The sequence below is a fragment of the Streptomyces sp. NPDC030840 genome (assembly GCF_055572015.1).
Window position 1 is genome coordinate 115343 of the sequence record NZ_JBVIEE010000020.1, and the last position, 55680, is coordinate 171022.

General features: G+C 70.7%; 54 protein-coding genes, 1 tRNA gene and 2 pseudogenes (2 of these 57 only partly in view). 39 read left to right on the forward strand and 18 right to left on the reverse strand.

The genetic code is table 11. The features are described 5' to 3' along the window. From ACZ49J_RS33345 to ACZ49J_RS33360, 4 genes are all read left to right on the forward strand, one after another. On the forward strand, positions 1-339 hold the 3' end of the coding sequence (locus ACZ49J_RS33345) for an MFS transporter (protein WP_467450351.1). 1119 nt of this gene lie to the left of the window's left edge; 339 of the gene's 1458 nt are visible here — the last part of the coding sequence; its start codon lies beyond the left edge, outside the window; it ends in the stop codon at positions 337-339. Positions 340-530: 191 nt separating this feature from the next. After that, on the forward strand, positions 531-2333 hold the full coding sequence (locus ACZ49J_RS33350; RefSeq protein ID WP_467450353.1) for a DEAD/DEAH box helicase: 1803 nt from the start codon (positions 531-533) through the stop codon (positions 2331-2333). A 407-nt stretch (positions 2334-2740) separates the two neighbouring features. Further along, positions 2741-3382 carry a helix-turn-helix domain-containing protein gene (locus ACZ49J_RS33355; RefSeq protein ID WP_322723916.1) on the forward strand — a complete coding sequence of 214 codons (642 nt, stop codon included), beginning with the start codon at positions 2741-2743 and terminating at the stop codon, positions 3380-3382. A gap of 87 nt (positions 3383-3469) precedes the next feature. Next, on the forward strand, positions 3470-4270 hold the full coding sequence (locus ACZ49J_RS33360) for a S16 family serine protease (protein WP_467450354.1): 801 nt from the start codon (positions 3470-3472) through the stop codon (positions 4268-4270). Here the strand turns inward: ACZ49J_RS33360 and ACZ49J_RS33365 are convergent. From ACZ49J_RS33365 to ACZ49J_RS33375, 3 genes are all read right to left on the reverse strand, one after another. Next, on the reverse strand, positions 4267-4455 hold the full coding sequence (locus tag ACZ49J_RS33365) for a hypothetical protein (RefSeq protein WP_467450356.1): 189 nt from the start codon (positions 4453-4455) through the stop codon (positions 4267-4269). The two genes, ACZ49J_RS33360 and ACZ49J_RS33365, sit on opposite strands and share 4 nt — an antisense overlap. A gap of 11 nt (positions 4456-4466) precedes the next feature. After that, positions 4467-5051 (reverse strand): ArsR/SmtB family transcription factor, encoded by a 585-nt coding sequence (locus tag ACZ49J_RS33370; RefSeq protein ID WP_467450357.1) that lies wholly within the window; start codon positions 5049-5051, stop codon positions 4467-4469. Positions 5052-5120: 69 nt separating this feature from the next. After that, positions 5121-5600, reverse strand: coding sequence for an Lrp/AsnC family transcriptional regulator (locus ACZ49J_RS33375; protein ID WP_467450358.1), 480 nt, complete (start codon positions 5598-5600; stop codon positions 5121-5123). Positions 5601-5723: 123 nt separating this feature from the next. On the opposite strand from ACZ49J_RS33375, the gene hppD reads away from it, so the two are divergent. Continuing rightward, complete coding sequence (gene hppD / locus ACZ49J_RS33380) at positions 5724-6869, forward strand: 4-hydroxyphenylpyruvate dioxygenase (RefSeq protein ID WP_467450360.1); 1146 nt, start codon at positions 5724-5726, stop codon at positions 6867-6869. A 113-nt stretch (positions 6870-6982) separates the two neighbouring features. Here hppD and ACZ49J_RS33385 read toward each other — a convergent pair whose 3' ends face one another. Continuing rightward, entirely contained in the window at positions 6983-8464 is a 1482-nt protein-coding gene (locus ACZ49J_RS33385; RefSeq protein WP_467450361.1) for a tetratricopeptide repeat protein, read from the reverse strand. 93 nt (positions 8465-8557) lie between these two features. Here ACZ49J_RS33385 and ACZ49J_RS33390 point away from each other — a divergent pair, with 93 nt between their 5' ends. After that, the gene (locus tag ACZ49J_RS33390) at positions 8558-9973 is read left to right on the forward strand and encodes an FAD-binding oxidoreductase (RefSeq protein WP_467450362.1); all 1416 of its coding nucleotides are present in this window, start codon (positions 8558-8560) and stop codon (positions 9971-9973) included. 65 nt (positions 9974-10038) lie between these two features. On the opposite strand, the gene ACZ49J_RS33395 is transcribed toward ACZ49J_RS33390, so the two are convergent. Beyond that, the gene (locus ACZ49J_RS33395) at positions 10039-10515 is read right to left on the reverse strand and encodes an SsgA family sporulation/cell division regulator (protein ID WP_467450363.1); all 477 of its coding nucleotides are present in this window, start codon (positions 10513-10515) and stop codon (positions 10039-10041) included. Between the two features lie 498 nt (positions 10516-11013). Here ACZ49J_RS33395 and ACZ49J_RS33400 point away from each other — a divergent pair, with 498 nt between their 5' ends. Beyond that, positions 11014-12570 (forward strand): RDD family protein, encoded by a 1557-nt coding sequence (locus ACZ49J_RS33400; RefSeq protein WP_467450364.1) that lies wholly within the window; start codon positions 11014-11016, stop codon positions 12568-12570. Between the two features lie 261 nt (positions 12571-12831). Further along, on the forward strand, positions 12832-13452 hold the full coding sequence (locus tag ACZ49J_RS33405; RefSeq protein WP_467450365.1) for an RDD family protein: 621 nt from the start codon (positions 12832-12834) through the stop codon (positions 13450-13452). Between the two features lie 95 nt (positions 13453-13547). Here ACZ49J_RS33405 and ACZ49J_RS33410 read toward each other — a convergent pair whose 3' ends face one another. Further along, entirely contained in the window at positions 13548-13874 is a 327-nt protein-coding gene (locus ACZ49J_RS33410) for a hypothetical protein (RefSeq protein WP_467450368.1), read from the reverse strand. A 439-nt stretch (positions 13875-14313) separates the two neighbouring features. Between ACZ49J_RS33410 and ACZ49J_RS33415 the strand changes: the two genes are divergently transcribed. Together ACZ49J_RS33415 and ACZ49J_RS33420 are read left to right on the forward strand one after the other, a co-directional pair. Further along, a complete protein-coding gene (locus ACZ49J_RS33415) occupies positions 14314-16665 on the forward strand; it encodes an immune inhibitor A domain-containing protein (RefSeq protein ID WP_467450369.1) in 2352 nt (783 codons plus the stop codon). Positions 16666-16786: 121 nt separating this feature from the next. Continuing rightward, entirely contained in the window at positions 16787-17125 is a 339-nt protein-coding gene (locus ACZ49J_RS33420; RefSeq protein ID WP_467450371.1) for a hypothetical protein, read from the forward strand. Positions 17126-17371: 246 nt separating this feature from the next. Here ACZ49J_RS33420 and ACZ49J_RS33425 read toward each other — a convergent pair whose 3' ends face one another. Together ACZ49J_RS33425 and ACZ49J_RS33430 are read right to left on the reverse strand one after the other, a co-directional pair. Beyond that, a complete protein-coding gene (locus tag ACZ49J_RS33425; protein WP_467450372.1) occupies positions 17372-17956 on the reverse strand; it encodes a nicotinamidase in 585 nt (194 codons plus the stop codon). A 265-nt stretch (positions 17957-18221) separates the two neighbouring features. Continuing rightward, positions 18222-19550 (reverse strand): nicotinate phosphoribosyltransferase, encoded by a 1329-nt coding sequence (locus tag ACZ49J_RS33430; protein ID WP_467450373.1) that lies wholly within the window; start codon positions 19548-19550, stop codon positions 18222-18224. A gap of 225 nt (positions 19551-19775) precedes the next feature. Here ACZ49J_RS33430 and clpS point away from each other — a divergent pair, with 225 nt between their 5' ends. From clpS to ACZ49J_RS33470, 8 genes are all read left to right on the forward strand, one after another. Next, positions 19776-20093 carry an ATP-dependent Clp protease adapter ClpS gene (gene clpS / locus ACZ49J_RS33435; protein ID WP_467450374.1) on the forward strand — a complete coding sequence of 106 codons (318 nt, stop codon included), beginning with the start codon at positions 19776-19778 and terminating at the stop codon, positions 20091-20093. 122 nt (positions 20094-20215) lie between these two features. Then, a complete protein-coding gene (locus tag ACZ49J_RS33440; RefSeq protein WP_467450375.1) occupies positions 20216-20821 on the forward strand; it encodes a DUF2017 domain-containing protein in 606 nt (201 codons plus the stop codon). A gap of 706 nt (positions 20822-21527) precedes the next feature. Next, the gene (locus ACZ49J_RS33445; RefSeq protein ID WP_467450377.1) at positions 21528-22997 is read left to right on the forward strand and encodes an amino acid permease; all 1470 of its coding nucleotides are present in this window, start codon (positions 21528-21530) and stop codon (positions 22995-22997) included. Positions 22998-23452: 455 nt separating this feature from the next. Further along, positions 23453-23875 carry a M67 family metallopeptidase gene (locus ACZ49J_RS33450; protein WP_467450378.1) on the forward strand — a complete coding sequence of 141 codons (423 nt, stop codon included), beginning with the start codon at positions 23453-23455 and terminating at the stop codon, positions 23873-23875. Positions 23876-23975: 100 nt separating this feature from the next. Next, positions 23976-24071, forward strand: coding sequence for a putative leader peptide (locus ACZ49J_RS33455; RefSeq protein ID WP_467450379.1), 96 nt, complete (start codon positions 23976-23978; stop codon positions 24069-24071). A 137-nt stretch (positions 24072-24208) separates the two neighbouring features. After that, positions 24209-24487 (forward strand): MoaD/ThiS family protein, encoded by a 279-nt coding sequence (locus ACZ49J_RS33460; protein WP_467450380.1) that lies wholly within the window; start codon positions 24209-24211, stop codon positions 24485-24487. 17 nt (positions 24488-24504) lie between these two features. Beyond that, entirely contained in the window at positions 24505-25455 is a 951-nt protein-coding gene (locus tag ACZ49J_RS33465) for a PLP-dependent cysteine synthase family protein (RefSeq protein ID WP_467450382.1), read from the forward strand. Between the two features lie 377 nt (positions 25456-25832). Continuing rightward, positions 25833-26585: an MBL fold metallo-hydrolase gene (locus ACZ49J_RS33470; protein ID WP_467450383.1), complete on the forward strand. Its 753-nt coding sequence runs from the start codon at positions 25833-25835 to the stop codon at positions 26583-26585. 191 nt (positions 26586-26776) lie between these two features. Here ACZ49J_RS33470 and ACZ49J_RS33475 read toward each other — a convergent pair whose 3' ends face one another. Next, positions 26777-28027: a PTS transporter subunit EIIC gene (locus tag ACZ49J_RS33475; RefSeq protein ID WP_467450385.1), complete on the reverse strand. Its 1251-nt coding sequence runs from the start codon at positions 28025-28027 to the stop codon at positions 26777-26779. A gap of 447 nt (positions 28028-28474) precedes the next feature. Here ACZ49J_RS33475 and ACZ49J_RS33480 point away from each other — a divergent pair, with 447 nt between their 5' ends. From ACZ49J_RS33480 to rdgB, 4 genes are all read left to right on the forward strand, one after another. Next, entirely contained in the window at positions 28475-28708 is a 234-nt protein-coding gene (locus tag ACZ49J_RS33480) for a PTS sugar transporter subunit IIB (RefSeq protein WP_467450386.1), read from the forward strand. A gap of 83 nt (positions 28709-28791) precedes the next feature. Beyond that, positions 28792-29529, forward strand: a complete 738-nt coding sequence (gene rph / locus ACZ49J_RS33485) for a ribonuclease PH (protein ID WP_467450387.1) — start codon at positions 28792-28794, stop codon at positions 29527-29529. Positions 29530-29699: 170 nt separating this feature from the next. Beyond that, positions 29700-30098 (forward strand): hypothetical protein, encoded by a 399-nt coding sequence (locus tag ACZ49J_RS33490; protein ID WP_467450388.1) that lies wholly within the window; start codon positions 29700-29702, stop codon positions 30096-30098. Positions 30099-30247: 149 nt separating this feature from the next. Then, entirely contained in the window at positions 30248-30850 is a 603-nt protein-coding gene (rdgB, locus tag ACZ49J_RS33495; RefSeq protein ID WP_467450390.1) for an RdgB/HAM1 family non-canonical purine NTP pyrophosphatase, read from the forward strand. Positions 30851-30940: 90 nt separating this feature from the next. On the opposite strand, the gene ACZ49J_RS33500 is transcribed toward rdgB, so the two are convergent. From ACZ49J_RS33500 to bcp, 4 genes and pseudogenes are all read right to left on the reverse strand, one after another. After that, a tRNA-Leu gene (locus ACZ49J_RS33500) sits at positions 30941-31023 on the reverse strand. 19 nt (positions 31024-31042) lie between these two features. Next, positions 31043-31616: pseudogene (locus ACZ49J_RS33505) on the reverse strand (HNH endonuclease). Beyond that, a pseudogene (locus tag ACZ49J_RS33510) lies at positions 31613-32250 on the reverse strand (HNH endonuclease). Before ACZ49J_RS33510 ends, ACZ49J_RS33505 begins: the two co-directional pseudogenes overlap by 4 nt. A gap of 20 nt (positions 32251-32270) precedes the next feature. Next, positions 32271-32738 carry a thioredoxin-dependent thiol peroxidase gene (gene bcp, locus ACZ49J_RS33515; protein WP_467450391.1) on the reverse strand — a complete coding sequence of 156 codons (468 nt, stop codon included), beginning with the start codon at positions 32736-32738 and terminating at the stop codon, positions 32271-32273. 157 nt (positions 32739-32895) lie between these two features. Between bcp and ACZ49J_RS33520 the strand changes: the two genes are divergently transcribed. Together ACZ49J_RS33520 and ACZ49J_RS33525 are read left to right on the forward strand one after the other, a co-directional pair. After that, positions 32896-33225 (forward strand): DUF3618 domain-containing protein, encoded by a 330-nt coding sequence (locus tag ACZ49J_RS33520; protein ID WP_467450392.1) that lies wholly within the window; start codon positions 32896-32898, stop codon positions 33223-33225. A gap of 77 nt (positions 33226-33302) precedes the next feature. After that, positions 33303-33644 (forward strand): GroES family chaperonin, encoded by a 342-nt coding sequence (locus ACZ49J_RS33525; protein WP_467450394.1) that lies wholly within the window; start codon positions 33303-33305, stop codon positions 33642-33644. An 87-nt stretch (positions 33645-33731) separates the two neighbouring features. Here ACZ49J_RS33525 and ACZ49J_RS33530 read toward each other — a convergent pair whose 3' ends face one another. Continuing rightward, positions 33732-37277: a transglycosylase domain-containing protein gene (locus ACZ49J_RS33530; protein WP_467450395.1), complete on the reverse strand. Its 3546-nt coding sequence runs from the start codon at positions 37275-37277 to the stop codon at positions 33732-33734. A 256-nt stretch (positions 37278-37533) separates the two neighbouring features. On the opposite strand from ACZ49J_RS33530, the gene ACZ49J_RS33535 reads away from it, so the two are divergent. The 4 genes from ACZ49J_RS33535 to ACZ49J_RS33550 all read left to right on the forward strand — a co-directional run bounded on the left by ACZ49J_RS33535 (position 37534) and on the right by ACZ49J_RS33550 (position 41365). Continuing rightward, the gene (locus ACZ49J_RS33535) at positions 37534-38334 is read left to right on the forward strand and encodes an ABC transporter permease (RefSeq protein ID WP_467450396.1); all 801 of its coding nucleotides are present in this window, start codon (positions 37534-37536) and stop codon (positions 38332-38334) included. 61 nt (positions 38335-38395) lie between these two features. Next, positions 38396-39238 carry an ABC transporter permease gene (locus tag ACZ49J_RS33540; RefSeq protein WP_467450632.1) on the forward strand — a complete coding sequence of 281 codons (843 nt, stop codon included), beginning with the start codon at positions 38396-38398 and terminating at the stop codon, positions 39236-39238. Between the two features lie 12 nt (positions 39239-39250). Further along, positions 39251-40324 (forward strand): ABC transporter ATP-binding protein, encoded by a 1074-nt coding sequence (locus tag ACZ49J_RS33545; RefSeq protein WP_467450398.1) that lies wholly within the window; start codon positions 39251-39253, stop codon positions 40322-40324. 33 nt (positions 40325-40357) lie between these two features. Next, positions 40358-41365: a DUF1707 SHOCT-like domain-containing protein gene (locus tag ACZ49J_RS33550; RefSeq protein ID WP_467450399.1), complete on the forward strand. Its 1008-nt coding sequence runs from the start codon at positions 40358-40360 to the stop codon at positions 41363-41365. 99 nt (positions 41366-41464) lie between these two features. Here the strand turns inward: ACZ49J_RS33550 and ACZ49J_RS33555 are convergent, their stop codons facing one another. Continuing rightward, positions 41465-42796 (reverse strand): SGNH/GDSL hydrolase family protein, encoded by a 1332-nt coding sequence (locus ACZ49J_RS33555; protein WP_467450400.1) that lies wholly within the window; start codon positions 42794-42796, stop codon positions 41465-41467. 258 nt (positions 42797-43054) lie between these two features. On the opposite strand from ACZ49J_RS33555, the gene ACZ49J_RS33560 reads away from it, so the two are divergent. From ACZ49J_RS33560 to ACZ49J_RS33570, 3 genes are all read left to right on the forward strand, one after another. Continuing rightward, positions 43055-44506 carry a DUF445 domain-containing protein gene (locus tag ACZ49J_RS33560; protein WP_467450401.1) on the forward strand — a complete coding sequence of 484 codons (1452 nt, stop codon included), beginning with the start codon at positions 43055-43057 and terminating at the stop codon, positions 44504-44506. Between the two features lie 73 nt (positions 44507-44579). Continuing rightward, positions 44580-46064 carry an MFS transporter gene (locus ACZ49J_RS33565; RefSeq protein ID WP_467450403.1) on the forward strand — a complete coding sequence of 495 codons (1485 nt, stop codon included), beginning with the start codon at positions 44580-44582 and terminating at the stop codon, positions 46062-46064. 756 nt (positions 46065-46820) lie between these two features. Beyond that, on the forward strand, positions 46821-47285 hold the full coding sequence (locus ACZ49J_RS33570) for a hypothetical protein (RefSeq protein WP_467450406.1): 465 nt from the start codon (positions 46821-46823) through the stop codon (positions 47283-47285). 27 nt (positions 47286-47312) lie between these two features. Here ACZ49J_RS33570 and ACZ49J_RS33575 read toward each other — a convergent pair whose 3' ends face one another. Beyond that, positions 47313-47819, reverse strand: coding sequence for a protease (locus tag ACZ49J_RS33575; protein ID WP_467450407.1), 507 nt, complete (start codon positions 47817-47819; stop codon positions 47313-47315). A 408-nt stretch (positions 47820-48227) separates the two neighbouring features. Here ACZ49J_RS33575 and ACZ49J_RS33580 point away from each other — a divergent pair, with 408 nt between their 5' ends. From ACZ49J_RS33580 to ACZ49J_RS33595, 4 genes are all read left to right on the forward strand, one after another. Next, positions 48228-49211 (forward strand): GlxA family transcriptional regulator, encoded by a 984-nt coding sequence (locus ACZ49J_RS33580; protein ID WP_467450409.1) that lies wholly within the window; start codon positions 48228-48230, stop codon positions 49209-49211. An 86-nt stretch (positions 49212-49297) separates the two neighbouring features. After that, positions 49298-49717, forward strand: a complete 420-nt coding sequence (locus tag ACZ49J_RS33585) for an Hsp20/alpha crystallin family protein (RefSeq protein ID WP_467450410.1) — start codon at positions 49298-49300, stop codon at positions 49715-49717. Between the two features lie 192 nt (positions 49718-49909). After that, complete coding sequence (locus ACZ49J_RS33590) at positions 49910-50395, forward strand: DUF2267 domain-containing protein (protein WP_467450412.1); 486 nt, start codon at positions 49910-49912, stop codon at positions 50393-50395. A gap of 77 nt (positions 50396-50472) precedes the next feature. Continuing rightward, positions 50473-51192, forward strand: a complete 720-nt coding sequence (locus ACZ49J_RS33595) for an alpha/beta fold hydrolase (RefSeq protein ID WP_467450413.1) — start codon at positions 50473-50475, stop codon at positions 51190-51192. Between the two features lie 85 nt (positions 51193-51277). On the opposite strand, the gene ACZ49J_RS33600 is transcribed toward ACZ49J_RS33595, so the two are convergent. Next, a complete protein-coding gene (locus ACZ49J_RS33600; protein WP_467450414.1) occupies positions 51278-52264 on the reverse strand; it encodes an LLM class F420-dependent oxidoreductase in 987 nt (328 codons plus the stop codon). A gap of 131 nt (positions 52265-52395) precedes the next feature. Here ACZ49J_RS33600 and ACZ49J_RS33605 point away from each other — a divergent pair, with 131 nt between their 5' ends. Then, positions 52396-52809, forward strand: a complete 414-nt coding sequence (locus ACZ49J_RS33605; RefSeq protein ID WP_467450415.1) for an SgcJ/EcaC family oxidoreductase — start codon at positions 52396-52398, stop codon at positions 52807-52809. A gap of 33 nt (positions 52810-52842) precedes the next feature. Here ACZ49J_RS33605 and ACZ49J_RS33610 read toward each other — a convergent pair whose 3' ends face one another. Then, positions 52843-53238, reverse strand: coding sequence for a VOC family protein (locus ACZ49J_RS33610; RefSeq protein ID WP_467450416.1), 396 nt, complete (start codon positions 53236-53238; stop codon positions 52843-52845). Positions 53239-53562: 324 nt separating this feature from the next. Here ACZ49J_RS33610 and ACZ49J_RS33615 point away from each other — a divergent pair, with 324 nt between their 5' ends. From ACZ49J_RS33615 to ACZ49J_RS33625, 3 genes are all read left to right on the forward strand, one after another. Then, positions 53563-54207 carry a hypothetical protein gene (locus ACZ49J_RS33615; RefSeq protein ID WP_467450417.1) on the forward strand — a complete coding sequence of 215 codons (645 nt, stop codon included), beginning with the start codon at positions 53563-53565 and terminating at the stop codon, positions 54205-54207. 192 nt (positions 54208-54399) lie between these two features. Beyond that, positions 54400-54603: a cold-shock protein gene (locus tag ACZ49J_RS33620; protein WP_467450418.1), complete on the forward strand. Its 204-nt coding sequence runs from the start codon at positions 54400-54402 to the stop codon at positions 54601-54603. Positions 54604-54691: 88 nt separating this feature from the next. Beyond that, positions 54692-55680, forward strand: the 5' portion of a protein-coding gene (locus tag ACZ49J_RS33625) for a DEAD/DEAH box helicase (RefSeq protein ID WP_467450419.1). The gene runs 523 nt beyond the window's last position; 989 of the gene's 1512 nt are visible here — the first part of the coding sequence; its start codon is at positions 54692-54694; its stop codon lies beyond the right edge, outside the window.

The window sequence follows — 55680 nt, forward strand, 5'->3', positions numbered from 1 at the left end:
GTGCCGGTGTGGACCGTGGCCGTGGCCTGGGCGTTCGGCTGCCTCGGCATGGGGCTGGTGATCTCCTCCAGCAGCGTCCTGCTGCTCCAGCTCTCCCCTCCGCAGGAGGCCGGCGCCAACTCCGCCGCCCTGCAGATCTCCGACGGCCTGTCGAACTCCCTCCTCCTCGCCGCGGGCGGCGCCGCCTTCGCGGCCCTCGGCGGCGGCACGGTCACCCATACGGCCACGGAGGCCTCCGGCTCGGGCGCGCATCCGGCCGCGTTCGCGGCGGTGTTCCTGCCGATGGCGGGGGTGGCGTTGGTGGGGGCGTGGGTGACGACGCGGCTGCGGGCCGCGTGACCGGCGATTGGTGCCACGGCGTACACGGACCTCTTCTTCCACGGCACCCGGCGGTGTGAGCTGAGTCCCATCCACGGGCGACCCGGCGCGGTCCCCGCGTTCACCCGACCGGGCCACCGATATGGTGGCCCGGTTGTCATTCGTGGCCCAGCCACACCATCAGGCACACACTCGACCCACCACCGGAGACCGTGAGTACCACCGCCGCCGGCACTGCCTCGCACTCGCATCACCTCTCGCCCGCGTTCCCCGGTCGTGCCCCGTGGGGTACGGCCAGCAAGCTGCGTGCCTGGCAGCAGGGGGCGATGGAGAAGTACATCCAGGAGCAGCCGCGTGACTTCCTGGCCGTGGCGACGCCCGGTGCAGGCAAGACGACCTTCGCGCTGACGCTCGCCTCCTGGCTGCTGCACCACCACGTCGTGCAGCAGGTGACCGTCGTCGCGCCCACCGAGCACCTGAAGAAGCAGTGGGCCGAGGCGGCGGCGCGCATAGGCATCAAGCTGGACCCCGAGTACAGCGCGGGACCGCTCGGCAAGGAGTACCACGGGGTCGCGGTCACGTACGCGGGCGTGGGCGTGCGGCCCATGCTGCACCGCAACCGTGTCGAGCAGCGCAAGACCCTCGTCATCCTCGACGAGATCCACCACGCGGGTGACAGCAAGTCCTGGGGCGAGGCCTGCCTGGAGGCGTTCGAGCCCGCGACGCGGCGGCTCGCGCTCACCGGTACTCCGTTCCGGTCCGACACCAACCCCATCCCCTTCGTGACGTACGAGGAGGGCAACGACGGCATCCGGCGCTCCGCCGCCGACTACACGTACGGGTACGGGAACGCGCTCGCCGACCACGTCGTCCGCCCCGTCATCTTCCTCTCCTACAGCGGCAACATGCGCTGGCGGACGAAGGCGGGCGACGAGGTCGCGGCGCGGCTCGGCGAGCCCATGACCAAGGACGCGATCAGCCAGGCCTGGCGCACCGCCCTCGACCCGCGCGGCGAGTGGATGCCCAGCGTGCTGCGGGCCGCCGACCACCGGCTGACCGAGGTCCGCAAGGCCATCCCGGACGCCGGCGCCCTCGTGATCGCCTCCGACCAGGACTCGGCGCGCGCGTACGCGAAGCTCATCAGGGAGATCACCGGCCACGCGGCGACCCTCGTCCTCTCCGACGACGCCGGAGCCTCGGACCGTATCGACGAGTTCAGCCACAACACCGACCGGTGGATGGTCGCCGTCCGCATGGTGTCCGAGGGTGTCGACGTGCCCCGGCTCGCGGTCGGCGTGTACGCCACCACCATCTCCACCCCGCTGTTCTTCGCGCAGGCCGTCGGCCGTTTCGTACGGTCCCGGCGGCGCGGCGAGACGGCCTCGGTGTTCCTGCCGACGGTTCCCGACCTGCTCTCGTTCGCGAACGAGATGGAGAGGGAACGGGACCACGTCCTCGACAAGCCCAAGAAGGGCGGCGAGGAGGACCCGTACGCCGAGGAGGAGAAGCTCCTCAAGGAGGCCGAGAAGCAGCAGGACGAGGACACCGGCGAGCAGGACATGCTGCCCTTCGAGGCCCTCGAGTCCGACGCCGTGTTCGACCGGGTGACGTACAACGGCGCCGACTTCGGCATGCAGGCCCACCCGGGCAGCGAGGAGGAGCAGGACTACCTGGGCATTCCGGGACTGCTGGAGCCCGACCAGGTGGAGCTCCTCCTCCAGAAGCGGCAGGCACGGCAGATCGCGCACAGCCGCAAGAAGCCCGACTCGGAGGCCGACCTCCTGGAGCTGCCGGCCGAGCGGCGGCCCGTCGTCACCCACAAGGAGCTGCTGGAACTGCGCAAGCAGCTCAACAGCCTGGTCGGCGCGTACTCCCACCAGAGCGGCAAGCCGCACGGCGTGATCCACACCGAGGTGCGCCGGGTGTGCGGCGGCCCGCCGAGCGCGGAGGCCACGGCGGGGCAGCTGCGCCAGCGGATCGCCAAGGTGCAGGAGTGGGCCACCCGGATGCGGTGACGCCGGCCGCTGTGCCTGAGCCGGTTTTCCGGGGTCATCTGTCGTGCTTCGGCCGCGGGTCGCCCATGGCTGGGCGCGCCCACGCGGTGGAGGCGCACATTGACGCAGCCCCGCGCTCCTTTCGGGGCGCTGCACGCGCCGTACCTATCAGGGCAAACGGGAGTAGTCCGTACCGCTTGCTGACCGGATTCTGGACGGAGGCTTCCGCTCAGCGAACCGGCTCGCTACTGTCCCCACACGCATACGCCCCGTGGCAACGCCGCCCCGGAGCGCAGCCGTGAAGCGACTCCACCCGGAGCATCTCCGGGTTCAGCCGACCGGCGGCCACTGAAGCGCGTCGCCGACGGGACCGGTGACGCATCCGCCGCGGAGGGGGCCGCCGCCCTCACCACGAAGGAGTGGGCGTCGTGACCGCGGAGACCTCCCAGACGCTCGACAGAGGACTGCGCGTCCTCAAGCTGCTCGCCGACACGGATCACGGACTGACCGTCACCGAGCTCTCCCACAAGCTGGGCGTGAACCGGACCGTTGTGTACCGGTTGCTCGCCACCCTGGAACAGCACGCGCTCGTCCGCCGTGACCTGGGCGGCAGGGCTCGCGTCGGGCTCGGCGTGCTCCGCCTGGGCCGCCAGGTGCACCCGCTGGTCCGGGAGGCCGCGCTGCCCGCGCTGCGTTCGCTCGCGGAGGACATAGGCGCGACCGCGCATCTCACCCTCGTCGACGGTACGGAGGCGCTGGCCGTCGCGGTCGTCGAGCCGACGTGGACGGACTACCACGTGGCGTACCGCGCCGGGTTCCGCCACCCCCTGGACCGGGGTGCGGCGGGCCGGGCCATCCTCGCCGCCCGGCAGCAGCCGCTCGACGGACCCGGCTACACCCTCACGCACGGGGAACTGGAGGCCGGCGCGAGCGGCGCCGCGGCACCCCTGCTCGGTGTGACCGGCGTCGAGGGGAGCGTCGGAGTCGTGATGCTCGCGGACGCGGTGCCGGAGCGCGTGGGCCCGCGGGTCCTCGACGCCGCAAGGGAAGTCGCCGAGGCGTTGCGCTGAGCCGAGCTGATGGATCCGAGTCGGCGGGCGTCCGCCGTCCGCCGACCGCCGACTGGCCGGAAGTCACCCGCGCGTTAGATTGATCCCGTGTTCACTCGCCTCTCCAGCCTGTCGCGCCCCAAGGCCATCGCCGTCTGCACCCTGCCCGTCGTGGCCCTGCTCGGCACGGCGGCGTTCGCACCGCTGCCGTTCTCCGTGGCGCAACCCGGCATGACGGCGAACGTGCTCGGCTCGAACAAGGGCGAGCCGGTGATCACGATCAGCGGCGCGACGACCCGTGAGACGCGCGGGCAGTTGCGGATGACGACGATCGTGGCGACCGGCCCCGACGCACACGTCAGCCTCGCCGACGTCGTCGACGGATGGTTCCGTACGGACCGGGCGGTGATGCCGCGCGACGCGGTCTACCCGACCGGCGGCGACGTCAAGGAGATCGAGAAGCACAACGTGGCGGAGATGAAGGAGTCCCAGAACACGGCGACCCAGGCGGCGCTCGCGTATCTGGGCAAGTCCGACGACGACGTCAAGGTCACCCTGAAACTCTCCGATGTGGGGGGCCCGAGCGCCGGCCTCCTGTTCTCCCTCGGTGTCGTCGACAAGCTCGACGGCGACGGCAGCGGTGGCGACCTCACGGGAGGCCGCGTCATCGCCGGTACGGGGACGATCAACGCCGCCGGCAAGGTCGGTGCCGTCGGCGGGGTCGCCCTCAAGACCCAGGCCGCGCACCGTGACGGCGCGACCGTCTTCCTGGTCCCGGCGGCCGAGTGCTCCGACGCGAAGTCGGAGCTGCCGAAGGGCATGCGGCTGATCCCGGTGACGACGCTGAAGGGCGCGGTCAACTCCCTGGTGGCCCTGGAGAAGGGCAAGGGCACGGTCCCGAGCTGTTAGCGAACGGCCACCACCGCCCTGGGCGCGGAGGCGAGCCGGAGTCCGACCTCGACGAGGGTCCAGCCGAGACGGGCGCGCAGGTCGCGCGGCTTCCGGGCGGTGGCGGCAAGCCGGTACGCGGCGGCCTCGGCTCGGAGGCCGGCGAGGTGGGCGCGGTGTAAGGCGAGGTGGGTCTCGATGTGCATCGGGGAGCCTCTCAGGTGGGGTTCATGGGGAAGGCGCGGGTCTGGACGCGGACCGTCTCCGCCTCGGGGTCGTCCTCCGCGGCGGTCAGATCGCGGTAGCTGTCGACGAGGGCGTGCATCTTGCCGACGAGTTCGCGGGTGAGCTCAGGGCTCAGGCGAAGTGTCATGCTGCTCATGTCCGCGCTGCGGTTCCACTCGTCGGACCAGTCCTCACGGGTGCCGAGCCAGGTCGACAACTCACGGGTCTGAGTGGTGGCGACCTCGTGGAGGTACAGGTCGGCGGCCCCGCGTACGGCGGAGTTGGTGTCCTTGAGGAGGGCCTCGTCGAACTCCAGGCCCTGGACGGCCGCTTTCCACCACCTCTCGCGACCCTTCCCACGCTCGGGGGCGTCCTCAACGAAGCCATGAGTCGCGAGTTGGCGCAGGTGATAACTGGTCGCACCGCTTGACTCGCCCAGTTTCTCGGCGAGTTGGGATGCGGTGGCGGGACCGCCGAAGCGCAGTGCGTCCAGCAACTGCATACGCAGCGGGTGCGCGAGGCCCCGCAGTGAGCGGGCGTCCAGTTTGTGGATCCGTGGTTCCTGCGGGTCGGGCATGCATACAAAGATACCTTTGCAAAGAAAGCCTTGCAAGGATTTCTTTGCAGCGGTCCTTTGGAGCCTGCCCTACCTCCGCTCCCGATCCTCCGCCACCTGCTCCACCAGCGGGATCACCCGCAACGGAACCGGGTTCTCCATGACGATCGCCGTCGAGGCCCGGACGATCCCGTCGAAGCCGACGACGAGGTCGATCACCCGCTGGAGGTCCGCGTTCGAGCGGGCCACGAGCCGGCACAGCATGTCCCCGTTGCCGGTCGTGGTGTGCAGCTCCAGTACCTCCGGAACGGTCGCCAGATGGGCCCGTACGTCCGCGCCCTGCCCCTGCCGGATCTGCAGCGTCGCGAACGCCGTGACCGGATACCCGAGGGCGGCCGGGTCCACCTGCGGGCCGAAGCCCCGGATGACCCCGTTCGACTGGAGCCGGTCGAGCCGGGCCTGGACCGTCCCCCGCGCGACCCCCAGGCGCCGGGACATCTCCAGCACCCCGATACGCGGCTCGCGGGCCAGCAGCACGATGATCCGCCCGTCGAGATGATCGATCGCCAAGAGGGCCTCCCGGGTGGTCACCCTGTACAGAGCATCCGCCGAAGCGGGCATCCCGCTGAACAGATTGCCCAGCGAATCAGCAAACTATTGCGCACCTTGCCGCAGCGGAGAGAGCCTGCGCCTATGACACAGACCACACACCACGCTCCCGACACCGCACGGCAGGCCGACCCCTTCCCGGTCAAGGGAATGGACGCGGTCGTGTTCGCCGTGGGCAACGCCAAGCAGGCCGCCCACTACTACTCCACCGCCTTCGGCATGCGGCTGGTGGCCTACTCCGGACCCGAGAACGGCAGCCGCGAGACCGCGAGCTACGTGCTCGAGAACGGCTCCGCGCGCTTCGTGTTCACCTCGGTGATCAAGCCCGCCACCACGTGGGGCCACTTCCTCGCCGAGCATGTGGCCGAGCACGGTGACGGCGTCGTCGACCTCGCCATCGAGGTCCCGGACGCGCGCGCCGCCTACGCCTACGCGATCGAGCACGGCGCCCGCTCCGTCGCCGAACCGTACGAACTGAAGGACGAGCACGGCACGGTCGTCCTCGCCGCGATCGCCACGTACGGCACCACCCGGCACACCCTCGTCGAACGCACCGGCTACGACGGCCCGTACCTGCCCGGCTTCGTGGCCGCCGACCCGATCGTCGAGCCGCCCGCCCACCGCACGTTCCAGGCCATCGACCACTGCGTCGGCAACGTCGAACTCGGCCGCATGAACGAGTGGGTGGAGTTCTACAACAAGGTCATGGGCTTCACGAACATGAAGGAGTTCGTGGGCGACGACATCGCCACCGAGTACAGCGCCCTGATGTCGAAGGTCGTCGCCGACGGCACCCTCAAGGTCAAGTTCCCGATCAACGAGCCCGCCATCGCCAAGAAGAAGTCCCAGATCGACGAGTACCTGGAGTTCTACGGCGGCGCGGGCGTCCAGCACATCGCGCTCAACACCAACGACATCGTGCGGACGGTACGGACGATGCGGGCGGCGGGCGTCCAGTTCCTCAACACCCCCGACTCGTACTACGACACCCTCGGCGAGTGGGTCGGCGAGACCCGCGTCCCCGTGGAGACCCTGCGCGAGCTGAAGATCCTGGCCGACCGGGACGAGGACGGCTACCTCCTCCAGATCTTCACCAAGCCGGTTCAGGACCGCCCGACGGTCTTCTTCGAGATCATCGAACGGCACGGTTCGATGGGATTCGGCAAGGGCAACTTCAAGGCGCTCTTCGAAGCGATCGAGAGGGAGCAGGCCAAGCGGGGCAACCTGTAGCGGCGCCGCCGCTACAGGCCGGGCTGCCGCCGCGGCCCCACGGAACTGACGCCGGGGGGCCGCACAGCCCCGCCGTCCCACGCGGCCCCGCCGCCCTGCCCGGACACCACGAGCTACGCGGACGCCCCGCCCGAGCGCCGGACCGCACCGGGGGAGGGCCTGCCCCGCTTCTCCAGCTCCGCCGGTCCCTTCTCCGACGGCTCTCCCAGCTCCCCGAGCGCCTCCCTGGCCACGGGCACGTGCAGCGGCGAGAAGTACGGGTTGAGACGCAAGGCCTCGGCCAGGTGGCGGCGAGCCGGGCCCTGCAGCCCCAGCGCGTACTCGATCACGCCCCGGTGATAGGCGTACAGCGCGCTGCGGACCTCCCCACCGTGGGCCCTGTCGGTCGTCCGCGTCGCGAACCTGAGCGCCTCCTCGTCCTCCCCGGCCCGGTGCAGGGCCCAGCCCAGCGCGTCCGCCGTCCGGAGGCTCGGCTGCCGCTCCCACTCGGCCCGCAGCAGGCCGACCGCCTTCTCCGCGGCGCCGTGTTCCGCCTCGAAAAGACCGAGGAACAGGGCGTGGTTCACCCCCGCCTCCGTGTCGGCGCGTACCGCCTCGCGCACCGCGCGGTACTGCGCCCGGGCCTCGGCCTGACGCCCCAGGGACTCGTACAGTTCGCCCAGCTCCAGGGCGTACTGCGGTGACCTCGTCCTCTTCAGCGCCGACCGGTACGCGCGTACCGCCGCCGACGTGCGGCCCAGAGCGGCCAGCGCGCGGGCCCGCCCGGCCATGGCGGCGGGCTCGCCGGGGTCGGCGTGCAGGGCGGCCGTCCCGTAGCCGAGGGACTCCTCCACGTCGCCGCGCTGCCACGCCAGCTCGCCCGCCTGCACCAGGTACGCGGCCCGCTCGGCGGGACCCTCCGCGCGCGCGATGGCCTCCGACAGCGCCGCGGCCGCGTCCTCGCGGCGGCCCTGGTCCCAGTACACCCGGGCCGCCCGCGCCGTCACCGCGGGCGCCGTCACCTCGATGCGGGACCGCAGGGCGAGCAGCCGGTCCAGAGTCACGCGGGCGGACCTGTAGTCGCCGACGCCGTCGTACGCGTCGATCAGCAGCGGGTACGCCGTCCAGCGCTGGGGCGCCACCCGTACGGCCCGCTCGCTCCACCGCAGGGCAGCCCGGAAGTCGTGCCGCGCGGTCGCCAGCGCGGCGAGTCCGTCGTACGCCTCCACGTTGTGGCTCGGACGGACCTTCAGCGAGGTGCGCAGCGCCCGCTCGGCCCTCGGGAAGTCCGCGGTCGCTCCGGTACGGCGCCCCCGCTCCACGTACGCAGCGCCGAGCACCGCCCACGACCGCCCGTCCTCCGGACTCCTGCGCAGCCGGCGCTCGCGGTCACCGATCAGCCGGGCCAGATCGGGCAGCGTGGCGGGCACCCCGGCCGCCACGGCCGCCCGGGCCCGCGCCTCGGGTCCCGGCGCGGGCGCCACCGGCGGCTTCCCTTCCCCGTCCGGCAGCACCATCAGCACACCGCCGAGCACGGCACCCGCGGCCATCGTCCAGCCCAGTGCACGCCGCATCCTCCGGCCGGTCGCCCGGGACCGCCGCTCTTCGCTCTCCATGCCGCTTACTGTGCGACGGTACGAAGACCACGAAGTGGCACCCGAAAGGCCCTCGCCGACGGGTTCACACCGATGGCCGTCCGGTGCGAACCTGTGATCATGAGCCGTAGCGAAGCCCCGAGCGCCGAGAACACGGTGACGACCGGCACCCTCCTGGACCGACTGCTCGCCGGACTGCCGGCCGAGGCGGTCCTCACCGACCCGGACGTCACGGCCTCGTACGGACACGACATGGCGAGCTTCTGCGAGGCGGGCACCCCGGCCGTCGTCGTCCTGCCACGCACCGTCGAGCAGGTTCAGCACGTGATGCGCACCGCCACCGAGCTGCGCGTCCCCGTCGTCCCGCAGGGCGCCCGCACCGGCCTGTCGGGCGGCGCCAACGCCTCCGAGGGCTGCGTCGTGCTGTCCCTGACCAAGATGGACCGCATCCTGGAGATCAACCCGGTCGACCGGATCGCCGTCGTCGAACCGGGGGTCGTCAACGCCACGCTCTCCCGCGCGGTGAACGAGCACGGCCTCTCCTACCCGCCGGACCCCTCCAGCTGGGAGATGTGCACCATCGGCGGCAACATCGGCACGGCCTCCGGCGGCCTGTGCTGCGTGAAGTACGGGGTGACGGCCGAGTACGTGCTCGGCCTCGACGTGGTCCTGGCCGACGGCCGGCTGATGTCCACCGGCCGCCGCACCGCGAAGGGTGTCGCGGGGTACGACCTCACCCGGCTCTTCGTCGGCTCGGAGGGCTCCCTCGGCATCGTCGTACGCGCCGTCCTGGCCCTCAGGCCCCAGCCGCCCCAGCAACTGGTGCTCGCGGCGGAGTTCCCCTCCGCCTCCGCCGCGTGCGACGCCGTGTGCCGGATCATGGAGGGCGGGCACGTGCCGTCGCTCCTCGAACTGATGGACCGTACGACGGTGAGGGCCGTCAACGCCATCGCCAACATGGGGCTGCCGGAGACCACCGAGGCGCTCCTCCTCGCCGCCTTCGACACCCCGGACCCCGCCGCCGACCTCGCCGCCGTCGGTGGCCTCTGCGAGGCCGCGGGCGCCTCACAGGTCGTCCCGGCGGACGACGCGGCCGAGTCGGAACTCCTGCTCCAGGCACGGCGGCTCTCGCTCACCGCACTCGAAGCGGTCAAGGGCACCACGATGATCGACGACGTGTGCGTGCCCCGCTCCCGGCTCGGCGACCTGCTCGAAGGCGTCGACCGCATCGCCGAGAAGTACGACCTCACGATCGGCGTCTGCGCCCACGCCGGCGACGGCAACACCCACCCCACCGTCTGCTTCGACGCGGCCGACCCCGACGAGGCGCGGCGCGCCCGCGAGTCCTTCGACGAGATCATGGCCCTCGGCCTGGAACTCGGCGGCACGATCACCGGCGAGCACGGGGTGGGCATCCTGAAGAAGGAGTGGCTGGCCCGCGAGATCGGCCCGGTGGGGCTGGAGATGCAACGGGCGGTCAAGGCGGTCTTCGACCCTCTGGGCATCCTCAACCCCGGCAAGCTGTTCTGACCACACGGCCGCACGTGCCGCTCCTGCCGCACGCCGCGTCTCGCTCCCAGGTCACTCACCGTCCATCACTCACCGTCCATCGACTCGTCCGACGGCCAGTGGTCCATCAGCCACAGGTCGTCGGCGGGGGTCGGGGCGAGCAGTTCGGCCAGGCCGTCGTCGATGTGGAGCCGCTCGATCTCGGTGCCCGGGGGCACGGCGCGCAGGGTGCGCTCCAGCCAGGCCGACACCTGCGCGGCCGGTGCTTCGAGGAGCGCGTCGCCGCCGGGCGAGCTCAGCGCCATCAGCACGACGGTGCGGCCCTGCGCCTTCGTCGGCCACACCCGTACGTCACCGTGCCCGCACGGGCGGAACACGCCCTCGATCAGCAGTTCCCGCGCGAACGTCCAGTGGACGGGCTGGTCGGAGTCGACGTGGAAGGTGACGTGGACGGCGTACGGGTCGTCGCTGCGGTACCCGAGTCTCGCCCGCACGGGGACGCTGCGCTCCGGCGACAGCACGAGCTGCAGTTCCAGTTCTCGTTCCACCACGGTGGGTTGCATGGTGCGGATTCCTCTCCGAGGGGTTTCTCCGGGGCCTGAGACCGGCCCGTACGGAGGGAGAGGGGGCGGGGGCCGGAGCATTACGCGACTTGCGGAACTTTTTTCGCCCCCGCCGCCCCTACCCGTCCCGTCCCTGGGGGCTGCGCCCCCAGACCCCCGCTTGTCGGCCCTCGGCCTCGTCCTCAAACGCCGGACGGGCTGAAAGACCAAGCCCCGGCCGGGGGAAAATCAGCCCCTTGGGGGCACCTCCCAGCGGTAGCTGGGGGAGTTTGAGGAGCGGGGTCCGGGGCGGAGCCCCCGGGGATGGGACGGGTAGGGGCGGCGGGGGTGAGACAAAACCCGGCCCCGGCCCCAGCCCCACCCACCGAACCCCCACCGCTCCGTAGCAGAACCGTGCTCGAAAGGGGTGGGTCCGGCGGGAGCGGCGGTGACCGTCGCGGACGTCTGGTAGATGTTGATGCCCCCAACCAACCCCCGAGCAGATACGGGACGACGGACATGAGCGCCCCAACCCCGGCCCCCGGTGACGACAGGCCCCGCGAAGGGTATTACCCGGACCCGTCCATTCCTGGATATGTCCGTTACTGGAACGGTGCCTCCTGGGTGCCGGGGACGAGCCGTCCGGCGCCCTCCGACGGCGAACCGCTCGCGGCACCCGGCGCGGCGCCCGCCACCCCGGCCTCCCTGGAGGAGACGGGCCCGCACTTCTTCGACGAGGACCCGGAACCCGCCGCGCCCGAAGAGCCGGAGCCGCCCGCGTCGGCCGCGCCGCCCGCGCCCGCCGAGGAGCCGGACAGGCCGTCTCCGGCCGAGGCCCAGCACGGCAGCAGGCCCGAGCCCGCGTCCGCGTGGGGCGCCGACCGCTCCCGGCAGTCCGGTTTCGGCCGCGATCAGGGCCGTGTCTCCTGGGGCTCGCAGCGCACCGCGGCTCCGCGGACGCCGGGCGACCAGGCGGCCCGGTCCGACGGTTCGGCGACGGTCCCGTCGGCGGACGAGGAGGCCCCGGACGGCACCATGGTCTTCCGCCGCGCGAACGCCAACGCCAACGCCAACGCGAACGCCGGCGCGAACGCCAACGCGGAGCCCGCGGAGGTCGAGGGCACCATGACGTTCCGGTCACCCCTCGCGCGCACCGACGAGGACACCGGCCCGTCCTACGGCGCCCCGAGGACGAGCGCTCAGGCCGCCGCGCAGCAGGCGCTGGGTCTCAGCCCCCAGGCGACTCCAGAAACCCCGTCAGCTCCCCGCCAGAGCCCTCAGCAGATCCCGCAGCAGGGCCCCCAGCAGGGCCCCGGCCAGAGCCCCAGGACCGCGGCCCCGGCCGCCGCGTCCGCCCCAGCCCCTGCGGCCCAGCCGCAGGGGCAGCCGCCCGCCCCCGCTCCCGCGCAGCCCGGCTCCTTCCCGCAGCAGGCCGCGCCCGCCCCGACACCCCTCAGTCCGGGGCCCGGCGGCGGACAGCCCTCCTGGGCGCAGCAGGTGGGCCGGCTGGCGGGCGCGGACGGGGAGCAGCGCGTCGCGCCGTGGAAGCCGGTCAACGAGGACCCGTTCCAGGCCGCCGCGCGCGCCCAGGCCGCGGCCCGTCCGGCGGGGCTCGGCAAGCGGCTGACCGCCCGGCTGCTGGACACGCTCGTCGTCCTCGCCGTCACCAGCGCGGTCGCCGTGCCGCTCGGCACCAAGGCGATCGACCACATCAGCGAGAAGATCGACGCGGCCAAGCTGTCCGGCGAGACCGTCACCGTCTGGTTGCTCGACGGCACGACCTCGGTCTACTTCGGCATCATCCTCGGCGTGCTGCTGGTCTTCGGCGTCCTCTACGAGGCGCTGCCCACCGCCAAGTGGGGCCGCACCCTCGGCAAGAAGCTGCTCGGCCTGGAGGTCCGCGACATCGAGGGCCACGAGCCCCCGACCTTCGGCCTGGCCCTGCGCCGCTGGCTCGTCTACAGCGTCCCGGGCCTGCTCGGCATCGGCGTCGTCGGCGTCCTGTGGTGCGTGTTCGACCGCCCCTGGCACCAGTGCTGGCACGACAAGGCGTCCCACACGTTCGTGGCGGGCTAGCCCGGACCGGGCCGGCCGGGACCGGGTTGGCCGGGACCGGATCACCGGAGCGGGCCGCCCGGCCGCTGCACGCGCACGCAGGGCGGCCGGCCGTACGCGCCCGTGCAGCGGCCGGCCGCGAGCCGGACAGGCGCAAACCCGCTCAGCCGCACCGGACGCTGTATCCCGGACGCCGTACCCCTGACGCCATATCCCGGGCGCCATACCCCGGACGGACCCGCGCCGGATGCGGACCCGCAGGGTTCGCGGTCGACTCGGGCCATGAGTACCGAACCGCCGCCCCCCGGCTCCGGTCAGTCGCCGGACGACCAGTTCCGGAAGGAGCCCCCGCCTCCGTCGGGTTCGCCCTACGACTCCCCGTACGGGCGTGAACCCCCGCCCTACGCGGGTGACCCGTTCGGCGGGGGCCCGTACGGCACGGACCCGCTCGCCGGGATGCCCCCGCTCGCCGACAGCGGCAGGCGCGTGCTCGCCCGTGTCATCGACATGATCGTCGTGCTCGCCGTGGTGCTGCTGCTGAGCTGGGCGTTCGGCCTCGTCCGGTTCACCGCGGGCGCGGACGACACCGCGTACGACGACTCCCTGGGCACGAGCGCCATCGCCGTCGTGCTGCTCATGGCGTACGACACCTACTTCACGGCCAGGAACGGCCAGACCCCCGGCAAGCAGCTGATGAAGCTGCGCACGGCGAACCTCGACGACGGCTCCACGCCCAGTGTGCAGAACTCGCTGCTGCGCGCGGCCGTCCTGTGGATCCCGTTCGCGTTCTGCTGCGCCTGCGTCTGGACCGTCATCGTGGGCGTCCTGACTGTCTTCGACAAGCCCTACAAGCAGGGACTCCACGACAAGGCGGCCAAAACGGTGGTGGTCAGCACCGCTTGACCGCCGGGTGGGGCGCGAACGGCCATGGTCGCGCGGAGGCCGTCAGGACTGAGGCGTACTCAGGGGCGGGTGCCGGCGAGCGGCGGGTCCGTGACTCACGGGCCCGCCGGCTCACGTACCGGCTCGGAACCGGCGGAGACGGGAACGGACAGGGAGGCCCGCTCGCGCGCGGCCGGAACATACTGCTCCGCGGGCTGCGTCACCGGAACCCGGTGCGCGCCCGCGGGCGCCGTGGTGGCGGCCGGTGTCTTCTTCGGCAACGGCACGGTCATCGCGACGAGCAGCCCGAGCGCGAGTGCCGAGACGGCGATCACCGCGATCGCCACACCCGAACTCGTCTGCGACAGCAGCAGCATGGCGAGGGTGGACAGGATCACGGTGCAGGAGCCGTAGGCGAGCTGTGCGGTCGTCGGACGAGGCATGTCAATCGTGTCCTCGGGTGGGGTCTCCCCGTGCCTCTCACGTTGGGGAGTCTGCGGATACGAATCAAAGGGGGAGCTTGGGGGTCGGCTTGGCATTCCGCCGATTCCGGGCGTTCCACCAATCGACTCTATTCGCCAGGCTGCCCGAGCGGAACGACGGGTAAGCGTGACCTGATTAACGGTGCCGGTGCACAGGGGGCGCACGGAGTCATGGAGTCCGCCAAGTGGACACTGCCACGCGCCGGTTCGGCGGGCACATGACGTCCGCATAGCGGACGACGGCTCCGTATAGTCAGTTGTTCTGTGCAAGTCAAGGTCTGTTTTTTCTCTCGAAACTCCGGTCGAATGGCGTCACTTGACTACACGCGTATACCGCGCGCGGACACCCCAGGACCAAGGACCCTCCTCCGCGCGAAACGGGCGCGGGGGAGGACCTCAAGTGACCAGTAGACCCTGGACGTTCAGAGCTGCGGCGATCGGTGTCGCGTTCGCCGCGACGGCCGCGACGTTCTCGACTTTCGCGGTGGCGCAGGCCGACGACGGCGCGCCCGCGGCGACGGTGGACCGCCGTGACCCGGCGGACCGTACCGACCACGACCACGACCTCGAAGGCCCGCTGAGCAAGACGCAGGCGGCCCAGCGCGAAGAAGCCCTCAAGCAGGTCATATCCGGCGACGCCACGGTCAAGAACCGTGACGGATCGCAGGTCGTGCGGCTGAAGAGCAAGAAGGGTGACAGCAAGTACGTCGAGCTCGGCCGCGAGAAGACCGACAAGATCTTCACGATCCTCGTCGAGTTCGGCGACCAGATCGACAGCCGGTACGGCGGCACCCCCGGCCCGCTGCACAACCAGATAGCCAAGCCCGACCGCGCCAACGACAACAGCACGGCCTGGAAGGCGGACTACAACCAGAAGCACTTCCAGGACCTGTACTTCGGCACCGGCAACAAGACCGAGTCGATGAAGAAGTACTACGAGAAGCAGTCCTCGGGCCGCTACTCGGTCGAGGGCGAGGTCTCGGACTGGGTCAAGGTCCCCTTCAACGAGGCCCGTTACGGCAACAACGCCTGCGGCCAGTCCACGTGCAACAGCGTGTGGAACGTCGTCAGCGACGGCCTCAACGCGTGGGTCGCCCAGCAGAAGGCGGCTGGGCGGACCGACGCCGAGATCAAGGCGGACGTGGCGGAGTTCGACCAGTGGGACCGCTACGACTTCGACGGCGACGGCGACTTCAACGAGTCCGACGGCTACATCGACCACTTCCAGATCGTGCACGCCGGTGAGGACGAGTCGGCCGGCGGCGGCGCGCAGGGCGAGGACGCGATCTGGGCCCACCGCTGGTACGCGTTCGGCACGGACGCGGGTGCCACCGGCCCCGAGAACAACAAGCTCGGCGGCGCGAAGATCGGCGACACCGGCATCTGGGTCGGCGACTACACCATCCAGCCGGAGAACGGCGGACTCGGCGTCTTCGCCCACGAGTACGGCCACGACCTCGGCCTGCCGGACCACTACGACACCAACGGCGGCGAGAACTCCACCGGCTTCTGGACGCTGATGTCGTCCGGATCCTGGCTCGGCACCGGCAAGAACGAGATCGGCGACCTGCCCGGCGACATGACCGCCTGGGACAAGCTGCAGCTCGGCTGGCTCAACTACGACACGGCCAAGGCCGGCAAGCAGTCCACGCACAAGCTGGGTGTCGCCGAGTACAACACGTGGGACAAGCAGGCCCTCGTGGTCGAGCTGCCCAAGAAGAAGGTCACCACCGAGATCGTGGAGCCCGCCCAGGGCTCGACGCAGTGGTGGAGCGGCAGCGGCGACAACCTCTCGCAGACGCTGACCCGTTCCGTGGACCTCACGGGCAAGTCCTCCGCCTCCCTGACGCTCGACGGCTGGTGGGACATCGAGGCCGGCTACGACTACCTCTACACCGAGGTGTCGACCGACGGCGGCGCCAACTGGACGGCCGTCGACGGCACGGCGGACGGCGCGGCCATCAGCCGTGACGGCAGCAACAAGCCGGCGCTGGACGGCACGTCGGGCGCGTACAAGAAGCTCGTCTACCCGCTCGACGCCTACGCGGGCAAGAAGATCGACCTGCGCTTCCGTTACGCCACCGACGGCGGCGTGGCCCAGAAGGGCTTCGCGGCCGACTCCATCACCGTGACCGCGGACGGCTCGGCCCTCTTCACGGACAACGCCGAGACCGCGGACGCGGCCTGGACCGCCAAGGGCTTCTCGCGCATCGGGGCGTCCATCACGGACGACTACGCGCAGTACTACATCGCCGAGAACCGCCAGTACGTGTCGTACGACAAGACGTTGAAGGTCGGCCCGTACAACTTCGGCTTCTCGACGACGCGTCCGGACTGGGTCGAGCACTACCCGTACCAGAACGGTCTGCTGATCTGGAAGTGGGACACCTCGCAGGCGGACAACAACACCAGCGTCCACCCGGGTGTCGGCCTGGTCCTGCCGGTCGACGCCCACCCGCAGGCGCTGAAGTGGTCCGACGGCACGCTGATGCGCAACCGCGTCCAGTCCTACGACTCGCCGTTCAGCCTGTACCGCACGGACGGCATCACGCTGCACAAGGCGGGCGTCGCGACGAAGATCGTCTCGAAGAAGGGCGTGTCGACGTTCAACGACCACGCCAACACGTACTACGACGAGACGAACCCCACGGGTGGTGTCAAGATCACTGACACCAACACCAAGATCAAGATCGTCAAGGAGGCCAAGGACGGCTCGACGATCTCGCTCCAGGTGGGCCCCGCGGTGAAGTAATCCACATATCCGCAGGTCACAGACGTATCGGCCGCGACCCCTTGGCGGGTCGCGGCCGATCGTGTTTAGGTGCGTGCTGTGGTTTTCTTATTGACACTGACTCGCACGGGGGTGTGATTTCATGGCCGCAGGAGGTTTCTGCAAGCTGCCGAACGGCACGGTTGTGGTGGCGCTGAACCTGCCCACACCCACGTCTCCGGACGACGGCCGGGATGCCGCCTCGGTCCGCATCCTGGTCCACGCGGCGAACCGCACCCGGGCCCTCACCCGGCTCCGCAACCTCGGCATGCGAGCGGTGTACCTCCGGGGGAACGCGGCGCCCCCGACGCCGGACGAGATCACAGCGGTGCTGCACCACCCGGACGGGCTCGTATGGCGCACGCACACCGACGTGGTGACACCGCCGGAGCTGTGGCGGCCGATCAGGTCGTTGCTGAGGCGCCCTGCGGTACGGAGGTAGGGGCTGCGGGTTCGTCGTTGGCTGCGGGTTCGTTGTGGCTGGTCGCGCAGTTCCCCGCGCCCCTTACAGGGTGCGCCGCCGTACAAAACAAGCCCCTCCGGCGTGTGAGGAGCGGGGGTCCGGGGGCCGGCCCCCGAAACGGGGTCCGGGGCGGAGCGCCGGCGGGGTCGAAGGGGCGGAGCCCCTGGGATGGGGCGGGTAGGGGCGGCGGGGGCGAAACCAATCCGCGCAGGCTCCCCCGGCCGCTCAGACCACCGGCTTCCCCGACAGCTCCACCCCCGCCTCCCGCAACTCCTCCAGCGCCTTCTGCGTCGTCTCCTCGGAGACACCCGCCGTGAGATCGAGCAGCACATGGGTCCGGAACCCCTCCCGCGCGGCATCCAGCGCGGTGGCCCGCACGCAGTGGTCCGTGGCGATACCCACCACGTCCACCTCCTCGATCCCGCGGGCGCGCAGCCACTCCGCGAGGGAGACGCCGTTCTCGTCGGCGCCCTCGAAACCGCTGTACGCGGCGGCGTACGCACCCTTGTCGAACACCGCGTCGATCGCGCCGGAGGCGACCGCCGGGGCGAAGTTCGGGTGGAAACCCACCCCCTCCGTGCCGGCCACGCAGTGGGCTGGCCAGGAGTGCACGTAGTCGGGGTTGTCGGCGAAGTGGCCACCGGGGGCGATGTGATGGTCGCGGGTCGCCACGACGTGGCGGTAACCGGCGGGGGCCTGCCCGATCAGCTCCGTGATCGCGGCGGCCACATCGGCACCCCCGGCGACCGCGAGGCTGCCCCCCTCGCAGAAGTCGTTCTGCACGTCTACGACGATCAAGGCGCGGCGCATGGTCGGTGTCCTTCGACTATGAGGATGGGGGGGCGGGCCCGGCCTGCGAATCATGGAGCACGCGTCGGTGGCGCGTCACGAATCGCGATGAAATACCGAGCCTAGAGACTTCGGGCACGGGGCGGGAGGGGGCACAGCATGGCGGATCCGTGCGCGGGGCGCGCTGCGGGAGCATGCCCGCACGGCTCGCGTCCACGCACGGTCGCACGGGGGCGCGCGACGCGGTGGCCGATACACGCCCCCAGCAGGCGTCCTGGGCGGCGCGTCACACGTATTCCGTCGGAATGACCGCCTCCCCCCGGGACAGCTGTGTCGCCGACATCGGCAGGTTCGCACGGGCGGCCACGTGCCGGTCCCGTACGACGTCCAGGGGCTCACGGCCGACGACCTGGCCGCCCTTGACCAGCTGGACCTGCAGGAGCCGGTCCTCCAGCTCCTCCGGCACGGCACCGGTGCCGATCACCTCGGCCTCCGCCACCCCGTGCTCGTCCCGTCGCCGCGCCGCCCACTTCCGGCCCCCGATGGACGTCTTGCCGCCGGTCGACTTCTTCGCCACGGGGGCGAGCGGAGCCCCGGGGTCCGCGGACGTGGCGCGGGCGACGAGCTTGTAGACCATCGAGCACGTCGGATGGCCGGAACCCGTCACCAGCTGGGTGCCCACGCCGTACGCGTCCACGGGCGCCGCCGCCAGCGAGGCGATCGCGTACTCGTCGAGGTCCGAGGTCACGACGATCTTCGTCCGGGTCGCCCCCAGCTCGTCCAGCTGCTGCCGCACCCGGTGCGCGACCAGGAGCAGGTCGCCGGAGTCGATACGGACGGCCCCGAGCTCCGGCCCGGCGACCTCCACCGCCGTACGGACCGCCTCGGCGACGTCGTAGGTGTCCACGAGCAACGTGGTACCCCGTCCGAGCGAGTTCACCTGCGCCTTGAAGGCGTCCCGCTCGCGGTCGTGGAGCAGGGTGAAGGCGTGCGCGGAGGTGCCCACGGTCGGGATGTTGTACCGGAAGCCGGCCGCGAGGTCGGACGTGGACGTGAAGCCGCCGACGTACGCCGCCCGGGACGCCGCCACCGCCGCCAGCTCGTGGGTGCGCCGGGCGCCCATCTCGATCAGCGGCCGGTCCCCGGCGGCGGAGGACATCCGGGACGCGGCCGCCGCGATCGCGGAGTCGTGGTTGAGGACCGAGAGGATCACGGTCTCCAGCAGCACGCACTCCGCGAAGGAACCCTCCACCCGCAGGATGGGCGAGCCCGGGAAGTACACCTCGCCCTCCGGATAGCCCCAGATGTCGCCGCTGAAGCGGTACGAGTCCAGCCATTCGAGTGTCGGTTCGCCGACGATCCCGCGCTCACGCAGGAAGCGCAGCACGTCCGCGTCGAAACGGAAGTTCTCCACCGCGTCCAGCACGCGCCCCGTGCCGCCCACGACGCCGTACCGCCGCCCCTCGGGCAGCCTCCGGGTGAAGACCTCGAACACCGAGCGCCGGCCGGCCGTGCCCGCCGCGAGCGCGGCCTCCAGCATCGTCAGCTCGTACTGGTCCGTGAAGAGCGCCGTCGAGGGCACGTCCACCGGAAGCCCCAGATCCGCTACGCCCACCAGAGTTCTCCTCGCCTGCGTCGGCGGGGATGGCCCCCGCCTGTTTCCTCGGGGGGTGGTCCCCCCGCGTTCCATGTCAGGGGCGGTCCGTTCGCGCGGCGGCGATCGGACGCGGAGTCCCCCCGGTCAACGATCCATACGGCTCCGAGGACGATCGTACTCGGAAATCGTCAGAGTGACGATTTCCGGGGTCCGTTTGTGCGGGTACCCCCTTGTGGTGGCAGCATGGGCCGTGTGACGGCTCCCGCACCCCTAGAGATCGAAAAGACCGAGTCGGCGGAGGAGGCCTTCGCCGTCCCCGAACCCGATGTCCCCTGGGTGACGATCGTCCACAACGACCCGGTCAACCTCATGAGCTATGTGACCTATGTCTTCCAGGCGTACTTCGGTTACTCCAAGGACAAGGCCACCAAGCTCATGCTTGACGTGCACCACAAGGGCCGTGCGGTGGTCTCCAGCGGGACGCGCGAGGAGATGGAACGCGACGTACAGGCCATGCACGGATACGGTCTGTGGGCCACCCTTCAGCAGGACCGCAAGTAGCGGCCAGGACCGCACGCGACAGCACAGCACGAAGCGGTACCCCGGCGTCGGCGCCCCGTCCGGTGCTCCCCGGGGACAAGACAGCACACCTCCAGCCCGGCCGGAAGCAGCGAACCCACTCCATGCCAGGACACTTCGAACCGACCTCCGGCGGCGGCGCGGCCGTCGCGCTCGACGCGGTCGAGATCTCCATCATCCGCTCGCTGGCCGTACAGCTCCTGGAGCTGATCGGCCCCGGCCCCGCCGAGGACGCCCCGGACGACCCGCTCGCCGAGCTGTTCACCGACGGGCCGAGCGAGCCCCCCAACGACCCCGTGCTCCAGCGCCTCTTCCCCGACGCCTACGGCGGACCCGGCGGCGAGCCCGCCTCGCCCGAGGAGGCCGAGGAACAGCGCCAGTACTCGGCGGAGTTCCGCCGCTTCACCGAGAACGACCTGCGCGCCGGCAAGCGCGAGAACGCCCTCGCGGTGATCCGCTCCCTGGACCGGCTGACCACCGCCGGTGACGGCGGCGCCGTGCTGGAGCTCACGCCCGAGGACTCCCGCCAGTGGATCGGCTGCCTCAACGACCTGCGTCTGGCCATCGGCTCCCGGCTCGACGTCACCGACGAGGAGGACACCGACATCCTCTACCGGCTGCCGGACGAGGACCCGCGCAAGCCGATGGTGATGGCGTACCTGTGGCTGGGCGGCCTCCAGGAGACGCTCGTGCAGACGCTGATGCCCTGACTTGTGGTGCGCTGGCGGTTTTGTGCGCTGGAGGTCTTGGTGCTCTGGCGTCCCGGTGCACTGAGGGCTTGCTGTTCTGGCGTCCTGGTGCCCTGGCGTCTGGTGCTCCGGCGTCCTGTGCTTTGGCGGTTTGGCGGTTTGGCGGTCCGGCGGTCTGCGGTCTGCGGTCTGCGGTCTGGCGTCTTGCGCTCCGCTGTCCTGCCTCCCTGGCGCTCTGGCGTCTTGGCGCTCCTGCGCCCTGACGCCCTGACCGTTCGCCGACGCCTGCCCGGACGCCCTGACGTCCGCAAACGCCCTGTCCTGACGCCCTGACGCCCTGCCGTCCGGGGCGGCGGCCCTCCGCTCCCCGGTCACCATTCGTTCATTTCGTGACGGTCCGGTGTTCGCTCAGGGGACGCTCAAATCCGGATAACGATCACGTCACCGTTGTGGCCAGGTATGGCGTTTCAGGTGCCGTTTGTCCTCCGCTTCCTGTGTCGTGCGCCACATCACGCCGAGTTGATCAGTGCTGCGGCCGTGATAGATCTTCACGATCGCCCGCCGGGACGCCACCCATGCCCCGGTCGGGTGCGCCACCAGCCGGCGGACCGCCGGTCAGGCACGGGCGGCCCCGCGGGTCCGCCCAGCTCCAGCACATCCGGGGGGATCGGAACCCGATCCGCGGCCGACGAAGGCCCGGGTCGGCGTGGAGAAAGGCGCACCACACATGACCTCAGCGCAGGTCGACCAGCAGTACGACGAGCACGACCGCAACGGAGCCGTGGGCGGCGACGCTCCCGAAGAGGGGTACGAGCGAGGGCTCGGCAGCCGCCAGGTCCAGATGATCGCGATCGGCGGCGCCATCGGCGTCGGCCTCTTCCTCAACGCCGGGGCGAACATCGCCAAGGCGGGACCGAGTCTCATCCTGATGTACGCCATCGCCGGCGTGATCATCTTCTTCATCATGCGGGCGCTCGGCGAACTGCTCCTGTACCGCCCGGTCTCGGGCTCCTTCGCGGAGTACTCACGGGAATTCCTCGGCCCGTTCTTCGGCTACTTCACCGCCTGGACCTACTGGCTGATGTGGGTCGTCACGGGTATGGCGGAACTGACCGCCGCCGCGATCTACATCCACTACTGGTTCGAGTCGATCCCGCAGTGGGTGTCGGCCCTGGTCTTCCTCGTCGTTCTCTTCGTGGCCAACCTGATCTCGGTGAAGCTGTTCGGCGAGATCGAGTTCTGGGCCTCGATGATCAAGGTCACCGCCCTCATCGGCATGATCGTGATCGGTCTGGGCGTCCTGACCTTCGGCTTCAGCGCGGCCGGCGACACCGCCTCCGTCACCAACCTGTGGGCCTTCGACGGCTTCTTCCCCAAGGGCATCGGCTCGTCCCTGATGACCCTGCAGGGCGTCATGTTCGCCTACCTGGCCGTCGAGCTCGTCGGCGTCACGGCCGGTGAGTCCGAGAACCCGGAGAAGACCCTCCCCAAGGCGATCAACACCCTGCCCTGGCGCATCGCCCTCTTCTACGTCGGTGCCCTCACCGTCATCCTCTGCGTGGTGAAGTGGACCGAGTTCGCGGAGGGCGTCAGCCCCTTCGTGAAGGCGTTCGCGATGATCGGCATCCCGGCCGGCGCCGGCATCGTCAACTTCGTCGTGCTCACCGCCGCGCTGTCCTCCTGCAACTCGGGCATGTACTCCACGGGCCGGATGCTGCGCAACCTCGGCGCCAACGGCGAGGCTCCCCAGGCCTTCACCAAGCTGTCGGCCACCAAGACGCCGGCCCTCGGCATCACCGTCTCCGTCGCCTTCATGGGCATCGGCGTCGTCCTGAACTACGTCGTCCCCGAGAAGGCCTTCGCCTACGTCACCTCCGTGGCCACCGCGGCCGGCATCTGGACCTGGCTGATGATCCTGATCAGCCACGTCCTGTACCGCCGCGCGGTCGAGGCGGGCCGCTTGCCGGCCTCCTCCTTCCCGGCCCCGGGCGGCTCGGTGGGCAGCTGGATCGCCATCGCCTTCCTCGTCTTCGTCACCGGCCTCATCGCCTACGACGCCGACTCCCGCGTCACCCTCTACGTGATGGGGGGCTGGTCGGCCGCCCTGGCCGTCGGCTGGTTCGTGCTCAAGGCGCGGAACCCGGAGGTCACGGCCCGTCGCGGACCGGAGTTGGAGAAGGCCGGGAAGGCCGGCTGACTGCCGTCCGACCGGTCCGACTGTCGTCCGACCCGGTCCGGCCGGGCCTGACCGGGGTCCGCCGGAGGACTGCAGTGACCGGGACCCGCCGGCCCGGCCGGGCCCGACCGGGGTCCGCCGGAGGACTGCAGTGACCGGGACCCGCCGGTCCGACCGGGCCCGACCGGGGTCCGCCGGAGGACTGCACTGACCGGGACCCGCCGGTCCGACCGGACCGACCCGGACTCATCGGTCCGACCGTGCCCGTCCGACCGACCGTGCCCGTCCGACCGACCGTGCCCGTCCGACCGGCCGTGCCCGTCCGACCGGCCGACCAGGGCCGGACCGACGGGCCGACCGGGGCCGGCCCGACCAAGGTCGGGCCGACCAGGGCCGTTCCCTCGCCCTGTTCAGCATGTGGGCAGCCCCGTACCACCCCTCGGTACGGGGCTGCCCTTCTGCTTATCCTGACCGACATGCTGACCATCACCCAGGCCCTCGTCGACCAGATCGTCGCCCACGCGCGCAAGGACCACCCCGACGAGGCGTGCGGCGTCGTCGCGGGTCCGGCGGGATCGGACCGCCCCGAGCGCTTCATCCCCATGCTCAACGCGGCCATGTCGCCCACCTTCTACGAGTTCGACTCGGGCGACCTGCTCAAGCTCTACCGCGAGATGGACGACCGCGACGAGGAACCGGTCGTCATCTACCACTCCCACACGGCGACCGAGGCGTACCCCTCCCGCACGGACATCAGCTACGCCAACGAGCCCGGCGCCCACTACGTCCTCGTCTCGACCGCCGACACGGACGGGCTCGGCGACTTCCAGTTCCGCTCGTACCGGATCGTGGAGGGAGAGGTCATGGAGGAGGAGGTCAAGGTGGTGGACGCGTACTGATCACTCGATTGATCAGGCATATCTCACGCAACGGTCAAAAACTGTCCGTATCGCGAGATCACACTCCGGGGCCCCGACCGGGAATCGATACGATGAGCCCATGGTTCTCCACGACGTGAGCGACAAGACGCCGGGCGTACTGCTCGTGGCGCGGCTGCACGTCGATCTGTGCAGGCTTGCCAGCGCCATCTGTTGACGCCGACCCCTGCCGCCGTATGGCCGTGAGCCGCGGCGTCCGACCCGCGTACGAGGCGTCTGACCCACGTACGACACGCACACGGCGCCGCCGCGCGCCCACACCGACCTGACTTCTTCCGACAGGAGCCCGCAACCATGGCCATCGAGGTCCGCATCCCCACCATCCTCCGCCAGTACACCGACGGTCAGAAGGCGGTGGAGGGCACCGGGGACACCCTCGCCGAGCTCTTCGCCGACCTCGAGACCCGGCACACGGGCATCCAGGCCCGCATCGTGGACGGCGGCGAACTGCGCCGCTTCGTCAACGTGTACCTGAACGACGAGGACGTCCGCTTCCTCGACGGCATCAACAGCAAGGTCGCCGACGGCGACAACGTGACGATCCTGCCGGCCGTGGCCGGCGGCATGGCCTGACGGGCCACTGGACTCCCATGCGTTACGACTCCCCGCTGGCCGCGGTGGGCAACACCCCTCTGGTGCGCCTGCCGCGGCTCTCGCCGTCCGCCGACGTCAGCATCTGGGCCAAGCTGGAGGACCGGAACCCCACCGGCTCGATCAAGGACCGCCCCGCCCTGCACATGATCGAGCAGGCCGAGAAGGACGGTCGGCTCACGCCCGGCTGCACGATCCTGGAACCGACCTCCGGCAACACCGGCATCTCCCTGGCCATGGCGGCGAAGCTCAAGGGCTACCGCATGGTGTGCGTGATGCCCGAGAACACCTCGCAGGAACGCCGTGACCTGCTGGGCATGTGGGGCGCGGAGATCATCTCGTCTCCGGCGGCGGGCGGCTCCAACACCGCCGTCCGGGTGGCCAAGGAACTGTCCGCCGAGCATCCGGACTGGGTGATGCTCTACCAGTACGGCAACCCCGGCAACGCGGGCGCGCACTACGCGACGACGGGCCCCGAGATCCTCGCGGACCTCCCCTCCATCACCCACTTCGTGGCGGGCCTCGGCACGACGGGCACGCTCATGGGCGTCGGCCGCTACCTGCGCGAGCAGAAGCCGGACGTCAAGATCATCGCCGCGGAGCCGCGCTACGACGACCTGGTGTACGGGCTGCGCAACCTCGACGAGGGCTTCGTCCCCGAGCTGTACGACGCGTCCGTCCTGACCACCCGCTTCTCCGTCGGCTCCGCCGACGCGGTCACCCGTACGCGTGAGCTGCTGCAGCAGGAGGGCATCTTCGCCGGTGTCTCCACCGGGGCCGCCCTCCACGCCGCGATCGGCGTCGCGAACAAGGCCCTGAAGGCGGGCGAGCCGGCCGACGTCGCCTTCGTGGTCGCCGACGGCGGCTGGAAGTACCTGTCGACGGGCGTCTACACGGCCGCGACGACGGAGGAAGCGATCGCGCGGGTACAGGGGCAACTCTGGGCGTGAGCGGCAAGGGGGCGCCCCCGGGGCTCCGCAAACGCCGGAGGGGCTGAGAGATCAGCCCCTCCGGCGTTCGCGGAGTGGGGTCCGGGGCGGAGCCCCGCGGGATGGGACGGGTAGGGGCGGCGGGGGCGAAAACACTCCGGTCCCGTCACGACGGGCGCACTCCACTCCCCACCCGCCCCACCGCAGGGGGCGCGCGCCCCAACTTCCAGCCGAACCGGTGACAGCACAGGTGAGTTCGCCCACAACAGCCCGTGCTGGAGGAGCGACCGGGCCTTTTGCGCCTTACGCTCGACGCACCGCACGACCCTCGTTCCGCCCCACCGTTCCGCCCCCGTTCCCGTCGCCCACCACCTGCCAGCGCGGAGGTTCCAGCTCTCATGAAGCTCACCGTCGTCGGCTGCTCGGGGTCGTTCCCGTCCGCGGAATCGGCCTGCTCGAGCTACCTCGTCGAGGCCGACGGCTTCCGGCTGCTCCTCGACATGGGCAACGGCGCCCTGGGCGAGCTGCAGCGCCACTGCGGTCTCTACGACCTCGACGCGATCTTCCTCAGCCACCTGCACGCCGACCACTGCATCGACATGTGCGCGTACTTCGTGGCGCGCTACTACCGGCACGACGGCGGCCGCTGCGACCCCATCCCCGTCTACGGACCCGAGGGCACGGAGCAGCGCCTGACCACCGCGTACGCCGACACCCCGTCCGCCTCCTCCATGAGCGAGGTCTTCGACTTCCACACGGTCAAGCCGGGCACGTTCGAGATCGGCCCCTTCACCGTTCACACCGAGCGGGTCGCCCACCCCGTGGAGGCCTACGGCATCCGCGTCGAGCACGGCGGCCGCACACTGACGTACTCCGGTGACACCGGCATCAGCGACGCGCTGGACGAACTCGCCCGCGACGCCGACCTGTTCCTGTGCGAGGCCGCGTTCACCCACGGCAAGGAGAACATCCCGGACCTCCACCTCAACGGCCGTGAGGCAGGCCAGACGGCCGCCCGCGCCGGAGCCCGCCGCCTCGTCCTCACCCACATCCCGCCGTGGACGGACCCCCAGGTCAACCTGGCGGACGCGCGCGCGGTGTACGAGGGTCCGGTGGAACTGGCGACGCCCCGGGTGTCGTACGAGATCTGAACGAGCGGACCGCGTACGGGTGCAAGGCCACGCAGGCCGCGCCGACCGTCGTACGGGATCCGCACACGCGGCGAACCCCGACCGCGTAGGCTGGACGCCGAAGGCCCCCCGGAACCACCTGTCCTGGTCCCGGGGGGCCTCTCTTCATTCCGTACCGCAGGAACCGCCGTGACTGCCGTACGGAAGACCTGTCACGCCTTGGTGAGGTCCTCGACCTCCTCCTCGGGCTCGCGGCCGGGGGTGGGGAGGTTGAAGCGGATGATCGCGAAGCGGAAGGTCGCGTAGTAGATCGCGGCGAAGACCAGACCGATCGGGATGATCATCCAGGGCTTGGTGGCCAGTCCCCAGTTCAGGAAGTAGTCGATGGCACCGGCCGAGAAGCTGAAGCCGTGGTGCACGCCCAGCGCCCAGGTGACGGCCATGGAGAGCGCGGTCAGCAGCGCGTGGATCACGTACAGGACCGGCGCGATGAACATGAACGCGAACTCGATCGGCTCGGTGATGCCGGTGACGAACGAGGTCAGGGCCAGGGAGACCATCAGACCGCCGACGGCCTTGCGGCGCTCGGGGCGGGCGGTGTGCGTGATGGCGAGAGCGGCGGCGGGAAGCGCGAACATCATGATCGGGAAGAAGCCGGTCATGAACTGACCCGCGGTCGGGTCGCCGTGGAAGAAGCGCGGCAGGTCACCGTGCCACACCGCACCCGAGGCGTCCTTGAAGGAACCGATCTCCTGCCACGCCACGGTGTTGACGAACTGGTGCATGCCCACGGGGAGCAGCGCGCGGTTGATGGCGCCGAAGATGGCCGCGCCGAACGCGCCGAGACCGGTCATCCACTCGCCGAAGCTGGTGATGACGTCACCGATGGGCTCCCAGACCAGACCGAAGAAGACGCCCACGGCGGTGCCGATGAAGGCCATCAGGATCGGGACGAGGCGTCGGCCGTTGAAGAAGCCGAGCCAGTCGGGGAGCTTCGTACGGTGGAAGCGCTGCCACGTGACGGCGGCTATGAGACCCATCACGATGCCGCCGAGGACCTTGGGGTCGTTGTAGGTCGCGGCGACGTCGGCGCCCTTGGTGACCTTGGCCTCGCTGATGGGGAACGCGGTCAGTACGTTCTTGTAGACCAGGAAGCCGACCAGCGCCGCGAGGGCGGTGGAGCCGTCGGACTTCTTGGCGAAGCCGATGGCGATGCCGACGCAGAACAGCAGCGGCAGGTTGGCGAAGACGGCGTCACCGGCGGTGGCGAACACCTTGGCGACCTTCAGCCAGCCGAGGCCGTCCTTGCCGAGTACGTCGTCCTGGCCGAGCCGCAGCAGGATGCCGGCCGCGGGCAGCACGGCGATCGGGAGCTGAAGGCTGCGGCCGACCTTCTGCAGGCCCTGGAACAGACCGGAACCCCACTTCTTGGCAGGGGCCGCCGTGGCGCTGGCGGTGCTCATAGTTCCTCCATGTGCATACCGGTGCTGCCGGGGACGGGAAGGTTGAACAGAAGGCAAACGGGGAGGGCAGCAACCGTGTGGTCTACACCACTGACTGGTGTAGACCTGTTGTAGCAGATGAAGGCGAGATAAAGGAACCCGCGGGTTCCGTGACGGATTTACTACGGTGTGTGTTGGCTTATGGGTGGTCAGAAAAGACACCGAACCGTCCTGAATCGCCGGCAGGCGGGGTCGGTCCGAGGCGCGGAAGGCCCAACTCGCCGCACGCGCCGATGTCTTCACCCGGGCCCGGGCCCTGTTCCTCTGGGCGCCTGCCCCGGCTCCCGGGGCCGGACACCTCCCGACGCCGCCGCCGGTGAGCGGGACGGCTTGGCGGCTCCCGGCTCCGTGGTGTAGACCAGTCGGCAGACGTTGCGGTTCGGATCAGTCGGATCAGGGAGAACAGACATGGCCACCAAGGCTGAGAAGATCGTTGCCGGACTCGGCGGCATCGACAACATCGAAGAGGTCGAGGGCTGCATCACCCGGCTGCGGACCGAGGTCGTGGACGCCGGACTGGTCGACGAGGCCGCGCTGAAGGCCGCGGGTGCGCACGGCGTGGTCAAGATGGGCACGGCGATCCAGGTCGTCATCGGCACGGACGCGGACCCGATCGCGGCGGAGATCGAAGACATGATGTGAGCCCCCCCGAGGGGCCGACCGGACACCGGGGCGCCTCCCATCGCGGGAGGGCCCCCTCCGTATGTGCGGCTAGGCTCGTGGCCATGTCTCGAATCGACGGCCGTACGCCCGAACAGCTCCGCCCGGTCACCATCGAACGCGGCTGGAGCAAGCACGCCGAAGGCTCCGTCCTCGTCTCCTTCGGCGACACGAGGGTCCTCTGCACCGCCTCCGTCACGGAAGGCGTCCCGCGCTGGCGCAAGGGCAGCGGTGAGGGCTGGGTCACCGCGGAGTACTCGATGCTGCCCCGCTCCACCAACACCCGCGGCGACCGCGAGTCCGTCAAGGGCAGGATCGGCGGCCGTACGCACGAGATCTCCCGCCTCATCGGCCGCTCGCTCCGCGCCGTCATCGACTACAAGGCGCTCGGCGAGAACACCATCGTCCTCGACTGCGACGTGCTCCAGGCCGACGGCGGCACCCGCACGGCGGCCATCACGGGCGCATACGTGGCCCTGGCCGACGCCGTGGCGTGGGCCCAGCGCAAGAAGCTGATCAAGGCCGGCCGGCAGCCGCTCACCGGCACCGTCTCCGCGGTGTCCGTGGGCATCGTCGGCGGCGTCCCCCTCCTCGACCTCTGCTACGAGGAGGACGTGAAGGCGGAGACCGACATGAACGTCGTCTGCACCGGCGACGGCCGCTTCGTCGAGGTCCAGGGCACCGCGGAGGCCGAGCCGTTCGCCCGCGACGAGCTCGACGCGCTGCTCGACCTGGCGGTGTCCGGCTGCGCGGAGCTGGCGGAACTCCAGCGGAAGACGCTTGATACGGTCCTGGAAAGGTAAAGGACGCACCAAGAAAGGGTCCGCGCCGTGAGCAACCACGGCGCACCCCTCCCGCGTCCCTACCGGTACGGGCGTGCGGCACACCACCGTACGCCCGGCCACGATCCGATCCGAACGAACCGAACCGCACCGCACGGGGGCCGTCAGGCCTGAACTAGGAGGACTGTTCCATGGCCGCGAGCCGCCGCCGACGCCGTACGACCATCGCCGCCGCCGTAGCGGCGGTCGCGCTGACGACCGGTCTCGCCACGGGGTGCGACGCCGTCAACAAGGCCCTGGACTGCGTCCAGACCGCCGACGCCATCGCCGACAGCGTCACCGACCTCCAGCAGGCGGTCGAGAACGCGTCCAACGACCCGACCCAGATCGACGAGTCGCTCACCTCCATCGACAAGAACCTCGACGAGATCGGCGACAAGACGGACAACGCCGACGTGAACAAGGCCGTCGACGACCTCCAGAAGGCCGTCACGAATGTCCGCGACGCCGTGAAGAACGGGGACGAGACGCCGGACATCACGCCGGTGACGGACGCGGCGGGTGAGCTGACGAAGGTCTGCACCCCGTAGCTGCGCTGGCTGGGCGGGTACGTCTCGTCTGCCGGGTTCCTGTTGGTCGTTGGCTGCGGGTCTTGTGTGGCTTGTCGCGCAGTTCCCCGCGCCCCCTTCGGGGCGCCCCTTTCCGGGGCGTCCTCAAAGCTTCTCGGTACTGTGTGGCCATGACGCGCCTGATCCTTGCCACCCGTAACGCCGGAAAGATCACCGAGTTGAGGGCGATCCTCGCCGAGGCCGGGCTCGGGCACGAGCTCGTCGGCGCGGACGCCTACCCCGACGTGCCCGACGTCAAGGAGACCGGCGTCACCTTCGCCGAGAACGCGCTGCTCAAGGCCCACGCCCTGGCACAGGCCACGGGCCTTCCCGCGGTCGCCGACGACTCCGGCCTGTGCGTGGACGTCCTGAACGGCGCCCCCGGCATCTTCTCCGCCCGCTGGGCCGGCAAGCACGGCGACGACAAGGCCAACCTCGACCTGCTGCTGGCCCAGCTCGGCGACATCGCCGACGAACACCGCGGCGCCCACTTCGCCTGCGCCGCGGCCCTCGCCCTCCCGGACGGCACCGAGCGCGTGGTGGAGGGCCAGCTGAGGGGCACACTGCGCCACGCCCCGGTCGGCACGAACGGCTTTGGCTACGACCCGATCCTCCAGCCGGAGGGAGAGAACCGGACGTGCGCGGAGCTGAGCCCCGAGGAGAAGAACGCGATCAGCCACCGGGGGAAGGCGTTCCGGGCGTTGGTGCCGGTGGTGCGGGAGCTGTTGGGCTGAGCGGGAGCGTCTACCTGGACCGGCGGTAGTGGGAGTTGGTGGGCTTACAAAAAACGCCCTGCACCTTCGGTTTGAAGGGTGCAGGGCGGGTGCGGCCGGTGGGATTCGAACCCACACGGGCTTTCGCCCAAGGGCTCCTAAGGCCCTCGCGTATGCCATTTCGCCACGGCCGCGCAGGCGACATGCTACCGGTCATTTGGCTCTTGCCTGAGCGGACCTCCGGCGGCCTCCTCTGCACCACGTTCTGGTGATCGCGTGGCAGTTGGGGCACAGCAGCCGCAGGTTCTCCCGCCGGTCGTCGCCCCAGTCCCCGTTGATGTGATCGATCTCCAGCGTCATGGGTTTGCCGATCCACTCAGGGCCGATTCCGCACTCTGCGCACTTCTCCGGTTCGCCCACTTCCAAGAGCGCCCTACGGAGCAGGTGAGTCCTCGTCCGGCGACTGCCGTCGTGCTTGACCAGGAGGTCTCCGGCGCGCCTCGGCGGCGTGGTGCCTGGCCCGCCGCGCTGATGCGCCTGTCCAGGTCGCTCCCTCGACTGCGCGGCGCAGCTCGTCAGTGCTTGGTCTGGCAGGCGCTGCCTTGATTCGCCTTTGCCGAGGCATATGTGAGACGTCGATCCCGAAGTGATCGAAGCGCCGAAAGAGATGGCGGCGAAGTTGGCCGTACGGCCGGGTGCCGAAGAAGGCGATGACCTCCTCGATATCGGAACACTGCGCGGCGGCTTCGGCCAGTAGCTCCCGGGTGTACTGAACGCCGCCGGTCATGACTGGCCACCTTGGGCTCGCCCCTTTCCGCGCCCTCGGTAACTATCCGTTGTCGAGTGGCAGTTGGGGCAGAGGAACCGCAGGTTTTCGATCCGGTTGTCGCGCCAGTTGCCGTCGATGTGGTCGACCTCCAGGGGAGCGCGTGTCCTCGCCAAACCGCTTCCGTGCCGCACAGGGCGCATCGCTCCGGCACGCCCGTGGTCGTCATCGCCCACTTGAGCCGGTCGCTAGGGATGCGCCGAGCCCGGCCGGCCGGCTGCTCGACGAGAAGGCCCTCTGGTGTTCGGGGGCGCCATGGCTTACCTCGCTGAGTCGGCACCTGGAAGTGCGAGATGTCGATGTCGTACGCCTTGATCCGACGGCTGATGTGCGTGTGGTGCCCGCCCACGACCTCAAGGCCAAGGTGCCGCAGCACTTCGCACATGTTCGTCGACGCCGAAACGGCCTCTTGGAGGATCTCCCGCGTCCAGTTCACTCCCTCGCGCTCGAAATGCGACACGCCCCCATCGATTCCCCTCCGCTCCCGGCCGCGTGTTCGCGGTCTCGTACGGAGTAACGAACCGGTAATCGGACAGTCACGCCCGGAATGCGGAGCGGCCCGTACCGGATGGTGCCGGTACGGGCCGCTGGGCAATCGAGACGACGTGGCGAGTCTCAGATACCCAGGTCCTTGATGATCTTCGCCACATGGCCCGTCGCCCGCACGTTGTACAGGGCGCGCTCGACCTTGCCCTCCTCGTCCACCACGATCGTGGAGCGGATGACGCCCATGTAGGTCTTGCCGTAGTTCTTCTTCTCGCCAAACGCGCCGTAGGCGTCGAGGGCCTTCTTGTCGGGGTCGGCGAGGAGGGTGACCCTGAGGTTCTCCTTCTCGCGGAACTTCGCGAGCTTCTCGGGCTTGTCGGGGGAGATGCCGATGACCTCGTAGCCGGCGCCGGCGAGGAGCTCCAGGTTGTCCGTGAAGTCGCAGGCCTGCTTCGTGCAGCCGGGGGTCAGGGCGGCCGGGTAGAAGTAGACGATGACCTTGCGGCCCCTGTGGTCGGCCAGCGACACCTCCTTGCCGTCGGCGTCCGGCAGGGTGAAGGCGGGGGCGGTGTCCCCGGGCTGGAGTCGCTCGCTCATCGGACTGGTCTCCTCGTGCGTACAGCGGACAACGGTGTAGGTCCCGAGCGTAATAGGGGGTCCTGACAGTCCGGCGCGCCGTGGAGCTGACAGACTGTCCGTGAAGAGATGCGGGCTGGAGCCCCGCTGGCGGATGCGGCGACACGGAGGCAGCGCGGTGGCGGACACCTCGGACACCAGAACCCCGGCGCAGATCGAGGCGGACATCAGGCGCCGCCGAGAGACGCTGGCCGAGACGCTTGACGAGATCGGCGTCCGGGTGCACCCGAAGACGATCGTCGGCGACGCCAAGGCCAGGGTCGTCTCGAACATCGACCACACGCTCGGGCGGGCCTACGTCGGGGTCAACCGCGTGGTCAGCGACGTCAAGGGCCAGATGGTCGGTGAGGACGGAGCGCCCCGGCTCGAACGGATCGTGCCGGTCGCCCTCGTCGTGGTCGGAGTCGTCGGGCTGCTCGCCCTCGGCACACGGCGCCGCAAGGGCTGACGACCGGAGCGGGGCCGTCCGGGCCCGAGGTCGGCCCTCCTGCGTACGATTCGAGCGAAGCCAGGTAGGTTCGGGGTGTGAGCGAGAAGACCCAGCACGACAAGTTGCCCATCCGGATGCTGCACGACCGTGTGCTCGTGCGGCAGGACACCACCGAGGGCGAGCGGCGCTCCGGCGGGGGCATCCTGATTCCGGCGACGGCGGCTGTCGGCAAGCGCCTGGCCTGGGCCGAGGTCGTCGCGGTCGGCCAGAACGTACGGACCGTGGAGCCGGGCGACCGTGTGCTGTTCGACCCCGAGGACCGCGCCGAGGTCGAGGTCCGGGGGGTCCCGTACGTGCTGATGCGTGAGCGGGACCTGCACGCCGTGGCCGCCGACCGGTTCGAAGGGTCCGAGGACTCGACGGGGTTGTACCTCTAGCGCTCCTGCAGGAGGAAGGGGCTGGTGACGTGGTCACCAGCCCCTTCCCCCTGTCGCGGATGTTCCGGCCGGCCGGGCGGGCAGGCGTCAGAAGCTCAGGTCGGGACTCGCGCCCCCTCCGTCGTCGCCCGTGCCTCCGTCGGCCGTGCCGGTGCCTCCGTCGTCGCCCGTGCCCCCTCCGTTGTCGCCGGTACCGCCGTCCGCGGTGCCGCCGCTGTCCGTGCCGGCCGTGGGCGGGGTGCCGGTGCTGCCTCCGTCGCCGGTCTCACCGCCGGTGGCGCCCTGGTCCGTGCCCGGGGTGCCGGTTGCGCCACCGTTGTCCTGGCCGGACGTCTGGCCCTCGGTGTCCTCACCGCCGGTGGTGCCGCCGTCGTCCTCGTCGCCGGGGCTGCTCGGCTCGCCGGCGGGGGCGCTGGGCGGGACCAGGACCACGTCGGCGCCCTCCTGGAGCTCCAGGTCGAAGTCCTTCACCGGAGAGCCCTTGAGGGCGTCCCTGGTGAACTGGGCCCAGATCTCCGCGGGCGCGCCACCGCCGTTGATACGGGGCAGGCCCATCGCGCCGTACAGCGACTTGTGCGCGCCGGTGACGGGGTCCTGGCCCATGACGGAGACCACGGTGGCGAGGTCGGGCGTGTAGCCGGCGAACCAGGCCGCCTGGTCCTCCTCGGCCGTACCGGTCTTGCCGGCCGCCGGGCGGCCCGCCGCCTGCGCCGCCGTGGCCGTGCCGCTGTCCACGACGGACTGCAGGACCTTCGTGGTCGTGTCGGCCGCCTCGCGGGTGACGACCTGCTGGACGTTCTGCTTGGGCAGGCCGAACTCCTCGCCGTCCTTGGTGATCTCGTTGACTAGGGTGTACGTGCCGTGCTTGCCGTGGTTGGCGAGCGTCGCGTACGCCTCCGTCATGTCCAGCACGCTGGCGGTGGCCGTGCCGAGGGCGATGGACGGGCCGTCGGGCATGTCCGGGGTGTCCTTGGGAAGGCCCAGGTCGATCGCCGTCTGCTTGACCCGCGTCGGGCCGACGTCGACGGCCATCTGCGCGTACACCGAGTTCACGGACTTGTCGGTGGCCTGGCGGACGGTGAGGTCGCCGTAGGAGACCTGGTCCTCGTTCTCGGGGGCGTACGGGGCGCCGCTCCAGCCCTGGACGGGGCGCTGGTTGGTGCCGTCGTAGATCGTGTTCGGGGTGATCGCGGTGCCGCTCTGGGTAACGGAGCTGTTCTGGACGGCGGAGGTGAACACGAACGGCTTGAAGGTGGATCCCACCTGGTAGTCGCGGCGTGTGGCGTTGTTGTAGTACTGCTTGGTGAAATCGATGCCGCCGTACATGGCGAGCACCTTGCCCGTCTTCGGGTCGATGGAGACGCCGCCGACGCGGACGTACTTGTCGACCTTGCGGTTCTTCTTGTCGAGATTGTCCATGACCTGGTCGTCGACCGCCTTGACGAAGGCGTCCTGCTTTTTCTTCTGGATGGTGGTCGTGATGCGGTAGCCGCCGGTCCGCAGGGTGTCCTCGTCGATGATGTCGTTGTCGTAGAGGTACTGCTTGACGGCCTCGACGAGGTAGCCGCGCTGGCCGGACATGCCCGCCGAGACGACGGTCTGCTTCGGGGCCGGGAACTGGGCCTTCGCCCGCGCGGACTCCGAGAGCCAGCCTTCCTTGACCATGCCGTCGAGGACGTAGTTCCAGCGGGCGAGGGCGGCGTTCTTGCTCTCGGGGTGCGCGACGACGTCGTACTCGCTCGGGGCGTTCAGCAGGGACGCGAGGTAGGCGCCCTGTTCGGCGGTGAGCTCGTCGGCGTCGACGCCGTAGTACGCCTGGGCGGCGGCCTGGATGCCGTACGCGTTGCGGCCGAAGTAGCTGGTGTTGAGGTAGCCCTCGAGGATGTGGGCCTTGGTTTCCTCGCGGTCCAGCTTGATCGAGATGAAGAACTCCTTCACCTTGCGGGTGACGGTCTGTTCCTGTGCCAGGTAGTAGTTCTTCACGTACTGCTGGGTGATCGTCGAGCCGGACTGCTTGCCCTTGCCGGTCGCCGTGTTCCAGGCGGCGCGGATCATCGCCTTGGGGTCGACGGCCGACTCGGTGTAGAAGTCGCGGTCCTCGGCAGCCAGTACGGCGTGCTGGGCGGGCTTGGAGATCTGCGCGAGCGTCACGTTCTCGCGGTTGACCTCGCCGTCGCGGGCGAGCTGGCTGCCGTCCGCGTACAGGAAGACGTTGCTCTGCTTGATCGCGGCCGCGTTCGCCGGGGGGATCTGGACGAGGTTGTAGCCCAGCACGAACAGGCCGATCAGCAGCAGGGACCCGAACAGGAACGTCCCGAGCACCATGCGCCAGGTGGGGAAGAGCCGCCGCCAGCCGGTGCGTTTGCGCTTGACCCGCTTGGCCTTCTTCCCGGACACGGTGGGCGCCGCCCCGGCGGCGGCGGTGGCGGCGGCGGTGTCTCCGGCGGTGTCTTCGGCCGAGGTGGGGATGGGGGCTGTGCGGGGGCCGTCGTCCGGGGGCACCGCGCGGAGTTGGCGGGTGGCGTCGTCCGTGGGGGTGGCGGGGGCGCCGGGTGCACCGGGTGCGTCGTCCGGCGTGGGTCCGGAGGCCTTGCCGGGCCCTCCGCCCGCCGCGGCTCCGGCGGGCACGCCCGCCCCGGCGCCCAGGACCGGGCCCGGAGCCGTGCGGCCAGGGGCTTTGCGGGGGTTGCTGCCGGGGGTCTGCCCAGTGGCTTTGTCGACTCCGTGGGCAACTCCGTTGCCGGGTCCGTTGCCGGGTCCCTTGTCGGGGGTGATGGCGCGGAGTTGGCGTGTGCTGTCGTCGTGGGGAGCGCCAGGCGTGCCGGACGGGTCGCCCGGCGTCGGGCCGGGGGCCTTACCGGGGCCGTCGGCGGAGCCCGCGCCGGAGATCTTCGCGGCGCGGCTGTCCTTGGGGCCGGGGGCGCTGTGGGGTTCGCTGTCGGGTCCCTTGTCGGGGGTGATGGCGCGGAGTTGGCGTGTGCTGTCGTCGTGGGGAGCGCCGGGCCCACCCGCCGTTCCTCCGGAGCCACTCCCCGTTCCGCCGGAGGCCCCCGGCGTTCTGCCGGAGGCACTCTCCGTTCCGCCGGAGGCACTCTCCGTTCCGCCGGAGGCCCCCGGCGTTCTGCCGGAGGCACTCTCCGTTCCGCCGGAGCCCCTCCCCGTTCCTCCGGAGCCACTCCCCGTTCCGTCGGTGGCACCCGGCGTTCTGCCGGAGGCACTCTCCGTTCCGTCGGTGGCACCCGGCGTACCGCCGGAGGCACTCCCCGTTCCTCCGGTGCCACCCGCCGTTCCGCGGGAGTTGCCCGAAGTTTTGTCGGGGCCGTCGGAAGTCGTCGTCTCCGGGGCCTTGCCGGGGCCGCTCGGCGTGTCCGAACCCTCCTCCGGGGCGCTGGAGGCAGTACCGGAGCCGGCGGAGCCCTTCGCGTTCTCGCCGCCGCCGCTTGAGGTCGTCCCGGATTCGGTGGCGGGCTCGTCGGGGCCGTCCGAAGGCGCCCCGGAGTCGTTGGGAGCCGTGGCGGGGGCGTCCGCCCCGGGTCGCTCCGGCCCTTTGCCGGGGCCCCGGGCGGGGCCCGGTTCCGGTTCTCTGGGCGCCCAGCCCTGGCGGTCCTGCTGCGGCTGCGGCTCGTCGCTCATGGTGCTGCCATGCTCCTGTTTCGCGTCGTACGTTCCCGTACGCCCTCGTACGCCTTCAACGCCCCCACTCGAAGACTGTTGCACCACCCGTTCCGTTCCCGGTGGGCGGCACACGCCGCCCCGGGAAAACACGTGGCACGCCTCCGCCTCCGCGCACTAGGCTCCTGCGCTTCGGCCCGAACCAGTCCCGACAACCGGACTCGACCGGACTCGCGGCGCTCTCGGCACAACTCTTCGCAGCGGATGGAGGTTCCTCGTGGGGACAGGGCGGTTGTACGCCGCTGTCGCCGCCGGTGGCTTCAGGCGGTACGCGACGTATCGGGCGGCCACCGCGGCAGGGGTGTTCACCAACACCGTCTTCGGCTTCATCCTCGCATACACCTACATCGCCCTCTGGGCCGAGAAGCCTCATCTCGGCGGCTACGACGAGGCCCAGGCACTCACCTACGTGTGGATCGGCCAGGCGATGTTCGCGGTCATGGTCCTCGGCAGCAACGGCTTCGAGGCGGAGCTGATCGAACGTATCCGTACGGGTGACATCGCGATCGACCTGTACCGGCCCGCCGACCTCCAGGCGTGGTGGCTCGCCGCCGACACCGGCCGCGCCCTCTTCCAACTGCTCGGACGCGGCGTGGTCCCCATGGCCTGCGGCGCGCTCTTCTTCGATCTCGCCCTGCCCACCGACCTGCTGACGTGGGCCGCCTGCCTGGTCGCGGTCGCTCTCGGGACAGTCGTCAGCTTCGCGATCCGGTACATCGTCGCGCTGTGCGCGTTCTGGCTGATGGACGGCGCGGGTGCGATGCAACTCACGTGGCTCGGCGGGATGTTCTTCTCCGGGATGCTGCTGCCGCTGAACGTCTTCCCGGGCGCCCTCGGCGAGATCGCCCGCCTGCTGCCCTGGTCGGCGCTGCTCCAGGCGCCCGCGGACGTCCTGATGGGGGAGGCGGACCCGCTCAGCGTGTTCGCCTTCCAGGCCGGCTGGGCGGTCGTCCTGCTCGCGGCCGGGCGGCTGGTCCAGTCGGCGGCGACACGGAGGGTGGTGGTCCAGGGTGGATGAGGTGGATGAGAACGGGCGGGCCCCGGCCGGCACGACCTACGCTCCTGAGGAGGCGTACGACGTGGTGCCGTGGCCGGATGCGTACGGGCCGTACAGCCGCGTACGCGACGGGCTGCGCGCCTACCGCATGATCGCCGCCATGTGGATCCGCTCCACGATGGCCTACCGCGCATCCTTCGCCATGACCACCTTCGGCAACTTCGCGGCGACGTCCTTCGACTTCGTCACGATCCTGCTGATGTTCTCGCAGGTCGACGAACTCGGTGGCTACACCCTGCCCGAGATCGCCTTCCTGTACGGGGTGGTGGGCGTCGCCTTCGGGCTGACCGACCTGATGATCGGCTCCATGGACCGGCTCGGGAGCCGCGTCCGTGACGGCACGCTGGACACCCTCCTCGTCCGCCCCGCGCCGGTGCTCGCCCAGGTCGCCGCGGACAAGTTCGCGCTGCGCCGGCTGGGCCGGATCACGCAGGGGCTGTTCGTGCTCGGGTACGCCGTCGCCGTGCTCGACATCGACTGGACGCCGCTGAAGGTGCTGATGGTCCCGATGATGGTGCTCAGCGGAGGGATGATCTTCGGGGCGGTGTTCGTGGCGGGCGGCGCCTTCCAGTTCGTCGCGCAGGACGCGGCCGAGGTGCAGAACTCGTTCACGTACGGCGGTGCCACCTTCCTGCAGTACCCGCCGACCGTCTTCGCCAAGGAGCTGGTGCGCGGTGTGACCTTCGTCCTGCCGCTCGCCTTCGTCAACTGGGTTCCCGCGCTGTACGTGCTCGGGCGCCCCTATCCGCTCGATCTGCCGGCCTGGGTGGCCTTCGCACCGCCGCTGGTGGGGGCGGGCTGCTGTGCGCTGGCGGGGCTCGCCTGGCGCGCGGGACTGCGTTCGTATCGGAGTACGGGGAGTTAGGCAGAGGTGGGCATGGACGACAGGAACGACGGGGACCGCAGCGACCGCAGGGACCGCAGCGACCACAGGGACGACAGGGACCGTCACTTCATCGAACTCGACCGGGTCGAGAAGGTCTTCGACGTCCGCAAGAAGACCGGGTTCCTGCGCAGTGAGCGGCGTGAGGTGCGGGCGGTCGACTCGATCTCCTTCACCGTGGCGCGCGGCGAGATGGTCGGCTACATCGGGCCGAACGGCGCCGGGAAGTCCACCACCATCAAGATGCTCACCGGCATCCTCACCCCGAGCGGCGGCCGGGTGCGGGTCGCCGGCATCGACCCCTCCCGTGAACGCACCCGCCTCGCGCACCGCATCGGCGTCGTCTTCGGGCAGCGCACCACCCTGTGGTGGGACCTCCCGCTGATCGACTCCTACCGGCTGATGCACCGCATGTACCGCATCCCGGACGCCCGTTACCGCGCGAACCTCGACCGCTGTGTCGAACTCCTCGAACTGGCCGACCTGTTGGACGTCCCCGTACGCCAGCTGTCCCTCGGCCAGCGGATGCGCGGCGACATCGCGGCCGCGCTGCTGCACGACCCCGAGGTGCTCTACCTCGACGAGCCGACCATCGGCCTCGACGTGATCAGCAAGGCCAAGGTGCGGGAGTTCCTGCGGGACCTGAACGCCGAGCGCGGCACCACCGTGCTGCTCACCACGCACGACCTGCAGGACATCGAGCAGGTCTGCCGGCGCGTGATGGTCATCGACCACGGCCGGCTCATGTACGACGGTCCGATCGCCGGTCTGCACGAGGTGGGCGACGGCGAGCGGACCCTCGTGGTGGACCTGGAGCGGGAGCTGCCCCCGATCGAGGCGCCGCCGGCGCGGGTGGTGAAGGTGGAGGGACCGCGGCAGTGGCTGGCGTTTCCCGCGTCCGAGTCGGCGGCCCCGCTGGTGGCGCGGATCGCGGCGGAGTATCCGCTGGTGGACCTGTCCGTGCGGGAGCCGGACATCGAGGCCGTGATCGCGACGATGTACGCGGAGCAGGCGGGACGGACGGACCGCGCCCGGCGGGCGGGCGAGGCGGAGGAGACGGTGTCGTAGCCCGGCGGGCGGGTTGCTCGTAGGCTGGCCTTCATGACCGACGCTGCGTCTTCCGGGGGAAGTGACGATCAGCGGCTGACGCCGCGGGCGCCCAGGTCCCCCAGCCCCGAAGCCTCCTCCGACTCCCTCCCGTCCTCCCCCTCCCCCTCCCCCTCCCCCTCGCCCTCGCCCTCGCCCTCCCTCTCCTCCGACGACCTGCGCGCCTCGGACGCGGACCGTGAGCGGGTCGCCGAGCAGTTGCGGGACGCCCTGGCGGAGGGCCGTCTCGACATGGAGGAGTTCGAGGAGCGCCTGGACGCCACGTACAAGGCCCGCACGTACGGGGAGCTGGCTCCGATCACCCGCGACCTGCCGGGGTCGGGCGCCGTGGCGCCGCCGCCCGTGTCGATGGTCAAGGAGCCCGCCCGGCAGGGGAGCTGGGCCGGGCGGATCGTCGGCGGCGAGGGCTCGTCCACCTGGGGTGTGGCGGTCATGTCGGGCTTCGAGCGCAAGGGGCACTGGACCGTGCCCCGGCAGTTCAACTGCTTCGCCTTCTGGGGCGGCGGCTCCATCGACCTGCGTGACGCGAACTTCGCCGACCACGAGGTCACCATCAACTGCGTGGCGATCATGGGCGGCGTGGAGATCATCGTGCCGCCCGGCGTCGAGGTCGTGGTCCGCGGTCTCGGCATCATGGGCGGCTTCGACCACAGCGAGGAGGGCGTCCCGGGCGACCCCGGCGCGCCCCGCGTGATCGTCACCGGGTTCGCCTTCTGGGGCGGTGTCGGCGTCGAGCGCAAGCTGCCGAGGACGGAGCGGCAGCGCCTGAAGGAGGTCCGCCGCCAGGAGAAGCTGGAGCGCAGGCAGGCTCGCAAGGAACTGCACGCCTCACGCCACGACCCCGTGCACGAGCTGCACGACGCCCACCGCGAGGCGATGGAGCAGGTCCGCGACGCCCTGGACCAGCACCGCGAGGCCCGCCGGGAGGAACGCGAGATCCGCCGCGAGGAGCGTGAGGCCCGCCGGGAGGACCGGGAGAGGCGCCGGCGCGGGCACTACTGACCCGGAGGCCCGCGGGCGCTGTTGACCCGGAGGCCCGCGGGTACTACCGACCCGGAGGCAGCCTTCGGGGCCGTCCGGACACCTCTCGCAGAGCGTTTCTCAGAGCTCCGCCGGGGCCGGGCCCTTCAGGCTCTTCAGGTCGAAGACCTCCGCCATCCGCGCGTACCCCTTGTCGCTGGGGTGGAGGTGGTCGCCCGAGTCGTAGTCGGACCGCAGGCGGCGCGGGTTGTACGGGTCGCGGAGTGCCTCGTCGAAGTCGACGTACGCGTCGTACACGCGGCCCGCGCGGATCTCGGCGTTCACGGCCTCACGTACGGCCTCACGGTCGTCGCGGTAGCCGCGGTGGCCCTGGAAGGGCATGAGGGTGGCGCCGACGACGCGCAGCCCGCGGGCGTGGGCCTGGGCGACCAGTTCGCGCAGCCCGTCGGTGATCGTCCGCGGGTTCACGCGGCCCGGGTTGCGCAGGATGTCGTTGACGCCGAGGTCTATGACGACGGCCTTGACGCCGGTGCGGCCGAGCGCGTCGCGCTGGAAGCGGGACAGGCCGCTCGGGTTCTCGGCCGGGCGGCCGAGGCCGTTGGCGAGGATCTGGTTGCCGCTGATGCCCTGGTTGACCACGCTGTAGCGCGGCACGTCGCCGGAGCCGGCGGCGTCGCGCAGCCGCTGGGACAGGACGTCGGGCCAGCGCCGGTTGGCGTTCACGGTCGAGGTCACGCCGTCGGTGAGCGAGTCGCCGACCACGACGACCGTGCCGTCCGACTCGTTGCTGAGTACGTCCAGCGCGGTGACGTAGCGCCAGTACATGGTCTGCGTGGTGTACGGCTCCCCGGTGACGTCCTCCGTGTGGTCGCCCTCGGCCGTGTACGAGATCTGGCGGGCCTGCGGGTGGTAGGTGACCGGGCCGGACGGTGTGGGGGAGTAGGTGGTCACCAGCACGTCGGTGTTCGGCGGCACGGTGACGCGTACGACATCGCTCAGGATCTGCTGGCCCGGCTGGATGACGACCGAGGGGTTGCCGCCGAAGGTGAGACGTCGCATGCTGTCGGCCGTGGCGGCCGGGTTGTTCGCGGCGGCGGCCACCGCGAGGGACGCGTGCGTGATGCTGAGCGGCTGCTGGCCGTAGAGGTTGGACAGCGTGATGCGGGCGCTCGTACCGCCGGTGCTGGTGTGCACGACGTTGCGGACGGAACGGCCCGCGAGGCCGTTCGTCTCCGTGCCGGGCTCGCCGCCGACGGGGGAGGCGGACCAGGCGCCGACCCAGGTGCCGGTGGAGGCGGGAGCCGCCGGGTTGCGCGGGGTGCCGCGGCCGCTTGCGAACGTCTTCGTCTCGTGACCGTCGTCTAATCCGACGCCCACGTATATGGCGGCCGAGAGGGCCACGACCAGTGCGCAGATGGCAGCGAGCAAGGCATAACCGTGACGCTTGGTCATGCGGTGCGTTTCTCCTCGAGCGAAGGGAGCCCGAGGCTCCGATGTGATCACCCCATGATGCGTCATGGGGCAGGGGAGACTCGCCAGGACCCCCGTCGATTCCCCCGACCGGACAGACGCGGGGAACTCCTGTTCCGTTCCAGGAGTCGTTCAGGAAAAGGTCACACAAGCGTCACACCGTCGCTGAGCGGCCGGGAAGGGACAATGGGGTATGGGGGACGCGACCGGGTGGAGCGAATGAACGGTACGGATCCGCACATGCCGCACGAAAAGGGCAGGCCCTCCCTGCCCCGGGGGCCCCTGCCCGCCGACCCTGCCCCGGCGGGGACGCACGCGGAGGACAGGGCGGCGCCCGGCTCGGTGAGCGGGCGTTCCGAACACGGCGCGGCCCCTGCCGGAGCCAGGCCTCCCACGGCCGCCCCCACCGCCGTCCCCTCCCACCGCACGATGACCACCTTCAGCCCCGCCGACGAGGAGAAGCGCCGGGGCGTGCGGCAGATGAAGATCACGGCGACCGGGCTGCTCCTCTTCGTGGCGCTCGTGTACGTGCTCGCGAAGTGGGCCTCGCACGCCGGGGCGGGGCCCTGGGCGGGCTACGTGGCCGCGGCCGCCGAGGCCGGGATGGTCGGCGCGCTGGCGGACTGGTTCGCCGTCACCGCCCTGTTCCGGCACCCCATGGGCCTGCCCATCCCGCACACCGCGATCATCCCCAACAAGAAGGACCAGCTCGGGGTCTCCCTGGGCGAGTTCGTGGGGGAGAACTTCCTCTCCCAGGACGTCGTACGGCAGCGCCTGCGTGCCGTGGGCATCGGCAGCCGCCTCGGCGCCTGGCTGGCCGTACCGGACAACGCCGACCGGGTCACCGCCGAGCTCGCCACCGCGCTGCGCGGCGCCCTGAGAGTGCTGCGCGACTCCGACGTCCAGGCGGTGGTCGGTGAGGCCGTCACCCGCCGCGCCAACGCCCAGGAGATCGCGCCCGGCATCGGCAAGATGCTGGAGAAGATCGTCGCCGACGGCGGTCACAGACGGGCCGTCGACCTGATCGTCACCCGCGCCCAGAGCTGGCTGATACTCCACGACGAGCAGGTCATGAGCGCCGTACAGGGTGGTGCCCCCGGCTGGACCCCCCGTTTCGTCGACAAGAAGGTCGGCGAGCGCGTCTACAAGGAGCTGCTCCGCTTCGTCACCGAGATGCGGGACTCGCCCACGCACCCCGCCCGCGGCGCCCTCGACCGCTTCCTCACCGACTTCGCCTCCGACCTCCAGTCCGACACGGACACCCGCGCCCGCGTCGAGCGGCTCAAGGGCGAGGTGCTGGGCCGGGGCGAGGTCCAGGACCTCATCGCGTCCGCATGGACCGCCGTACGGTCCATGATCGTGTCCGCCGCCGAGGACGAACGCAGCGAGCTGCGGCTGCGCGTGCGGGCCTCGCTGCTGTCGCTCGGGGCCCGGATGGCCACCGAAGCGAAGATCCAGGGCAAGGTCGACCGCTGGGTCGAGGACGCCGCCGTCTACGTCGTCACCACGTACCGGCGTGAGATCACCTCGCTCATCACGGACACGGTCGCCAGCTGGGACGCCGGGCACACGACGAAGAAGATCGAGGCGCACATCGGCCGTGACCTGCAGTTCATCCGTATCAACGGCACGGTGGTCGGCTCCCTGGCCGGCCTGCTGATCTACTCGGTGTCACGGATGTTCGGGGCGTAGACGGCTTCCTCGCGGGCGTGAACCCGCCGACTCGGGGGACCCGGCTCGGGTTCACTCGACGTGGAGGGAGCCCATGACAACCGCGCAGGCCGAGACCGGCCGTACCGTGACCACCGACATACCAGGCCGCCTCGACCGCCTCCCGTGGTCGCGCTGGCACTGGACGATCGTGATCGGACTCGGCACCGTCTGGATCCTGGACGGGCTGGAGGTCACGGTCGTCGGCAACATCGCCGGCCGCCTCGCGGAGGAGGGCAGCGGCCTCGCCATCTCGTCGGCGCAGATCACGGGCATCGCGGCCGCCCTGTACGTGGCGGGCGCCTGCGCGGGAGCGCTGTTCTTCGGGCGCATGACGGACCTCTTCGGCCGCAAGAAACTCTTCATGGTCACGCTCGCGGTCTACCTCGGTGCCACCGCCCTGACCGCCGTCTCCTTCGAGGCCTGGTGGTTCTTCCTGTTCCGCTTCCTGACGGGCTTCGGCATCGGAGGCGAGTACGCGGCCATCAACTCCGCGATCGACGAGCTGATCCCCTCGCGCTACCGCGGCCGCGTCGACATCGTCATCAACGGCAGCTTCTGGCTGGGCGCGATCGGGGGCTCCCTCCTGTCGATCCTCGCGCTCAACAAGAACCTCTTCGCGGCGGACATCGGCTGGCGCCTCACCTTCGCCCTCGGCGTCGTCCTCGGCCTGGTGATCCTGCTGGTCCGGCGCAACGTCCCGGAGAGCCCCCGCTGGCTGCTCATCCACGGCCGGGAGGAGGAGGCGGAACGGCTCGTGTCGAAGGTGGAGGCCAAGGTCGCCGCGGACACCGGTCACCGGCTGCCCCCGGCGACCCAGGAGATCACCATCCGCCAGCGCAGCAGCATCGGCTTCGGCACCATCGCCCGCACCGTCTTCTCCACCTACCGCAGGCGCGCCGCCCTCGGCTTCTCCCTCTTCATCGGGCAGGCCTTCCTCTACAACGCGATCACGTTCGGCTTCGGCGCGATCCTGACCACGTTCTACGACGTCTCCACCTCCGACACCGGCTACTACTTCGCGTTCATCGCGGCCGGCAACTTCCTCGGCCCGCTCCTGCTCGGCAAGCTCTTCGACACCGTCGGCCGCCGGGTGATGATCTCGTCGACGTACCTGCTGTCGGGCGTCCTGCTCTTCGGCACGGCCTGGCTCTTCGACCGGGGCTCGCTGAGCGCGACGACGCTGACGGTGTGCTGGTGCGTGGTGCTGTTCTTCGCCTCGGCCGGAGCGTCCAGCGCGTACCTGACCGTCTCGGAGGTCTTCCCCATGGAGACCCGCGCGATGGCCATCGCCTTCTTCTACGCCATCGGCACGGCGGCGGGAGGCATCACCGGACCGCTGATCTTCGCCGACCTCACCGAGTCCGGCGTCGTGGGCGACACGGTCCTCGCCTTCCAGATCGGCGCGTCCCTGATGTGCGCGGCCGGCCTGGTGGCGGCGGTCCTGGCGGTACACGCGGAACGCCGTTCACTGGAGGACATCGCCCGCCCCCTGTCGGCGACGGAGACGTCACGCTCGTCCAGTCCTTCCGGCGTTTGAGCTGATCATTCAGCCCCCATTCAGCTCCTCCGGCGTTGGAGCCGATCTTTTAGTCCCTCCGGCGTTTGAGGAGCGGGGGTCCGGGGGCCGGCCCCCGAACGGGGTCCGGGGCGGAGCCTCGAAAGGATGGGGCCCGGGGTGGCCCTGAAACAGGGCCCGGGGTGGCCCTGAAACGAGGTCCGGGGCGGAGCCCCGAAGGATGGGGGTCCGGGGGCGTAGCCCCTTTGAGGAGCGGGGGTCCGGGGGTTGGCCCCCGAATTGGGTACGGGGGCGTAGCGCCTTTGAGGAGCGGGGGTCCGGGGGTTGGCCCTCGAACTGGTTACGGGGGCGTAGCGCCTTTGAGGAGCGGGGGTCCGGGGGTTGGCCCCCGAACTGAGTACGGGGGCGTAGCCCCTTTGAGGAGCGGGGGTCCGGGGGTTGGCCCCCGAATTGGGTACGGGGGCGCAGCGCCTTTGAGGAGCGGGGGTCCGGGGGTGCCCCCGAACTGGGTCCGGGAGCGCAGCTCCTTTGAGGAGCGAGGGCTCGGGGGCGGCCCTGAAACGGGGTCCGGGGCGGAGCCCCGAAGGACGGGGGTCCAGGGGGCGCAGCCTCCTTGGCCGGGGGCGAAGGGGCGGAGCCCCTGGGGATGGGACGGGTAGGGGCGGCGGGGGCGAGAAACCCCCCGCCGCACAACCCGGCGTCTGAGTACATCTGAGTACGCCCCTCTGAGTACCCGTACTCTGTCGCACGGTCACCCCACCAGGAACCCTCGTACGCATGACCGAGAAGCTGCTGAGCCCCCTGCGCACGCGCCCCTGGCCGGAACGCTGGCTGACCCGCCTGCTCGGCGCCACTCTGGCCGTGGCCCTGTACCTGCTCTGTCTGCCCTGGGATCTGCGCAACCGCGTCGAGTTCCCGGGCTCCCTCAGCGAGACGACTCCGGTGGCCGGCCCCGGCCTCGCCGTCCTCGGCGTCGCCCTGATCGCGCTGGCCGCCTACTTCGGCCACCGCGACGCCCTGGCCTGGCCGCTGCTCGTGGCCGCGGTGCCGCCGGCCACGCTGATGTACGTCTCCTTCCGCAGCCACCCGGAGCCCCCGGACGCGGGCGTCTGGCCACTGACCTGGGCCTTCTTCACGCTGGTGATCGGCGCGGGCGTCCTGGTCACGGCCTCCGTGGCCCGGCGCTTCCGGGCCGATGCGGTCGAGGACGGCTGGGTGACGGGAGCGCGGGGCTCGTCGTGAGCCGGAACCGCTGACAAGTGCGTGCGGTCAGGCCCCCGTGGTGGAGCCCGGCCGCACGATCATGAGGACGGTGACCACGGCCCACAGCAGGTTGAAGATCCCGGTGAACATGGCCAGCTGAACGGTGGCCCTGGGGCTGACGACGGCGATCGCGGAGCCGGCACCGTGCTCGGGGACGGCGCCGGCCGAGGCGGTGGCCAGCCCGTCGAGGATCTCCTCCTGCCGGGGCAGCACCAGCACCACCAGTACGATCGCCGCCGCCACCGTCAGCGCGATCGACACGATCAGCCAGGGGTCGCCCATCACCCCCATGGCCCCTGCCGTGGCCAGCCCGAACACGGGTACGGCGATGCCGAGGCCCGCGTACACCCTGCAGATCCGATGCAGCAGCCGCACGGCCGACACGGCCCGCTCACTGCCGGGCTCGGCCAGCGCCTGCCGCGCACTCGGCGGGAACATGCTGGCCGCGACGGTGACGGGGCCGACGGCGACGATGGCCGCGATGACGTGGAGGGAGAGGAGCAGCTTGGTCACGGGGTGACGCTACGGGGCGTCCGGGGGACGAGAAAGCGGCGGGATCGCCACGGTCCAACGGATTCTCGCCAGCCACCGACCGCCCGGAAACCGCGCGTTCTTTGGGCGTGGGGAACCGCGCGTGCTCGGGGGCGCGGGGAACGCGCGTGGTTGGGGCGCGGGGAACTGCGCGACCAGCCACCCCCCACCCGCAGCCGACCCACCACCCCAGCTCCCCCCACCCGGGGTCTCGGGGGCGGAGCCCTCGGGGATGGGACGGGTAGGGGCGGCGGGGGCGAAGAAAACCCCGAGGCACCCCGAGGCACCCGCCACCGCAAGAACCCCGCGGCGATCACGCACGGCAGGAACCCCGTGGCAAGAACCCGTCGCACACCCCGAACCCCGCCACTACGCCACTACGCTCCCCCCATGCACACCGTCGCCGTCCTGGCACTGGACCAGGTCATCCCCTTCGACCTCTCCGCCCCGATCGACACCTTCACCTGGGCCCGACTGCCGGACGGCCGCACGCCCTACCGCATCAAGGTGTGCTCCCCGGCCGACGAGGTGACCGCGGGCCACTTCACCCTGCGCGCCCCGCACGGCCTGGAGGCTCTGGCCGAAGCGGACACGATCATCCTCCCGGGCACGGCCGATCCCACCGTTCCGCTCCCCCCGGGCGTCGCCCAGGCCGTGTGCGACGCGGCAGCGACCGGCACGCGCATCGCCTCGATCTGCGTCGGCGCGTTCGTCTTCGCCGCCACCGGCCTGCTCGACGGCCGGCGCGCCACCACGCACTGGATCGCCGCCGCCGACCTGGCGGCCATGTACCCGAAGGTGACCGTCGACCCGAACGTCCTCTACGTCGACAACGGCCAGTTCCTCACCTCGGCCGGCGCCTCCGCGGCGATGGACATGTGCCTGCACATGATCCGCAAGGACTACGGTTCCGCGGTCGCCGCCCACGCGGCCCGCATGTCGGTCATGCCGCTGGAGCGGGAGGGCGGCCAGGCCCAGTTCATCCTCCACGCCCAGCCCCCCGCCCCGGCCGGCGCGACGCTGGAGCCCCTGCTGCACTGGATGGAGGAGAACGCCGGGCGGGACCTCACCCTCGACGACATCGCGGCCCAGGCGGGTACGAGTGCCCGTACCCTCAACCGCCGCTTCCGCGAGCAGACGGGCACGACCCCGCTGCAGTGGCTGCACCGGGCCCGCGTCCGCCGCGCCCAGCACCTCCTGGAGAACACCGACCGCGCCGTCGAGCACATCGCCCACCAGGCGGGCTTCGGCTCCCCGACGGCGTTCCGCGACCGCTTCAAGCGGGTGGTCGGGATCAGCCCGCAGGCGTACCGGCGCGCGTTCCGGGCCCGGGAGGGCGCCACGGCACCAGGGGCTGCCCCCTACCAGACTTGAGTCCAGGCTTGTCAATTTTCTACCGCCGAGCTATATAAGAAGGCGAGGGCATCGCAACCACACCCGAACGAAAGGAGTGACCTGTGATGCTCATGCGTACGGACCCCTTCCGTGAGTTCGACCGGCTCACGCAGCAGGTCTTCGGCGCCGCCCGTCCCGCGGCGATGCAGATGGACGCCTACCGGGCGGGCGACGACCTCATCGTCCACTTCGACCTCCCCGGTATCGACCCCGAGACGATCGACCTGGACGTCGAGCGCAACGTCCTGAGCGTGCGTGCCGAGCGCCGGTCTCCCGCGCCCGAGGGCGCCGAGATGATCGCGGCCGAACGCCCCACCGGCACTTTCACACGGCAGCTGTTCCTCGGGGACACCCTCGACACGGAGCGCATCGACGCCTCGTACGACGCCGGCGTACTGACCCTGCGCATCCCGGTGGCCGAGCAGGCCAAGCCCCGCCGCATCCAGATCACCGGCGGCGGCGGCCAGAAGCAACTCGACCGCTGACGGTCCCGACCCGTCCCGCTCCGCCCCCGTGGCGAACGCCCGCCGACCTGGCGGCGGCCCCCGGTACGCCACGGGGGCGCGGCATGAACCGGAAGCCCGATAAACCGGTACATATGCCGCAGACCTGGGCACTCGGACCAGAACCGGAACCGGAACCACAGGCACCGGTACTGGACCGGAGGAGCCCCGACGATGACTGCCATCACGAGACCCCAGAACACGACGACCTCGCCCACGACGCCCCGTGACCCGGCGAACACGCCCGGCACATGCCAGCGCCCGACCTGGGACGAACTGGTCGAGGCGATACGGGACACGGGTCAGTACGCGACCACCGCGGAGGCGGCCCGCGTCACCCGCGTCGTCCTCCCCGCCCTGGGCGGCCACGTCACCGGTGAGACACGCGCCGAACTCGCGCGCAGCCTGCCCGAGGAAGCGGCGCGCCTCGTCACGTCCCGGGCCCCGGTGGCACACGCCCTGGTGGCCGCCGAGTTCGTGGACGACATCGCGACCCGGATCGAGGCGCCCACCCCCGCCAGGGCCCGCTGGGACGTCAGCTCGGTCCTCAGTACCCTTCCGCGCATGGTGGGCGCCCCCCTGATCGACCGCGTACTGGCCCAACTCCCGCAGGGGTACGCCCTGCTGTTCGGACTCCCGGAGCTGACGCACACCTCCTGACACCCCTCACCATCCCCCTCGGGCGCCGGCGCGAAAAACCGCGCACGGCGCCCGCGACGCCCGTACGGTGACCACTCGTGACCACCCCCACCCCCACGACGGGCCACCTCACCACCCCGGACGGCACCCGCCTCGCGTACCGCGTCCAAGGAGGCTCGGGCGGTGGCCGCGCGCCGCTGCTCCTCCTGCACGGCCTCGCCGGGCACGTGGGCGAGTGGGACGCCCTCCTGCCCCCGCTCCTCCGCGACGGGCACAGGATCGTGACGTACGACGCCCGGGGCCACGGCTCCAGCACCCGTAAGCCGAAGGACATGACCCGAGCCGCCGCCGTACAGGACGCCCTGACCGTGATCCACGCCCTGGACCTGGCGCCGGTGATCCTCGTCGGCCAGTCCCTGGGCGGCCACACGGCCCTCCTCACCGCGGCCGCCCACCCGGCCCTGGTCCACTCCCTCGTCCTGGTCGAGGCAGGCCCGGGCGGCCCGAACCCCACCCTCCCCGCCGAGATCGCCGCCTGGCTGGACAGGGGGCAGCACCCGGACGTCGACCGCGCCACGATGCTCGCCGCGATCGCGGAACTGGCCACCACCGCGTACTGGCCCGCCTGGACCTTCATCACCTGCCCCACCCTGCTCGTACGCGGGGCGCAGGGCACCATGCCGGATGAGGAGGTCACCGAGATGCTCGCCCGCCGCCCGTCCACGGAACTCGCGACCATCGACGGGGCCGGCCACGACGTACACCTCGACCAGCCGGAACGCCTGTACACCGCCCTGCGGGTCTTCCTCCTGCAGTGACTCGTAGCCGGACCCCGTGGCGGAGGCCGGGGGACAGGTGAGGGGCGGAGCGTGAACACTTTCCCGGAAAGTGTTCACGCTCCGGCTACCTGGTGCAGCCCTGGCCCTGGCCCCGGTCCCGCCCGGCCAGCGCCGTCAGTGTCCGTTCCCCGCCAGGGTCGCCGGCCGTGGCCGGTACCAGCGCTATCTCGTCCAGCCCGGCCGCGGCGTACGCGTCGATACGGGCGCGCACGGTGGCGGCGCCGCCCACCAGCCCGACCGTGCTCGCGGCCTCGGGCGGGAGCGCGGCGAGCAGGGCGTCCGGGTCGGCCCCGGACGCCGCCAGCTCCACCGCCTCGCCGTAACCGGCGTCGGCGAACACGTCGCTGTACCCGGGCACAGTGAGATAGCCCACGACGCTCCGCAGGATCTGGGTGAGGGACTCCGGTTCCGGATCGACGGCCGCGGGCAGCCAGGCGGCCAGCGAAGGCGGCGTCCGCCCCGCCCGATCCGCCGCCGCGTTCAACTTGCCCCGCAGCGCCCGCACCTGCTCGGGCGAGACGACATCGAGCAGCATGCGATCGGCGTGCTCGGCGGCCGTGGCGATCGCCCGGTCACCGAATGCCGCCACGGTCACCGCCCCGCCCGGCGGCCGGTGCCGCCGCCGGAAGGAACTCCCGGGCACGATCGCCTCACCGGGCTCACCGCGCATCAGCCCGCGCACCGCCTCGGCGCTCTCCGCGAGGGCGGCCGCGGGCCGGGTACGAGGCCGGCCGTGAACGCCCTCGACCACCCTCTTGCTGGAGGTCCCCAGGGCCACCCCCACCGGCCGGCCGGTGACGGCGGCGACCGACGCGGCGCCCCTGACGATCGTCAACGGATCACGCACGGACACGGGCACGGGCCCGGCCGTCAGCGCCACCCGCTCGGTGGCACCCCCGATCGCCGTGGCGAGCACGAACGCGTCCCACGTCGGCCCCTCACCCACCCACACCTCGCGGTACCCGAGCCGGTCGGCGACCACGGCAACCCGCAACGGCTCGTCCACCGGCCTGTCGTCCTCACGCGCCGCGGCGACCACACTGATGTCCATGGAGGGCACGGTAGTTGCCGTACGCGGCACGGGCCCTGGGACCCCACACCCGACACCCCAGCACCCCAACACCTCCAACACCGCCAACGCCCCTTGACCTCAAGCTCACTTGAGGTACGAGAGTGGTCCGCATGAACACCGAAACGGCAGACATGAACACCGAAACGGAAGACATCAAGGCCATAGAAGAGATCGTGGCCACCGTCGAACGCACCCAGAGGGCCAGGGACGCCGAGGGATTCCTCGCGCTCTTCCACCCCGAGGCCCTCTGGACCACCGCCCACGGCAAGGTCCTCATCGGCTTCGACGCGATCGCCGAGTTCACCCGCGCCGTACTGCCCACCGCGACGTGGAGCGGCGAGGTCACCTACGAGGCATCCCACATCCAGTTCCTCAGAGCCGACGTGGCGGCCGTCAAGGTCCGGCAGGTCTACCACTCGGCGGAGGGCGACTCGGAAGGCAGCCCGCTCTACGTCATGACCAAGCAGGACGACGGGACATGGCTGCTGCACACCGGCCAGAACACGGAGGTCCGGACCGACTGAGCCCGGGGGACGGCATCCTCGCGGGCCTGCCGCTCAGGGGTGGCGGCCCGCGAGGACGCAGAACTCGTTCCCCTCCGGATCCGCAAGCGTGACCCAGCTCTCCTCACCGGTCTGGCCGACATCGGCGTGACGGGCACCCAGGTCGAGCAGGCGGCGGACTTCTTCGTCCTGCTCCCTGTCGGTCGGGCTGACATCGATGTGCAGCCGGTTCTTGACGGTCTTTCCCTCGGGCACGGGCGCGAACGTCAACGTCGGCGGCACCGGGCCGAGGCGGTTCCTGCCTGCAGGCACCACGGGCGAGCCGATGGTGACAGTTCCGTCGTCCTCGTCTTCTTCCTGCACTTCGTAGCCAAGGACCGAACACCAGAACCGGGCGAGACGGTGGGGATCGGCACAGTCGATCGCAAGCTCGGTGAACTTGCTGGTCACGTCAGGACCTCCGGGTCAAGTGCCGGCCGCTGGGGCCGCGGGGGAACGATGACGGCATGGGCGACGCCGGTGATCGGCGCGGCGTGCTCGGCGCAGAGTAGTGCCGGCCCCCTCGCAGTCACCATCGAATTGCGGGGCCCCCGGCTGTCCTTGCGCAAGTCACTCCGTGCCCCCTCTTCGCACCGCTTCTCCACGCATCATCTCCACACCGCATCTATACACTCTGCGTATACACGAAGTGTACAGTCCCTCGCGACGGCCGGGCCGGACACCGTCGCCCCGGCCGGCGGGCGGAAGTCGCAGAGGCCCACCCAGGGAGAGTGAATGAGCGAGCCAACATCGCATCAGAGCGCGAACGGGCTTGAGGTCCCGGAAGAGGCCGGGCCCGATGGCCCGAAGCGCACTCCGGAGAAATCGCACGAGGCGTGGGGAAACGACGTGCACCGTTACCGCGTGGAGTTGGAGAGCACCGAAGAGGGGATCAGGCGGGTGCACCACGTTCACGCGGCTTCGATCGAGGAAGCCCTGGTGCGGGCCCGCGAAGGGGATCATTGGCCGAGCAGCGGACCCGGCAGCGACCCCGACAGGTTCCGCGTGGTGGAGGCGTCCGAGGAGAGCGCCTCCAGCGAGGCTCGGCACCAGAGAAACGCGCGCCGACGACACGTCAACGCCATCGTGGAAGCCGGCCTGACGGCGCTGGGCAAGACCGCTCCCGATCGCTCGGACGAGGAGTTCTTCGACGTCTTGTGCGACTTCTTCACCCGGGCCGTCGGCCGGCCCGGGCACTTCCCCTTCCCCCAGGGGGATCCAGCGGCCGACCGCCTGCTGAACACCGACGACGCGGCCGCCGTCATGGCCCAGCTCCTCACCACTCATCTCGCCCACCACGGATGGAAGGTGACGCAAAGCCGTCCCGAGGAGGCACGGCCGGAGGAGGCGCCGCACACTCCCACTCCCCACTCAGGCTGAAAGCCACCCCGTCCCGGTGCGCGACGCCTCGGCCGTCCAGCACGGGAGACCGGGCTGTGCTACGGTTTCGGAGTTGCAGTTGTGGTACCCATGAACCTATGTGCGCCTGACGGGAATGTTTCTCCATCGGGCGCATTAGTTGTTTTTTCCGGCATCTCCGGATGGGGCCTCTGCCTACAGAAGGAGAAAGTCATGGCACAGGGAACCGTGAAGTGGTTCAACTCTGAAAAGGGTTTCGGCTTCATTCAGCAGGACGGCGGCGGCCCCGACGTCTTCGCCCACTACTCGAACATCGCGACCCAGGGCTTCCGTGAGCTGCAGGAGGGCCAGCGGGTCTCCTTCGACGTCACGCAGGGCCAGAAGGGCCCGCAGGCGGAGAACATCATCCCCGCCTGATCGCCGGACGCGTATTCCGCTCACCGGGGTCCGCACCGTCATGGTGCGGACCCCGGTTTGTGCTGTTTCCAGGAAGGCAGACCACCGCATGTCCCGAAGGCCCCAGAAGCCGAACCGGCGCGCCTCGTCGCCGTCGCACCGACCGTCCGTGTCGTCGCCGAAAGACTTCCGGCTGCCGGACAGCACGACACCCCCACTTCCCCCCGTCGAGGACTTCGCCGCTCTGGACATGCCCGCGGGGCTGCTGAGAACCCTCACCGCGCAGGGCGTGACCACCCCCTTCCCCATCCAGGCCGCCACCCTGCCCAACTCGCTGGCCGGCCGCGACCTGCTGGGACGCGGACGCACCGGCTCCGGCAAGACCCTCGCGTTCGGGCTGGCGCTCCTCGCCCGCACGGCCGGAATGCGCGCCGAGCCCAAGGCACCCCTCGCCCTCGTGCTGGTGCCCACCCGCGAGCTCGCCCAGCAGGTGACGGACGCGCTGGCCCCCTACGCCACGGCGGTGAACCTCCGGCTGGCCACCGTGGTCGGCGGTCTGTCCATCGCCAAGCAGGCCGGCACGCTCCGGCGCGGCGCGGACGTACTCGTGGCCACTCCCGGCAGGCTCAACGACCTCGTGGAACGCGGGGACTGCGTGCTGGACGCCGTACGCGTCACCGTGCTGGACGAAGCCGACCAGATGACCGACATGGGTTTCCTGCCGCAGATCACCAAGCTGATCCGGCAAGTACGGCCCGACGGACAGCGCATGCTCTTCTCGGCCACCCTGGACCGCAACATCGACCGCCTGGTGCAGCGGTTCCTGACCGACCCCGTCGTCCACTCCGTGGACCCGTCGGCGGGAGCGGTGACCACCATGGAGCACCACGTGCTCCACGTCCAGGACGAGACCGACAAGAAGGCCGTCACCACGCGCATCGCGGCCCGCGACGGCCGGGTCATCCTCTTCCTCGACACCAAGAGGTCCGCCGACCGGCTCGCCAAGCGGCTCCTGGCTGTCGGTGTCCGCGCGGCGGCACTGCACGGAGGCCGCTCCCAGCCGCAGCGGAACCGCACCCTGGAGCAGTTCAAGAACGG

Excerpts from the sequence above, each read along its gene's own strand:
- bcp (WP_467450391.1), bottom strand. The coding sequence starts at position 32,738 with ATGAGCGAGCGACTCCAGCCCGGGGACACCGCCCCCGCCTTCACCCTG.
- ACZ49J_RS33450 (WP_467450378.1), top strand. The coding sequence starts at position 23,453 with ATGCTGACCATCACCCAGGCCCTCGTCGACCAGATCGTCGCCCACGCG.
- ACZ49J_RS33470 (WP_467450383.1), top strand. The coding sequence starts at position 25,833 with ATGAAGCTCACCGTCGTCGGCTGCTCGGGGTCGTTCCCGTCCGCGGAA.
- ACZ49J_RS33480 (WP_467450386.1), top strand. The coding sequence starts at position 28,475 with ATGGCCACCAAGGCTGAGAAGATCGTTGCCGGACTCGGCGGCATCGAC.
- ACZ49J_RS33620 (WP_467450418.1), top strand. The coding sequence starts at position 54,400 with ATGGCACAGGGAACCGTGAAGTGGTTCAACTCTGAAAAGGGTTTCGGC.
- ACZ49J_RS33465 (WP_467450382.1), top strand. The coding sequence starts at position 24,505 with ATGCGTTACGACTCCCCGCTGGCCGCGGTGGGCAACACCCCTCTGGTG.
- ACZ49J_RS33605 (WP_467450415.1), top strand. The coding sequence starts at position 52,396 with ATGAACACCGAAACGGCAGACATGAACACCGAAACGGAAGACATCAAG.
- ACZ49J_RS33425 (WP_467450372.1), bottom strand. The coding sequence starts at position 17,956 with ATGCGCCGCGCCTTGATCGTCGTAGACGTGCAGAACGACTTCTGCGAG.
- ACZ49J_RS33590 (WP_467450412.1), top strand. The coding sequence starts at position 49,910 with ATGACTGCCATCACGAGACCCCAGAACACGACGACCTCGCCCACGACG.
- ACZ49J_RS33475 (WP_467450385.1), bottom strand. The coding sequence starts at position 28,027 with ATGAGCACCGCCAGCGCCACGGCGGCCCCTGCCAAGAAGTGGGGTTCC.
- ACZ49J_RS33555 (WP_467450400.1), bottom strand. The coding sequence starts at position 42,796 with ATGACCAAGCGTCACGGTTATGCCTTGCTCGCTGCCATCTGCGCACTG.
- ACZ49J_RS33460 (WP_467450380.1), top strand. The coding sequence starts at position 24,209 with ATGGCCATCGAGGTCCGCATCCCCACCATCCTCCGCCAGTACACCGAC.
- ACZ49J_RS33420 (WP_467450371.1), top strand. The coding sequence starts at position 16,787 with ATGGCCGCAGGAGGTTTCTGCAAGCTGCCGAACGGCACGGTTGTGGTG.
- clpS (WP_467450374.1), top strand. The coding sequence starts at position 19,776 with ATGGGCCGTGTGACGGCTCCCGCACCCCTAGAGATCGAAAAGACCGAG.
- ACZ49J_RS33570 (WP_467450406.1), top strand. The coding sequence starts at position 46,821 with ATGACCGAGAAGCTGCTGAGCCCCCTGCGCACGCGCCCCTGGCCGGAA.
- ACZ49J_RS33580 (WP_467450409.1), top strand. The coding sequence starts at position 48,228 with ATGCACACCGTCGCCGTCCTGGCACTGGACCAGGTCATCCCCTTCGAC.
- ACZ49J_RS33560 (WP_467450401.1), top strand. The coding sequence starts at position 43,055 with ATGCCGCACGAAAAGGGCAGGCCCTCCCTGCCCCGGGGGCCCCTGCCC.
- ACZ49J_RS33440 (WP_467450375.1), top strand. The coding sequence starts at position 20,216 with ATGCCAGGACACTTCGAACCGACCTCCGGCGGCGGCGCGGCCGTCGCG.
- rdgB (WP_467450390.1), top strand. The coding sequence starts at position 30,248 with ATGACGCGCCTGATCCTTGCCACCCGTAACGCCGGAAAGATCACCGAG.
- ACZ49J_RS33400 (WP_467450364.1), top strand. The coding sequence starts at position 11,014 with ATGAGCGCCCCAACCCCGGCCCCCGGTGACGACAGGCCCCGCGAAGGG.
- ACZ49J_RS33365 (WP_467450356.1), bottom strand. The coding sequence starts at position 4,455 with ATGCACATCGAGACCCACCTCGCCTTACACCGCGCCCACCTCGCCGGC.
- ACZ49J_RS33600 (WP_467450414.1), bottom strand. The coding sequence starts at position 52,264 with ATGGACATCAGTGTGGTCGCCGCGGCGCGTGAGGACGACAGGCCGGTG.
- ACZ49J_RS33585 (WP_467450410.1), top strand. The coding sequence starts at position 49,298 with ATGCTCATGCGTACGGACCCCTTCCGTGAGTTCGACCGGCTCACGCAG.
- ACZ49J_RS33615 (WP_467450417.1), top strand. The coding sequence starts at position 53,563 with ATGAGCGAGCCAACATCGCATCAGAGCGCGAACGGGCTTGAGGTCCCG.
- ACZ49J_RS33410 (WP_467450368.1), bottom strand. The coding sequence starts at position 13,874 with ATGCCTCGTCCGACGACCGCACAGCTCGCCTACGGCTCCTGCACCGTG.
- ACZ49J_RS33550 (WP_467450399.1), top strand. The coding sequence starts at position 40,358 with ATGACCGACGCTGCGTCTTCCGGGGGAAGTGACGATCAGCGGCTGACG.
- ACZ49J_RS33385 (WP_467450361.1), bottom strand. The coding sequence starts at position 8,464 with ATGGAGAGCGAAGAGCGGCGGTCCCGGGCGACCGGCCGGAGGATGCGG.
- ACZ49J_RS33490 (WP_467450388.1), top strand. The coding sequence starts at position 29,700 with ATGGCCGCGAGCCGCCGCCGACGCCGTACGACCATCGCCGCCGCCGTA.
- rph (WP_467450387.1), top strand. The coding sequence starts at position 28,792 with ATGTCTCGAATCGACGGCCGTACGCCCGAACAGCTCCGCCCGGTCACC.
- ACZ49J_RS33545 (WP_467450398.1), top strand. The coding sequence starts at position 39,251 with ATGGACGACAGGAACGACGGGGACCGCAGCGACCGCAGGGACCGCAGC.
- ACZ49J_RS33445 (WP_467450377.1), top strand. The coding sequence starts at position 21,528 with ATGACCTCAGCGCAGGTCGACCAGCAGTACGACGAGCACGACCGCAAC.
- ACZ49J_RS33395 (WP_467450363.1), bottom strand. The coding sequence starts at position 10,515 with ATGCAACCCACCGTGGTGGAACGAGAACTGGAACTGCAGCTCGTGCTG.
- ACZ49J_RS33455 (WP_467450379.1), top strand. The coding sequence starts at position 23,976 with ATGGTTCTCCACGACGTGAGCGACAAGACGCCGGGCGTACTGCTCGTG.
- hppD (WP_467450360.1), top strand. The coding sequence starts at position 5,724 with ATGACACAGACCACACACCACGCTCCCGACACCGCACGGCAGGCCGAC.
- ACZ49J_RS33530 (WP_467450395.1), bottom strand. The coding sequence starts at position 37,277 with ATGAGCGACGAGCCGCAGCCGCAGCAGGACCGCCAGGGCTGGGCGCCC.
- ACZ49J_RS33370 (WP_467450357.1), bottom strand. The coding sequence starts at position 5,051 with ATGCCCGACCCGCAGGAACCACGGATCCACAAACTGGACGCCCGCTCA.
- ACZ49J_RS33405 (WP_467450365.1), top strand. The coding sequence starts at position 12,832 with ATGAGTACCGAACCGCCGCCCCCCGGCTCCGGTCAGTCGCCGGACGAC.
- ACZ49J_RS33565 (WP_467450403.1), top strand. The coding sequence starts at position 44,580 with ATGACAACCGCGCAGGCCGAGACCGGCCGTACCGTGACCACCGACATA.